Consider the following 57,671-nt stretch of genomic DNA (forward strand, 5'->3'; position numbering starts at 1 on the left):
TACGAATTGGAATGGTAAATCAGGCTACATAGGATTTACTTTTAAAATTAGTGGCAATACACATTATGGATGGTTTTATGCTACTGTAGCAAATGATGGATTATCGTATACTATATTGGATTATGCCTATAACACTAATGCAGGTCAGGGATTATTAACCAAAAGGCCAGCGGCAGCAGGTCCAGAAAAAGCAGAGAATTTGGTTAAGGTATACCCTAATTCATTTACTGAGACTACAAATATTGACCTGACAAAATTAGGTAAAGAAAGGTTTACTATGAGTGTATACGATCTTTTAGGAAGACGTATTTACCATAAAAACTATGACAGAAATCCTGGAGTACTTCCTTTTGGAGGAGCAATAACCGAAAAAGGAAATTATTTCGTGAAAATAACATCAAAAGGAGCTTCAGAAATACACACGATTGTAAAAAAATAATCCAATAAACTTAGTTGGTTTTATAGACTACCTAAAAAATGTATATAGAGTATCCCCTACTTTAATTCATTGTTTAGGTAGTTTTTTTGTGTCTTTTAAATTTTTATTTTTCGAGAGCCAAAATTTACTAAACAATTATAAAGAAAATCGTCTATCAATTCTCCGTTTTAAAATAGTTATTTGTATAAGAAACAGAAGGGCAAGAAATAAAATACCATATATCGTAGTTTTATGAAATGTGAAGCCAGAAAATGGATTTTTGATACTTATCTTATTTAAAAAAGAAAAATCAATAGAACTTAAAATCGATTCTTTACTATCTGATAAAAACGGTATGGTACATAGCAATACAGCAGTAACTACTGCAATAACAAACCAAACTTTCTTAGAAATCAAAGGTTTGTATGCCGATGACACCTCAACAGTTGAAAGCTCAACCTGCTCCATAACATTCTTCAAAAAATTTACTGAAGGAGTCTCTAATCCGGCTTCTTTGACTAAATGTTTAATGTCTTTATATTGCTCTTCCATTTTTACTACTAATTTCTGGAGAAATGTGATGCTTTAATATCGAATATAGTTTTTTTCTACTACGATATAATTTTATTTTCACATTATCTGCTGTTAAATTTACAATTTCTACAATCTCTTTTACACTTTTTTCCTCAAAATAATATAGCGTAATAATAGCGGCTTCGTCTTCAGGAAGTCTCATTATACTATCTGATATAATTTTTTTTCTTTCTTTTACCTGCAAATAGTTCAATGCATCACCAACCAGTTCCATTTCTCCTTCACTTACCTCTTCTATAAGTTCAGAAGTTATCATTCTTTTACTTGCTTTGATTGCATCCAAACTTTTTCTATACGCAATAGTGTATAACCAGGTAGAAAACTTAGCATCACCCCTATAATTACTTAAGGATTTATATGCCTTTATAAAAGAATCCTGAGCTACTTCTTCTGCCTGTTCCTTATTCTTAATCATACGATACACTACCGTATACACTAAACCCTGGTAACGCTCTACCAGAACCGAAAAAGCATTTACCTGCCCTTCTAGCACTTGATTAATATAATATTGATCTGATTGATGGTTCATTTTCTCATAGGACGACACTTTATAATCATCGGTTACATAATTTCTATTAAAAAGTACAAAATATTTTTTTTACCTTTTTTGTAACCACTTCGAATTACTCTTCGTCTTAATTAGAAAACGAACAGTATTAATCTTTTAAACTAAAAACATGATGGGATCAGAAGTAATTATAATGCCCGCAATCTTAGGAGTATTTTTTGGAATTATTTATTTATTTATTTCGGCTAGAAATAAAGAACGTATGGCTCTTATAGAAAAAGGAGCAGATGCTTCTATATTTTATAGCAGTAAAGAAAAAAGAGTCACTCCTGTATGGAAAGTACTTATTCTAAATTTATCTTTATTACTAATGGGTATTGGAATCGGAATTTTTATAGCTGGTATCCTACATTTATCTATAGGTGTAGATGAAGATATTGCGTATCCAGGTACAATCTTCTTAATGGCTGGAGTTGGTTTATTTACTGGCTTTACTATGACGAAGAATCTGGACAAATAAACAAAAGTATTACTTAACAAAAAAATATCCTGATGGTCAACATCAGGATATTTTTTTATACTGTTTTTATTCACTCTATAGATCATAAAAGATTTGATATAAGAATCTTATCCTGAATTCAAAGAAGTCATAATCAAATTTAAGCACGTTATCTATTAACATCAAAGGTATATAATCTCCAATCTTAACAGGTTTAATAAAACACTATAAGAACTTCTTAAACCTCTCCATAGCAATTCCAGGATTTCACATCCATTAAATAAACTGCATAAAAAAAGCCTTCCAAGTTTGGAAGGCTTTATATGGTATTAAAAAATTTTATTACATATCTGCTACAAGATCATCGTTATTTACAAATTTTTCAACAACAACAGATTCTCCTTTATTGTTCTCCAAAACATAAACCCCAACAGGTAATTGACTAAGGTCTACAAAATTTGTTGTTTTTGATAAAATATGTACTGTATTTTTTACTTCAAATAATTTGATTTTGTCTCCTTCTTCAAAACCAACCACAGTTACAAAATCTCCATCTCTAGTTATTTCTAAAAGATTTGTCTCTGCATTTTCATAGTAGTGAATAAATTCTTGCTCTACATCAATCTCTGCAGGTACATATGCTCTTTTGCTATCATTTTCTAAAACAAAATCTGTCTCTACATTCTCTATTGCTCCTGTAATATTAATAGCTTCTTCTAAACGTTCTATAACAACAGACTCTCCTTCACTATTTTCTAATAGGTAAGCTCCCATAGGTAATTGACTAAGGTCAATCTCTCCATGAGTTTTTGATAAAACATGATCTCCACTTTCTACTTCGAATAATTTAATCTTATCCCCTTCCTGAAAATCTACAACTACCACAACAAGGCCTTCCATTTCTACTTCTAGAATTTGGTCCAAGTCATTTGCATAACTACTCAAGAATAAAAATAAGCTAAAAAAACACGCTATTGATTTCATCTTTATAAACTTTATAGTGGGGGTTGTTATTATTTTATTACGGTTTTACCATACAATGATATTACTTAATTATAGTTAAACAAATTAAAAACCAGACTTTTAGATCAAATGTTTTCGATATTCGATAAATGACACAAAAAATGTTAAATTAACCTTTAATAAACGTTAATAAACTGATTATCAGTGTTTTATTTTTTGAGTATTGTTAAAAAATCAGATAAAGGGCAAAAATTAACAGATTAAAAGACTTATTCTGTAATATACTTACGCTTTTGCCCTAATCAAGTAGAAAGAAAATATGGTATGTTAAGTTAATGTTGATCTAAAATGAATTCAAAAATCTAACCAATTTCTTAGTAGTATTATTTTGAAATTCACCTCTCTTTTAGGGTAAAGATCTGAATGTGTTTAAATTAAGCTCTAGGATTATACTACTAAAAAAGCCCTATCAGTCTAAACCGATAGAGCTTTTCTATAATTAACACTACATTACTATGAAAAAACTTTATTTATTATTTAATACAACTTTGCTATACTTAGCATTAATTGTAATTATTTTGTCTGTACTACGAGTATTTTGGAATCCATTAACAAACACATTACCAAAATTCTTTCTTGTATTTATTTCCAAAGTTTTAGGCAAAGAAATTATACTTTGCGCCCCACTGTACGATAAATTAAATGCTGTTTCGGGTAAATTTAATTTAAAGTCACTGTTTTGAACTGCCAGATCCAGAGTAGAAAAAGATTCTCCGAGATTAGCTATATTAATTACTCCAAAACTTCCAGAGATTGCTCCATTTTCATCAAGTTGCTGGATAAAAACATTACTAGAATCAGCATTAACAAGAAGGTTTTTAGCATTTTGTATTCTACAATTCTTCACATAATTAATCATTAATCTACCATTGTTCCATTGTCTTACAAAAACAGGAGAATAAGAAGCTTTAATAAATGTTTGTTTACCATCTATAATATTAGCAGAAAGCTTAGTATGGGACAGAGAAGCTTTAATATTATTGGATTTCTCTGCCAATTGTACATCTCCATGGCGAATATTAAGTCTTAATTTGGCATCTTTAGGGATACGTACCTTAATAATTTTACTTGTGCTATTAGTATTAACTCTACTAGTGCTATACCTATAGACTGTAACATTAGCCGTTCCGGTTTGCTGCTTACCAATATCTTGTATTAATTGTGATGCCCATGCATCCATTTGTTTTTCATATTGCGCTCCCCAGGTTTCTAATTTTATCTTGTTTTTAGGGTCAGCTTCAAATTGTTTAGCCCATTTTTGCTTTTGTTCATCAATAAATTTTTCACGTATCTGGCTCTCCCATTGCTTAATATATTTTTCATCATTTTCTTTATGGGTTCCATTATTATAATTAACGTTAGCTTGATTTTGAGAAAGAGTACTTGGCATAGGGTTTTTAGCTATGTTTTCCATAAGAGGTCCCAACATATCAGTAATCATAGGGCTTAACATCCTTAATTCCTGCAAGCTCTTTCTGTCCATTGTAATACTGGAAGCAGTCACTTTTCTACTCCATAAATTTCCTGCAGTAGAATTAATAGTTACTTTCTGGCTATCTCCTAATACATCTACCTGCCAACTATCGAGGATGTGTTTGCTGTTTTCGTCAGAAAGATTACCTTCTAAGTAAGCTTCCACCTCGATTGTATTTTTATTCCAGGTTTCAAAAACAATATTAGTATGACTCGTATTAAGAACGACAGTAACATCTTTATTTACTGCGAGCTTTTCATTTAATTTATCTTGTCTGTCTTGTGCAAATAAGCTCGCACAGCACAATAAACCAAGAGTCGCTACATTAAGCCTGTACTTCATTGTAATTTTCGTTTTCAATTCGCTCTAATTCTTTTAGTTTGTCTTTTAGTCTATTTAAAAGAGATAACCTTATTGTTAAATTCTCCATCATAGCCTCTACACTTTGAACATTCGGTCCAACCTCTATTAATTCTTTATTAAGTTTTTGGTATTCTTTATCGAGATTATCCAATCTGGTCATAAAACTTTCTACCAATTCTCTATTAGTATCATCGATTGTAATCTGTGATAATTGAAATTTTATACTGGTAAGTATACTATTTTCTACTTCTTGATACTCGGGAGATATTTCTGCCAGAGGGGAAGATTGTTTTGCTAATATTACAGAGGAATTTTTTACAGGAGCAGTATTTAAATCTACTATATCAGGTCCTTCAGCACCACTACTCCCAAGTTGATTATATGTAAGTAAAGAAACCGAAAAGATAACAACAATACTAGCAGCAATATTAAGCCATTTATAATCAAACTTTCTGATCTTTTTAGGCAATTCATTCTCCATCCTAGACATAAATCTTTGTTGATGCCCTTTTCTTATTTGCTCAGCAGGAATCTGTTTATCCTGCTTTAATAGTTCTCTAATATCCTGTGCCATGTCTCAAATGTTTTAATTCTTCCTGTAGCTGCTTTTTTCCCCTATGTACCAATGTTCTTGAAGAAACCGGTGTAATATCAAGTACTTCACTAATTTCATTATGATCATACCCTTCTATCAAAAATAGCATGACGGCATATTTATATTTTTCTGGTAATTTTTCGATTGCTTTTTTCACCTCATCTACAGTAACAGAATCTGACACTGACCAATCGTTCTGTTCTTCTACACTAGTCATAACCTGTTCATTAATCGCAACCATATTCATTTTCTTAGCTTTTAGCATATCTATGCTTTTATTTATAACAATTCGTTTAAGCCAAGCACCAAAAGTAACATCTCCTGTAAATTGATGAAGTCGCATAAAAGCTTTGATGAAAGATTCTTGCATAGCTTCCTCCGCCTCAAATGGATCTTTAAGAAAACGCAACGCTACATAATACATACCATCACAGTATTTATTATAGAGTTTCATCTGCGCTCTACGATCGTTAGTCCTACATTGTTCTATTAGCTCGCTTTGTAACAAACTTTCTTAACTTTATATGGTTAGTGATTATTATTTAAAACTGTTTTAAATCGTACTCATCTATATAGACGAAAACATATATTCTATGTTGCAAAATTATGCATAAAAATCATAGCACCCCAACAATATACTGTATATCAAATAATTAACAAAAAACAATATATACTCATGATTTCTGTATCCATTCGTATTTGTAGTATAAATGGTATAAATAGTACTCTTCTATTTAATTAACCTCTAAAGCTTTCTTTTTTTTATGAATATTTAAACACAGACATAAGTTGTAAAAGAGGTATATTTAGGATTAAAAAAAATGTTATGCCAAAACTTTTAAAACGAGCAATACTTATTTTATTAGGATTAGTATTGATTGGATTTGCAGGAATGTATTTCATGAAGCAAAGTACCAAAAAACATAGTCCCGAAGAAATCGTTACTCACACAGCAAAAGATGCTACTTTCACTGTTTTTTACAACAGACCATATAAAAAGGATAGAGAAATTTTTGGTAATCTGGTTCCATATAATGAAGTATGGAGGACAGGAGCCAATGAAGCTACTACATTTACAACAGATAAAGATCTTCTCGTTGATGGCACTGTACTTAAAGCAGGAACCTATACACTATGGACCATACCAAATCCCAAATCCTGGAAAGTAATTTTTAATAGTAAAGAATATGATTGGGGAGTACATATGGATGGCACAGCAAAACGAGATGTTTCATACGACGTGCTCACTGTAGAAGTGCCTGTGCAACCCTTATTAAATGTAGTAGAACAATTTTCTATTTATTTTGAAAATGCAAATGATTTTACCATACTATATCTTGCATGGGATAGAACTGCGATTGCAGTTCCTATTAAAATATAAATGCATTCTGTTTTGATAAGTCTGTACCAATATAAGATTCATAATACTTTATAAACTTAAAATAACAGAAGGTCTATTTATAAATTATAAGTTTCCAAAAGGAATTTATAACTTTGCCATAAAGTCATTCTGTGTCTAAAGATTCTACCAAACATACTAATATTCCTTCTAGCACGAGTAGTCAAGCAATTGATCGTTTTAAAAAATTACAGCAAAAAGAAGTTGTAATTGATCCTATTTTTAAAGCAATCATTGCTCAAGACACCGCTGCTTTAAGTAAAGGAATTACGTTAATTGAAAGTACCCAGCAAAACCATATTGAAAAAGCACAGAACCTTATCGAAATGTGCCTTCCTTATGCCAACAACTCTTTAAGAATAGGTATAACAGGAGTTCCTGGAGTAGGCAAAAGTACCTTTATTGAAGCTTTAGGTAATTTGTTATTACAAAAAGGGAAAAAAGTTGCAGTTTTAGCGGTAGACCCTAGTAGTACAATTTCACATGGCAGTATACTAGGTGATAAGACCCGAATGGAATCTTTAGTAAGATCCTCTATGGCTTTCATACGTCCTTCTCCATCTGGAAACTCATTGGGAGGAGTAGCTCAAAAAACACGAGAGTCTATTATCCTTTGTGAAGCTGCAGGGTATGATGTTATCATTATTGAAACTGTAGGTGTAGGACAAAGTGAAACCGCTGTGCATAGTATGGTAGATTTCTTTTTATTACTAAAATTGGCAGGTGCAGGAGACGAATTACAAGGTATCAAACGTGGTATTATAGAAATGGCAGATGCTCTTGTAATTAATAAGGCCGATGGTGATAACCTGATACGTGCCCGTAAAGCCAAAAATCAATTTAGAAAAGCACTTCACTTATATCCTCTTACACAAAACAGCTGGTCTCCAGAAGTACTAACCTGTAGTGCAATAGAAGGTACTGGTATTGATGACATTTGGAAAATGATCCTAAAATACCTGAAAATTACTTCTGAAAATGGATTTTTTGAAAAAAACAGAATCCAACAAAATAAGTTCTGGCTATTACAAACTATTGAAGAACAATTAAAAAACTCTTTTTATAACAATCCCAAAGTTAAAGCTGCTTTAGATTCAAAAATTGAAGCCGTGCAACAACACAAAATGACCCCCTTTGCTGCTGCAAGGTATTTGTTAGGTTTAAATAAATAACAAAAAAACGTATTAGTTTGAATATTCTTTTTTTCTTTCTTTCAAATTAAAACGGTGCACATATCCTAAACTAAGTTCAGAAAAATCAGCCTGTCCTAAATTTGCATTAATATTTGCTCCAAAAAAAATATTGTTTTTGGGTGAGTTATGTGTATTAAACAAATAGTATTTCACTCCTAACCTACTAGAAATCGTTCGTTTTATTTCATAATACCAATCCAACTCTCCCAAAATATATTGATCCCCGCGTGTTTCTCCCTGGCTAAGCTGCCATTCAATTTTATAAAATGGTTTATATATATTAAGTCCAAGTTCAAATTCTACACCAATATGCCCTATAAAAACTTCTGTACTAGAAAAAAAACCATAATTGCTTGCGTATGCAACAGGTTTTTCTTTAAAAAAAGGAACTTGCTCCTGTATTAGCATTTCATCATTTTTGATATAATCATAATAGTGCTCATAGAACCTACCATAAAAACCGATTCCAATCTTAAAAATCTTGTTAACAACTTTACCTACGGATAATGCAACAGAATACACTTCTTTTTTATCATTAAATTCTTCAGAGAGTACATTTTGACCTATGCCACTACGAAATGAAAAATAGTTCTGTGAGGATTTGACTCGTTCTTTTCTTAACACTGTTACATCTTCCTCAAGAATAGTTTGAGGTTCTCCAAAAGATGAAGAAGCACTTATCAAAAAAGAGTTAAGTCCCTGATTAGGTAATCTCGTGTGTCCGTTAGAATAATGGCCATATCCTAGTCCTAAACGCCATTGCGTAGATTTACCTATTAAAACATCATAATACAAAAAAGTTTTGTACGACCAATTAAGACTTGTTGTTACTGCCTTATTAAAAGGATTTATTTCTGGGTCATACTTTGTATCAATATAGGATGCGCCAAACCCCATATTAAGATGCCACCTATTTGTTTTTTTTTGAAACAATCCAATTTCAACAAAAGGCATTGCGATATAGGCTCTACCTACTTTTTCAATATTTCCGAAATCGGTAATTCCTAATGCTAGTCCAGTTTTTGGATACCCCAGTCTAGAACTCCATTGTGCATCTACCTTTTTGTTGTAACTTCCTATACTAACAAAAATAGATTTAAGCATTTTAGTTTTAGGAAAACCAGTATTAGGTTCTGTCGTTTTTCCAAGTATTACTTCTGGCGAAATAAAAAATGAATTTTTGTTTTCATTATCTAATGTTTGCCCCTTTAATTGTGTTCCAATAAGAAATAGGAGTAGATAATATTCTGTTTTCCTCATTTACATCTTTTTTCAAGTATTTGGAATGATTTCCCCTTCATTCTCATGATGCAAAATAGGGTTTTTAAAATAAAAGAACACAATCTATATAAATACTGGAAATATAATAACTAAATCTATACATGTTTAAACAACTACATAATCATTACATTTAATGCCAAATAGAACTTTATGATCAGTTTTTCGTTTTGCGAACCCTTTATAAGAATCTAAACAAATTCCTATTGTCAATTAAAGGAGATGAGAATTTCTTAACCTAACTTTATTTTACTATGTACCATTTATTTACTCCTATTTCTAATTGCTCATCTGTTGGATATTTTTCTTGCACCAGTGATACAAAATAAGAGACTTCTTCTATTGAAGGTGTTAGTTTAGAAAACTTTTGGCGAACATCATATACCGAATTAACTTCGAAAGCTTTATCCACAAATAATGTTTTTACATGTCTTGCCTGAAGTACTTTTCTATAAAGCGATTCATAAAAAGATTTATCATACTCAAGGTCTTCGTTTAATTGTTTCTTCATTCCCAACTTTTTACCTACCTCACATATTTCGCGATACAATGCCATAAGTACATGAGGCTGAGCATCTGCTTTCTCCATTTCGTGATTAGGATTCTCTGTCGTCTTTACTCGTTTACTTATTATTAATTTTCTAAGTTCATCAGAAGGCACAGGTAGTATAAATTGAGTATTATCACTTGATAATATAGGCTCTAGTTTATCTTCTCTCTTTTTCCCTAATTCTATCAACCTATTCCCTACCAAAGGAGCTTCAAGGATTAATATTTCATTATCATTTTTATGTAATTGATACCAATCATAAACCGCTTTTCTAGACCATAACCCACAAGATTTTCTAATACCTGCATGAGTAACTCCATTGATTTCAGGATAAATCTTCAACACCTCTTCTGTTTCAAAACCTTGGCGGGCATCATCCCATTGTAATATAGAGATCTTTCTATTCTTCTGTAATGCCATGTAGGCAAATTGCTGTACATATAAACTTTTTCCTACTCCAGGTAATCCTGCAAAACATACAATTTTAGCTTTTAAAGCAACTGCATCCAGTATTGAATATAATTCTCCTTTTTTGGGTAAAACAATATATGATGAGTAATCCATAGTGCAGTTTGTTTAAATTTATAGCAATGCTTTTAATACTTCGAAAAACATAGTATTTATAATCGGTGTTGCCACTGTTACTCTAATATGGTCTTTAACTCCAAACTTACTACATGGTCTTACCATAATACCTGCTTTCAGAAAAGAATTTGTTATTTTTTCTTCGTCTATTGGAGATCGAAATAAAATAAAATTAGCTTCACTTTTCCAGTATGTAATACCCATCTTCTCAAATTGTGCATACATCCACTTCTTTTGTTCGCTAATTAATTTTTGAGTGCTTTCTATATGCTCATCATCTGTTAAAGCTGCAATCGCAGCGGCAGTGCTTAACACATTAATCATAAAAGGTCTACTTATTTTCTGTAGATACGAAGCAATTTTAGGAGTTGAAAATGCATAACCAATACGCATTCCTGCTAATCCATATGCTTTTGAAAAACTATGAATAGCAATTACATTTTTATTTTTTTTGATATAATATGCAGCGTTACAAAAATCCGGGTCTTCTACAAAATGAAAATATACTTCATCATAAATTACAATAACAGTATCTGGGATATTATCTAATAAATAATCCACATCTTTTTTAGGAATTATAGTTCCCGTAGGGTTATTGGGAGTAGTCAGAAATATCAATCGTGTATTCTCATTAACCGCATCAATAATTCCTTCTACATTTAAGCTAAAATCCGGTATTTTTAAAGGAATATCAATTACTGTAGCATTTTCTATACTCGCAAAATTACCATATGCTTTAAATGTTGGAGAAGAAACGATTACTTCACTATTGGCATCCAAAAACCCTCTACAAATGATATCAATAATTTCTACACCACTATTTGCAGTTATGTACTGATCTGCTTTAATACCATTATCATAATGATCGACTAACGCCTTTTTTAACAAAGAATCATCTCTATGGTGATATTCAGATAGTTCATTTAACGATTCTTGTATAGCTTCTAACACTTTTGGCGAAGGCCCCAAAAAGTTCTCATTCGAAGAAAGCTTATATATTTTTTGGTCTTCATTTTTGTTTTTACTTTCAGTTTTTGTTGCACCTACTTTATAAGGTATATTGTCTAATATATGTTTCTTATACATCATTTGATTATTTTGGTATAGGCTCTAGAAAATTAAAAATTAGTTTTTGAAACAGAATGAATTAAAGTGTTATTATTATAGCACTTTTTGTTTTACTTCATATATTGAAAGCTGTTTCAGACCGAAGCTGCAATATTTCTTTATTTTTCTTAAAAAATTCAGTTACTAATTCTGTTTTTAATGTTTTACTATTCTCAAGTTCTAAGATTTTTACATCGTTAGTATCTGTATCATAAATAGCCAAAGAGGCTATTCCTGTTTTATGAGCAGAAATTTCTCCTGGATTTACAATCCATGTCTCATTTTCTTTTTGAATTGAAGATATGTGGGTATGTCCAAAAAAAACTGCATCATACAATCGAGAAGTTGCCATTGGAATGGCAAGATCATCGTAATGAGAAATAAAAATTTTGCGATTATCTATTTCTAAAAAGTCATATGTATTTAGGCTTACACTAAGATTACTATTCTGATACTGGGCTACTTTAGTAATTTCAACTTTTTCGCCATCATTATTTCCCCAAATCGTAAATACAGGAATCGTAGAACACGACAATACTTTTGCTATACCAGCATTCATTAAATCTCCCAAGCAAAGTATGTGCTTACAATTCTGTCTTTCAATTTCCTCTAATGCAAGAATAAGATTATGGAAATTTTCATGAATATCTGATATAATAGCTATTTTCATCTGTATACATCTTTATAGATTATTTTACACCTCTCAGCTTAGGCATTGATTTAAATTGATCTGTAGAAGGCATATCAATACCTACTCCTATTTCTATTAGTGTTGGCAATTCTTGTTGTTTTGCCTTTTGTATTGCCTCTCTAAAACTATCAAAATCTGTTACTTTTTCTGCATTAGCACCGTATGATTTTGCCATTGAGATAAAGTCTGGATTCGTCAAATCACTGGCTATTACTTTATCCCCATAGTTATTGATCTGCATATTCTGCACATTACCAAAGGCATTATTATTAAACAGGCAAATGATTACACCTATCTTATGCTGTACAGCTGTAGCTAATTCTTGTACAGCAAACATAAACCCACCGTCACCGCAAACTGTAATTACAGGTAATTCTGGTTTTGCTATTTTTGCTCCAAGTGCAGTAGGAAATCCCCATCCTAAAGTCCCCATATATCCTGTAGATAAATAGGTTCTGGGAGCATAAGCCTCCCATAGCATTCTGCTGGCAAAACCAACCTGTGTTAACTCATCTACAAAGATCCCATCATCTGGTAATTCTTCTCTAATAATTCTCAAATATGTAGCTTGAGGTTCTAAATACATTGTTTTTTCTTTCCAACTAACTTTTAATGCTTGCATTTCTTTTTCTCTACTAGCTCTTTGAGGGATTTTGTTTTTAAGTGCCTCTAAGATTACTTTTGATGCTTGTGCTGCATTAGCTGTTAAGGCAATATCTGGTGTTGTAATTTTATCATGATCATTAGTATCTATATTAATACTAATAAATGACAGATGTTCATCAGTCCCCCATTTTAATATAGGCATACGTACATGACTTCCTATTCCCACAACCACATCTGCTTCTTTCCATAATTCATACGCAGCCGGTACTGGATGGCTCAGATAATTTCTAGAAGAGACGACACCTTTTCCGGTTCGATATGCAAATACCGGAATTTGCATATAATTAGCCAGTGCTGTAATCTCTTCGCTAGCATCCATAGCTCCACTTCCTACAAAAATTAATGGTTTTTTTGCATGAATCAAAGCTTCTGTTATCTTGTTAATTATAGATGTATCTATTTCTTCTTCTTGTTTTGCTTTCGCGAAAGCCGGAAATTCCATTTCATCAGAGCTCATTAACAAGTCCATAGAAATTTCTAATCCCACTGGCTGTGGTCTTCCAGTTTTCATTTCCTGAAAGGATTTCTGTATTTTATGTGGTATTTCTTTAATATCATTCACCTTATCCGAATATTTGGTAAGGCGTTTCATTATTCCCAATTGATCATTAGACTCATGTAATACACCCCAACCTTTTCCTTGAGTTTTTAAAGGAGTTTGACCAACCAATGCCAATACTTTTGCATTCAACCCATAGGCTGTTAACAAAGCTGCCGAACTATTAAGGAATCCTGGTCCAGGAACTACGTTATAGACTGCCGTTTCACCAGTTGCCAAGTGATATCCTAATGCCATGTACCCTACTCCTTGCTCATGGCGCGTATGTATTACCGATATTTCATCCTGATAATCATAAAATGCATTGTACAACCAATCGTTTTGTACTCCTGGTAAACCAAAAACAATTTTAACACCTTGTTTTATCAATGATCGTACTACGATCTGTCCCCCCGTTAATTTTGTCATAGTTTAGTATACTATATTTACTGCTTTTGTTTTTGTAAAAGCATATAACCCTTCTTTTCCTAATTCTTTTCCTATTCCCGATTGTTTAAATCCGCCTAGAGGGAAATGAGGATCTGACCGAGCATTAGAGTTTACCCATACCCAGCCGGCTTCTAGTTCGTCTACCATTCGCATAGACTTAGAAACATCCTTAGTAAAAACAGTAGAAGAAAGTCCGTAATTAGTCTGATTAGCTAATTTAATAGCCTCATCAACAGTTTTAAAAGGTACACCAACTAGTACAGGGCCAAAAATCTCTTCCTGTAGTACTCTAAGGTTATTATCGGTAGCTGAGAAAATAGCTGGTTCTAAAAAATACCCTTTATCTTTTATTTTTTTTCCACCCGAAATCAAGGTAGCTCCCTCTTCCTTACCTAATTTTATATAATCGATAACTGTATCTAAATGTGATTTACACACCAAAGGTCCTAAAGTCACATTATCCTCAAACCCATGTCCGATTTTCATTTTTTGAGCGCTGTGCATAATATCAGTCATGACTTTATCATAAACCTTTTCCTGAATATATACTCTAGAACCTGAAACACAAATTTGTCCCATATTTCTAAAAATACCTTGCGATACACATTGGGACGCCCAATCCAAATCTGCATCTTCAAAGACAATTGCTGGAGATTTCCCTCCCAGTTCTAATGATATTCCTGTAATAGAATCGATAGCTGCTTTTCCTATAGATTTTCCAGTAGCAGTAGATCCCGTAAAAGTTACTTTATCAATATCTGGATGTGATACTAAAGCATTTCCAGTAGTGCTACCGTTACCTAATATAATATTAACTACACCTGCCGGAAAACCGGCTTCTGCTATGAGTTCTGCTAATACCAAAGAATTAAGTGGTGTTTCTCCCGATGGTTTTAATACTACTGTACAACCTGCTGCCAGAGCCGGTGCCAATTTCCAGGCTGCAATAGAGAACGGGGTATTCCAAGGAATAACTGCCGCTACTACTCCTATAGGCTCTCTACGTGTAAAAGCAAAGTTTTGTTTATTATGAGGTTGCGGAATAGAAATATTAAAGGTTTCTCCCTCGATTTTGCTACACCATCCAGCATAGTATCTAAACGTTTTGGCTGCCCCTAATACTTCAGATTTTCTGGCTTCTGCAAAGGGTTTTCCATTTTCTAAAGTGATTACTTCTGCGATATGATCTGCATTTTCTTCAATTAAATCACCTAATTTATACAGTAATCGCTCTCGGTCTGCAGGAAGCATTTTTCGCCATTCATGGCTATACAAAGCTTTTTTAGCTGCACTCACTGCTTTGTTTACATCTTCTGGTGAAGAAATAGGAATGGTAGCGATCACCTCTTCATTAGCAGGATTAATCACTTGGCCAACCTCATCACCATTTGCTATAACCCACTCATTATTTATAAAATTTTTCTTAGACAGATCGCCAAAAAAAGATGTAGTCTTTGGATGTAACGAAAGTTCTTGTATTGATTTCATTTATCTAACAGCATTTTTGGTTAAGTCTAGTCCCATTATCAATTCTTTTATCTCTGTAGAAAGGATAATCTCTTTCGCATTGATTTCACTCTCAAAATATTTTTGTAACACTTTCATACCTATCTCAGACAATTCTTTTCTAACTTCGAGAGAACGACCTTCGCGTAAACGAATCAATAGATTTATCATTTTATAATCAGGATTGCCATCAATTATGAAATGATCACTAGATCGTACAACTCTACATTTTACTCCTAATTGAGGAATATGTCCCGTAGCTACAAATTCATTGGTTAGAGTTTGAAAAATAGCTCTAAAATCTGCTTCTATATTATCTGAGCATTCTAATGTTATATGTGGCATTACCTTAGTATATTAGGTTATTTTTATTACTATTAATACACTTCATGAAACAGGAAAAATCACATTTACCTGTCCTGTACCTGAACTCGGAAAATATTCTCCTATTTGTTCACATCTATTTTGATATTTGTCCCAACCTATAGCTCCATATAGCATCGCTGTATCATGCATATTTCCTTCACCAGAGCATCTCTCTGCATATTCTGGCAAAAGCTTCAAGAATGTTTTATGTTCTCCTTTTTTCCACAAGTCAAGTACATGAAGATCCATCTGTCGGTTAAACTCGCTTGATATTGTAAAAGTTCCATTATTTGCTTCATAATCTTCATTTGCCCACATTTTATGAGAAAGAGAACCTGATGCCAATAACATTACATTATTATCACTTTCTTTAACTGCTTCGGCAATAGCTTCTCCTAACTTGCGAGAAGATTCATGACTATGAACTGTACACATAGCTGCAATAGATACTACTTTCAAATCTCTTTCAGGATTCATATAGTGCATTGGAACCAGAGTGCCATACTCAAGTGTAAGAGACTCAATATTATGAGACTCTGTATGTACTCCTTTTTTCATGGCTTTTCTAGCTATGGCATTTCCTAAATCAGAATTTCCGCAATATTCATAATCCATATTTTGAATAAATTGAGGAAATTCATGACTTGTATATGTGCCTTTAAAATAACTACCAGCATTGATATGGTATCCTGCATTTACGAGCCAATGCGTATCTAAAACAATTATAGTATCTGCTTTATTAGCACGACCTCGACGAGCTATTTCTTTATGCCCATCAATAGCTTGTTGTCTACAACCATATAGTTTTCCTGGTCTCTCGGATAACAACATTGTTGGAACATGTGTTATTTTGGCTGCTAATACTATTCTTCCCATAATGTTAATTTTATTCAATCCCCAATTTTGGGATATCATGATCTCCTAGTGCTACAGAAATATTTTTGGTTTCCATATAAAAGTCAAAACTATACTCTCCTCCATCTCTGCCTATACCGCTATATTTAATTCCTCCAAAAGGTGTGGGTAAGTGTCTTACATTTTGCGAATTTATCCATACCATTCCTGCTTCTACTTTATGTGCTACACGATGTGCACGACCTACATCTTTTGTCCAGATATAAGCCGTTAACCCATATTTTACGGCATTGGCTATTTCGATGGCTTCATCTTCAGTTTCAAATGGAATTACGGTTAGAAACGGTCCAAAAACTTCTTCTTGGGCAATGCGCATACCTTTTGATGCATCTATAAATAATGTTGGATCTACATAACATCCTTTTTCTAACCCATCTGGTTTACCACCACCCAAAGCCAGAGTCGCTCCTTCTTCTTTTCCTATTTTGCTATAATTCAATACTTTTTCCTGATGTGTAGGATGAATCATAGGGCCAATTTCGGTTATCGGATCTAATGGATGCCCTACTTTTATATTAGCGACTCTCTTTTTTAGTTTTTCAACAAAATCTGAATAGATATCTTTTTGTAATAATAATCTACTACTTGATGTGCATCGTTCTCCATTAAGGCTGTATTTCATAAAAATTGCAGCATCTAGAGCTCTCTCTACATCAGCATCATTAAAAACAATAATAGGATTTTGTCCCCCTAATTCTAAATGCACTCTTTTTAACGTTGGTGCTCCTTGTTTCATAATGTGGCTACCTGTTGTAGTTTCTCCGATAAATGCAACTGCCTTTATGTGTTCATGTTCTGTCAATGATTTTCCTGCTGTTTCTCCAAAACCATGTACCACATTCCATACTCCTTTTGGCAATCCTGCTTCATGTGCTAATTCTGCGAGCCTTGCTGCTGTTATGGGACTAAATTCGGCAGGTTTATGAACGACAGTACAACCTGCTGCCAGAGCTGGTGCTATCTTCCATGTGCTTAGCATAAATGGAGTATTCCAGGGGGTAATAATACCTACTGGCCCGATGGGTTGACGCATGGTATAATTTACATGATGGGTATCTGGTGTAGATAACCCATTTTGTGCATCAATGGCTTTATCTGCAAAATACTTAAAGTTTGCAGCACCTCTAATCGCGGCTTTTTTCATAAAACGGATAGGTTGTCCCGTATCATAGCTTTCTAGTATCGCAATTTCATCTGCATGTTCTTCTATTTTTTCTGCTATGGCATACAAAATATCTCGTCTACTTTTATGAGACATTGCTTTCCATTCTGTAAAAGCATCCATTGCGGCCCGAGCTGCATTATCAATATCTTCTTTATCACTTTCTGCTACATTAGTTATAAAACTTCCATCTACAGGTGTTGTATTCTCAAATGTTTTTCCTGAAATCGCTTCAACAGTTTTTCCATTGATAAGATTCTTGATACCTCTTTCTTTCAATTGAGGTAAAAACCGATGTAATAATTCTAAATTCTCGTCTAACATTATTCTGCTATTAAGTAATTTTCTAATTTTCCAATACCCGACACTTCACATACTACTGTATCTCCCGGATAAATGTGTGATACTCCTTCTGGAGTTCCTGACCAAATCATATCGCCGGGATTAAGTGTCATAAAATCTGACATATACTCTATCAATTCTGCAATGTTATGTCTAATATTTTTGGTATTACCTTCTTGTCTTAGTTCTCCATTCACCCAGGTTTTAAGGGAAACATTGTTAGGGTCTATATCTTTGGCATCTACCATCCACGGACCACAAGGCCCCCAGGTATCAAATCCTTTTGCCTTAAGTGGTGGTCTGTAATAATTAACCACAAAATCACGAACCGTAATTTCATTGCCTACCATATAATATCCAACATAATCTAATGCATCAGCCGCTTTAACTTTTCTGCACGAACGACCTATTACAGCCACAAGTTCACATTCGTAGTGCATATAATCTATTCCCGATGGAACAATAATATTGGATTTATGCCCAATCATCGTATGGGGCATTTTGTGAAACAATATGGGATATTCTGGAATCTCTAACTTTAGTTCCTTGGCATGATCTGCATAGGCTAATGCTACACCAATTGCTTTACCTACTCCTTGTGGATCAAGGGGTGGAAGAAACATAACATCATCAGGATTAAATTCTTGTGTCCCTTTTAGTATAAGATCATTTTCATAAATCCCCTGATGGATTCCTCCATTATACGCAAACCTTACGTGTTTCATACATTTATATTTATTGCCGAATCAAATTCTCACTACTATAATCTTTTTGCTTTTCACAAATCAGTAGCGTGTATTTGACGTATTATCTTTTTGTTCTGGTTTATAGTGTTCTGCTAATTCTTTTGCTGTTTTTGCAAGTAGAAGAGTATCAATCCCAACTCCAATCATATTAGCACCTTGCTCACTGTAATAGTTAACAATTTCTTTTGATGTAGACAGAAAACCTGCTGTTTTTCCTTTCGCCTTAATGCGGTGGATAGCTTTTACTATTACCTCTTTTACTTTTGGGTGGTTGGGTTGCCCCAAATACCCCATTGATCCTGCTAAATCTGCTGGTCCTATAAATACTCCATCTACCCCATTTACTGCTAAGATTTCTTCTAAATGATTAATTCCTTCAACAGATTCTACCTGACAGATCAAACACATTTCATTATTAGCATCCAGGAAATAATCATTAGTTCTATTCCATTTTGATGCTCTTGCCAATGCTGTACCTATGCCTCTAAAGCCTTCTGGGGGGTAACGCATTGCCTTTACAAGTTCTTCTGCCTGTGATGCGCTTTCGACCATCGGAACCAACAAGCTTTGCACACCAATATCCATAAACTGTTTTATAAGTACAGAACCCCCAACAGGTGGGCGAACAATAACCTGCACATCATATGCAGCCATTACTTGCAGTTGCGTCTGAATAGTTCTTAAATCAAATGGAGCATGTTCTCCATCAATTACAATCCAATCAAATCCAGAACCTGCCAAAATCTCTGCTGTAACTGTATCTACAATACCATTCCATATACCATAAATGGTTTCACGATTATGTACTGCTTCTTTGAATAAGTTTTTAGAAATGTTCATGTTATTACATAAAATTACAAGTTATTTTCCCCAGTGAATTATAATCAACAGTAATAGTATCTCCGGCCTTTACGATAACCGGACGTGTAAAAGAACCTGCCAAAATGATTTGTCCTGCATCTAACGTTATATTGTGTTTTGCATATTTTTTTGCTAACCATATAATACCTTTGGCAGGGTGATCAAGTACAGCTGCAGCAATACCAGACTCTTCGATAGTTCCGTTTTTGTATAATAATGCACCTACCCACCTTAAATCTATATCTCGAGGATTAATTTTGGTATTACCCAAAATGATCCCTGCATTAGCTGCATTATCAGAAATCGTATCTTTAACAGTTCTACTATAATTTGTATTGGGATCAACCCGGAAAGTGCGTGCTGCAATAAGTTCTAGTACAGGTACTACATAATCTGTTGCATCCAATACATCTTCTATTGTAAGAGTATCTCCGAAAAGTGGTTTTTTCAATACAAAAGCTAATTCTACCTCTATCCTTGGATCCAAAAAATCGGAAGTTTTTATCTCACAACCATTTTCATAAACCATATCGTCTAGTAGTGTTCCATAATCAGGTTCATTAATATTCATAGCGACCTGCATAACTTTAGAAGTAAGACCAATTTTATATCCAACTACTTTTCTACCTTCTTGCTTTTTGATATTAACCCACTCTTTCTGAATTTGATAGGCATCATTAATATCCATCTCAGGAAAATAATTTGTTGTGGCGACTACCTGTTTTTTATTTTTTTCTGAATCATGTAATCGATTTGCTTCCTCTTTTATTTGTGATGAAGTTAACATAGTATAATTTATTAGTTGCAATCTCGTTTATTTAAAAACAAAGTTGATTCATAAAAGTGCTATAATTGTTTCACTTTTTGTTGTCTTGCTACTATTTATATGTATAATGGATTATTTTTGATGTATGAAAGATAAAGATTTGATTCGATTAGATAAATTTTCGGATAAAAAAGATTTGCCCTTTTTTATGCGTCCCTTAGTTCATGAAAAAAACAGAGATAGAAAAAAAAGAGACCCACATCGTCATACATATCATGAGATTATATATTTTAAATCCGGTGAAGCACTTCAGAACATAGACGATGAAATTGTAAACCTGAAAACTCCGAATACTTTTTATTTAATAGAGCGAGGACAGGTACATGATTTCATTAAAGGAAAAAACATGCAGGGTTTTCTAATTCGTTTTGATAGTGAGCTTATTCCTTTTCAAAAAACGATCGATAACATCTCTTTTTTATCCATAATTCATAATATATCTAAGGTAAATACAATTATTTTAGGCAAGGATGATGTATCACAATTTGAAGCAATTTTAAAACAGCTTCATTATGAATACCTATCTCCTTTATATTCATACGGGAGAAGAAATACAATCGTTTTTCTATTACTTACTTTATTGGTGAAATTGCAGCGAAAATGTAATGAAATCAATAGTGATGAGCAAAATTTAAATCAATCTTATGAAAAAAAGATATATTATAAGTTTCTAGAATTGCTAGAACTTAATTTTTCTAGTTATCACGAGTGTGATTTTTATGCTCATGAGCTCGGTTTATCAAACAGAAAATTAACCGAGATCACAATGTTTGCCAATGGATCCTCAAGTAAAAAAATTATTATTGATCGTATTATTATTGAAGCAAAACGATTATTACTCTATAGCCAAATCAGTTCGAAAGAAATTTCTTTTATATTGGGATTTGAAAGCCCCTCATATTTTAGCAGGCTTTTTAAAAACAAAACTGGAGAATCTCCAAATTCATATAAAAAAAACATCAAAAGTAAAGAAAATGCATATTTCGAAAAAAGATGATGATTATTTATCATCAATATCTGCTACTTGATCTTTACGCACTTCTTCAGGAATATCACTTGTAGTACTTACAGTTTCTTCTTCCTCTTCAAAACTTTGCATGGTATCTGCGAGACGTTTGCTAATTTTAACCAAATAGATAGTCTCTTCTGTTCTTACCTCTACAGCTTCTATTGCTTCATTATGCTGATTTCTAAAATGAACAATATCCTTATCGGCATAGCCATCGGGAAACTTTTCTACAAGTAGGTTTAAAATATTTTTATTAAGCTTTTTGTAGTCAACAATTACTCTTTTCATAGGACTCAAGGTTTTAAGAATTAATTCTATACTTTACATATTTCAAATAACATTTTTTTTGCTAAATGTTATTATCTCTACTATAAATCTTGGAGTAGTTTTTATTAAGTTACTCCAAGTAATTTTCAATTGAGCGTATATTATTTCACTGAGTAATTTGTTACTACAAGTCTAAATAAAAAAAATGGAACTTTTAAGAAATCAACTTTAAAAATCAATTATTTTTTTCAATTTTTTACTTGTTAAAAATTTGAATTTTTCCTATGATCATAGTGTGTTTTCAAAACTCTTTAGGAAATTTATATTTACAACGAGTCATTTTTTATATCAAAGCTCAAATCCAAAAAGAGAAAAGACACTAGACACTATATGAAACTTCATTTTAAGAAAAATGGGGTACTATATATTTCTCTTGGAATTTTAATCTTTTTTATATGTTTTCACTTTGGAAAACATGAGAGTATAAAAGGGCATTCTATATATATTCGCAAACGATTTGGTAGATTTTTCTGGCTGGGATTACTTCATGTTTTACTCTTGCATATTTTGCTCTAATTGTAATACAAAAACTCTATATTTTCACTTCGCTACCTTTTTCATTGCTTATGATAATAATGATTGTATTATTTATTAGAGGTTTCAGAAAAAACAAGAAACCCATATCTCCTAATAATATGGCATTTTCGACGTTATGTATGTCGGTATTATGATTATGATAAAGACGATATTTAAAAAAAAATGGATGAAATGGTTATTATATACCATTGGTGGGTTCATTTTCTTCAGCATTTGCTTTTATGCTAGTATCTATTTTGGCTTTTGGGGTAAATTACCTAACAAAGAAGAATTAAGTTCTTTAAAACAGGCCGAGGCCACTCAAGTACTCGATAAAGATGGCCATATGATTGGTAAATATTACATCTATGACAGACAACCTATATCTTACGAAGATTTACCTCAGCACCTTATTGATGCACTAGTAGCTACAGAGGATGTACGCTTCTATGAACATGATGGTGTAGATAACACAAGTCTGTTACGCGTGTTTTTTAAAACCATTTTGCTTAGAGATAAATCTTCGGGAGGAGGAAGTACTATAACTTTACAATTGGCAAAAAACCTCTTCGGAAGAAAAAAATACAAATTTTTTAGTACAGTAATCAATAAATTGAAAGAATCTTTTGTTGCCAAAAGAATAGAAGATATTTATTCAAAAAAAGAGATTCTTACACTATACTTTAACACTGTTCCGTTTCCAGATAACACCTACGGAATAGAAAGTGCCGCCCAGAAATTCTTTAATAAATCCACCCATCAATTAACACTATCTGAAGCAGCTACACTTATAGGAACATTAAAAGCAAATCATAGTTATAACCCAAGACTTTTCCCTGAAAGAAGTCAGTTAAGAAGGGATGTTGTACTTCAACAAATGGCTAAATATGAGTACCTAAGTGCTCATCGGTCAAATCAAACAATGAGTCAGCCCATCATCATGGATTATCAATATTTTAATCACGATCTTGGATTGGCACCTTATTTCAGAGAAGAAGTAAAAAAAGAATTGATCAACATCTTAGAAAAGCATAAAAAGCCAGATAGCACTGTTTATGATATCTATAATGATGGTTTGATTGTACATACTACGCTAGATTATAAAATGCAGGTTTTGGCAGAAGAAGCTATGAAAGAACATATGCAAGTTTTACAAAACGATTATGAAAAATCTTTTGGCAGTGCTGCTCCCTGGAAAAACAATAAAGATCTTGTTAATAATGCGATCAAAAACCTCAAAATTTATACTATTTACAAAGAACAAGGACTTACAGAAGCACAAATTGAAGATTCTCTTTCTGCAAAGAAAGACATAGAACTGTTCGAATGGAGTGGTAACATTACTAAAAAAATATCTTCTCTCGATAGTATACAACATTACCTTAAGTTTCTTAATACAGGAATGATTGCTATCGAACCAACAACGGGTGCGGTACAAGCATATCTGGGAGGGATTGATTATCGTTATTTTAAATATGATCATGTTTCGCAAAGCGAAAGACAGGTTGGATCTACTTTTAAACCTTTTGTTTATACTACTGCTATAGAAAATGGCATGAAGCCTTGTTCTTATTTTTCGACAAAAGAGATTACCTATACAAATTTGGATAACTGGACGCCTAAAAATGCATCAGAACAAAATGATCCTTATCTTAATTTTACGCTAGAAAAAGCACTAAGCAACTCTGTTAATACTATTGCCGTAAAGGTGCTCAATGAGGTTGGTATCCCAAAAGTTGTAGATCAGGTAAAAAAACTAGGAGTCACGGCTATACTTTCTGAAGAACCTGCAATGGCATTGGGTACAGATGGTATTAAATTAAAAGAATTAGCAGGTGCTTATGCAAGTTATGTAAATGAAGGTAAAAGTGTTAAGCCATTTTATATTTCGAGAATTGAGGATAAAAACGGTCGTTTAATTGCTTCTTTCGAGCCTGAAATAGCTGAGACTCCTGCTTATAATAATTACACCAGGCAGGTGCTTTTAGAAATGATGAAATCTACTGTAGAGCAAGGTACTGCAACCAGACTTAGAGCGACCTATAACCTCAAAAACGATATTGCAGGAAAAACAGGGACCACCCAAGACAATAAGGATGGTTGGTTTGTGGGTATCACCCCAAACTTAGTAACGATCACCTGGGTAGGAAATGACAACTATAATATTGGTTTTAAGACTACAGCTTTAGGACAAGGAGCCAATACTGCGTTACCAATTTTTGCTAAATTGTACCAAAAGATGAATCTAGATAGTACATTTGATCCTATTACAAAAAGTAAATTCGAAGAGAGCTCCAAAGAAGTTTTAAAAGATTTGGATTGTAGACCCGAAAAAAGAGATAATTTCCTTAAGCGTCTTTTTGGTAAAAAGAAGAAAAAGAAGAGATTTTAGATTACTATAATTCTACATTACTTACTTATTATACAACTTCCCCATATTTCTTTACCAGAAATGTATGTAGCTTAAATGCTCCTACTCCCAACAAAATACCTATTGCCATACCAGTGACAATATCGCCGGGATAATGCACTCCTATATAAATTCTGCTATAACTAACAACAATTGACCATACCACCATAAATGGGAAAATATATTTTAAGTGTTTTCGAAGGGCTAATCCAGTAAAAAAAGCTAATGCCATAGAACTTGCTGCATGGCCCGAAAAATACCCGTGACGTCCACAACGTTCTGCAATAAAACGTGTAAACTCGGATACTCCGTCTGCTCTACATGGTCTTGGTCGCATAAACAACACATTCTTAAACAGGTTAGATAACTGATCAGTAGCTGTAATTAATAACGCTACTACTATCAATGTAATGATGGTGCCTCTAATTCCAAAATATTTATAGAAAAAAACCAGTAATACTAAATACAAGGGGATTTGGTATAACTTCTCTGTCATAAATAACCAAAATCCATCCCATGCAGATGAGCCCAGGTTATTGAGATATAAAAAAAGATCTTTGTCTAATTGTATGAGGTCTTCCATTGTTATGGTTGTTTATTTATTTTTTATTCGTCGTAACGTTCTATTTCACGATCATAAAAATCGTTAGCAGCTATAAAAAGATTTTCTGCTTCTTCTAACAATTCTTTTTCATCATCTTTATCAAACTCTTCAAGCCATTCTACTTCATCATTCTCCAGATTGATAATAAATCTGGGAAACTCGGTATGAATTACAAAAATGGCATCTGGATAATCAGTATTATCACCTAATAAGAATTTTGGAAAGTCCATAATGAATACTTAAAATTACAAAGTTTCAAAGGTACTATCTTTTTTAAGGAAATCAGAAAATTATTAGGGAACTACTATTCAATTTTAATTTCTATTCTGTTATTTGATTCTGGGTCCAAATTAGAACCTGTAGTAACCACAGGCATAGTATCTCCAGCCGCTACTATTTCGATTAAAGATTCGTCTATACCTTGTTCAACAAAATATTTTTTCACATTACTTGCTCTCATTGCAGACATGATTTCATTCTCAAAAGATGAACCAGCATCATCTGCATGACCAATAATTTTAACTGTGCTTACTTTAAAAATGGTTACATATTGGATATAAGAATCCAATGCCTTTTGAATTTCTTTATATGCTTCACTTTCACCTACCAAAAACTCTACAGGCGAAAAATCAAGAGCCATATCACACACCTGGCTTGATGCAAGGTTTTTGGTATCTCTCATTTCCATTAGTAAAACATCGTCTACAAAATAATAAGCTGTATCAAATCCTCCTCCTTTTACAGATTTTCCTTTTGGGCTATCTGAGAAATATCCCAAAGAAATATATTTTTCTGTTCCTTTTGCTCTATATACACCACAAACTTTAGTCCATCCTTTGGTATTACATACTATTTTTGACGATTCTATATTTAGAGGAAATCTAGAGGTGGTAGTTATTTTTGGTCTTCTAGCGGTAAAATATGATCCAATAGACGAAGTACAGGAATTCGAGATTCCTTCACCAAGAGAAACATACATATGAAAATAGTAATATTTACCTTTGGATAATGGTTGTTTTAATTTTGCCGTCACTCCTTCTTTATAAGGACCTCCAGCAATATACATTCCTACTTTACCTTCTCCTGTTCTGGGTTCTTGTGCTCCAAACTGCTTTAAAAAGTTAGGTGCCTTATGAATAAATCTAATATCATCTAATCTTGGGTGATAAGCATCCGGAGAGTTAATTGAAGCTTTCCAATCTTTAATAATTCCAAAATTTTGCATCTCCATATCTAATCGTGCAATCGCAGCATTTGTAGCTTCGAAACTAGGATTAGGAATAAGATTTTGATTTTTACTATGGACAAAGTTTTGACTTATACTACTCTGCGTAACCATTATGGCAAGAACTACAAGTAGTAGACAAAATCTAGAATTTGGGACTCTCATATTTTGTATTCTCTTTTTTTGGAAAGATAGTTAATTATTCGTTAATACCAAATAAACGTAATAAGTATAAAAATGGTATTTGATCTTTATTTTTATTTAAAAAATCACTTCTAAAGCCTTGATTTAAAAGGTAACAAAGAGATAATAATTTTAATTTTTCTGAATTAAACCTTTGGTCAAAGCATTAAATCTAAGATATAGTAGTAATGCAGAAACAGAAAGACCTGCTAGCAATCCAATCCATATTCCAGAGCTTTTATATTCGGTATATAATCCTAAATAATAACTAATAGGAAACCCTACTACCCAATATGCAATAAATGTAATTAAGGTAGGAATCTTAACATCCTGCAGGCCTCTCAAAGCACCAAGTACTGTAACTTGTATTCCATCAGAAATCTGAAATAATGCTGCGATAATCAATAGTTTTGCAGCAATAGAAATCACTTCGGTATTATCTGCTATATTTTCAACATCATTTACATCCAGATATATTTGTGGTAACAACTCATTAAAGAGGATAAAAAACAAGGCAAAAACAGCTTCTATTAAAAATGTTAGTAAAAATATCGAAATCGCAATTCTTCTTAAATCTCTAAAATGCTGAAGCCCTTTTTGATTACCAACACGTACCATAGCAGCGACACTTAACCCCATAGCTACCATAAAGGTCATAGAAGCCAGATTCAATGCAATTTGATTTGCTGCTTGTGGATTTTTACCTAAAATCCCAGATAGCCATATAGCAGCGGTAAAAATGGCTACTTCAAAAAACATCTGTAACGAAGACGGAAACCCTAGTGCCACTATCTTATTTATCATTCTGCGTTCTAAAGTAAAAAATTTGATGCGGGTAACATAAGGTCTAGATTTTTCTTTATTCTTAAGAAAAACCCATAAAAAGATAACCATCACAAATCTTGAAGCTAGTGTCCCGACAGCTGCACCAACTATTCCCATTTGTGGAAAACCAAATTTTCCAAAAATCAATACATAATTGAGAACTATATTAACCAAATTCGCAACCAAAGTGGCATACATTGGATATTTGGTCATAGACAACCCATCTGAGAATTGCTTTAATGCCTGAAAACTTACTAATGGAATCAATGAAAAAGCGACCAGATCCAGATATGGTATTGCAAGTTCAACCACTTCTGGCGGTTGTTTCATTAGATACATCAATGGTTTTGCTGCCAATATTAATAAAAACAGAACTATTCCTAATGTGGTACATAAAAACAACCCATGTTTAAACGCTGATTTACCATTTTTGAAATTATTTTCTCCATCTGCTTCTGCTACCAATGGTGTAATTGCTGTAGAAAATCCAATCCCTAAAGACATGGCAATAAACATAAAACTATTTCCGAGAGATACTGCTGCTAATTCTGCTGTACCCAGCTGTCCCACCATAATATTATCGACCAATCCTACAAAAGTATGCCCCAGCATACCCAGCATTACCGGTGCAGCCAACTTTAGGTTATATCGAAATTCTTTGGTGTACTGTTGTAGCATTTTACAATTTTGAAGACGCAAAGGTATTAGAACCGAAATGAACTAAGCAATTCTTATTGTTTATTTAACGTTATTTAAAATTTTTCTAAACGAGAAGTACTACAGAAATTACTTGTTCTAAAAAGAAATTAAGGTAAAAGAAACCGGGGATTGGTGGTTCATCTTATCAACCAGTTATTTCATACTGATATAAGTTCACAACAAAAATGGAAATTTTAGAGTCAAAATCTCCATTTTTGTTATGTACTTTAAAATATTATTTCATTCCATATTTATCAAAAAGATACACTAAACTGGCCATTGTGGCAGCGCCTAATTCGAGTTCTCTCCTATTAACGGCATCAAAAGTATCGTTCTTAGCATGGTGATAATCAAAGTAGCGTTGTGAATCTGGTCGTAATCCTGCGAGTACGATTCCCTCTTTTTTAAGTGGTCCTATATCGGCACCGCTTCCACCTTGAGTGAAAGAATGTATCAGATAGGGTTCAAAAAGAGGCTTCCAGCCTTGTACTTGTGCAAAATTAGCATCATCGCAATCAAACGAAAAACCTCTGGGAGTAAATCCTCCTGAATCACTTTCCAGGGCAAAGACATGGTTTTCTCCTTTATTTTTGGCCACCTCTGCATATTTTCTACCTCCGCGTAACCCATTCTCTTCATTCATAAATAATACTACTCGAATAGATCGTTTAGGTTTATACCCTATTTCTTTAAATAGTCGAAGCACTTCCATAGATTGTACTATTCCTGCTCCATCATCATGAGAACCATCTCCCAGATCCCAAGAGTCTAAATGCCCACCAACTACCATATATTCTTTAGGAAATTCACTTCCTGTAATTTCGCCAATTACATTGTATGATTGTACATCTTTCCATGTACGGCAGTTCATATTAATATGAAACTTAATTTTAGGGTTTAATGTTAACATAGAGCTTAACAAGTCTGCTCCATTCGTACTTATTGCGGCAGCAGGAATCTTATCCATATCTCCAAGTTTACCGTAGCTCATTGCTCCTGTATGTGGAAAATCGTCTAATCTGAGGTTCATAGAACGTACAATTACTCCAACAGCTCCAAACTTAGCTGCTTCTGCTGCTCCAGAATATCGTTGATCTACACATCCACCATATGCTCTAAATGTTTCAATAAGATCTGCTTGCATAGGCCTGTTAAAAAACACTATTTTTCCTTCAATCTGAGCAGTACCCATTTCTTTAAGTTCTTCTAATCCTTTAACTTCTATAATAGGTGCTTTAATACCACCTATTGGTGTTGGTACAGAACCTCCTAATGCGCAAATTGGCACATTAGTCGTTACGCCTGGTTCTGTTTCGATATAAGCAAATTCTGTTACACCGCGAGTCCATTTTGGTACCATTACTGGTTGTAACCATACTTTATCCAAGCCTAGCTCTTTTAATTCTTTTTCTCCCCACTCTACAGCTAGTTGTGCATTTACAGAACCCGAAAGTCTCCCTCCAATCTGGTTAGAAAGATAATCCAGCCATGCATAACTTTTACCATTTAGCAGTGAGGTATCGTATATTTTTTTTAATGTAGTAGAATCTTCTTTTGCTTCATTTTGTGCAAAGCCATTAAGTGATAAAATTGCAAAAATGATTGGGATTATAGTTCTTACCATAGTATTTTCTTAAACCTTTTTATTCGTTCTCTAATTCTTGTTTATACAAATCCAGATTGGCTTTTGTTTTGTTGTCTAATTCTGGTTCTTGTATATCGTCATATTCTTTTAATGTAGTATATAAAGTTTTTGCTACAATATATCTTGCTACGGGCTTATTATCTGCAGGAATTACATACCATGGGGCATGTGGCAAAGAAGTTCTATTTATGGCGTCCTGATAACAATTCTGATATTGGTCCCAAAGTTTGCGCTCTTTTAAATCTCCTGCAGAAAATTTCCAGTTTTTTTCTTTTTTCTCTAGCCTGCGAAGTAATCTATTCTTTTGCTCTTCTTTTGATAAATGCAAATAGAATTTATAAATCAAGGTACCGTTTTCGGCAATGTGTTTTTCAAAATTTCGAATTTGTTCAAAACGTTTATCCCAAAATACATCATTAATATCTTCAACTGTATTGATATGAGGAATATGTTCTCCCATTATATATTCTGGATGTACTCGTGTTACCAAAACATTTTCATAATGTGTTCTATTGAAGACTCCAAACTTTCCACGTTGTGGCAAAGCAATATAGTGTCTCCATAAATAATCATGACCTAATTCTAATGCTGTAGGGACCTTAAAACTATGAACAATAATGCCACGAGTATTGAAATCTTTAAATACTTCTCTGATCAAACTATCCTTACCAGAGGTATCCATACCCTGAAGACAAACCAGCACAGCATATTTACCATGTGCATATAAAGTATCCTGAAGCTCTCCTAATTTCTCACGTGTTTCTTCGAGTTCTTTCTCGATTTTTTTTTCGCTTTCGTTAAGATCAAAAGTGGTAGGGATTTTAGATAATTCTATGGCATTAGACACCATAAAATCTTCGTGGTTTATCTTCTTCATACTATGATTTGTGTTATCACCCGAAAGATACTAAAGTTTTGGGTTTGTAAGAAAATAGTTTACTAATACACTCTTTTTAATATATTTTTTAACAAAAAAGGGGCAATCAGAAACATTTGAAAAGGTAAAAAGATTTATCTAGCATAGAAATCATAACTAAATCCAATCATAAAAGTATCATACCTTCGTCCTAGACTCTTAACATTAAGTTCTGCAAAAATATGTACAGGTATAGAAACCTGATGTAATGCTCTTATTTTAATTTGTGCTCCATGGTTAAAGCTTCCTGTTCTAAAACCCAGAAAAGCATCATCTTCAATTGCTTCAAATTCGACCGAATCATTACCTACATATCCCATACCAGCTGTTATCGTAGTAGGGTACCAATTAAATAAAATCAAATTTACTCCAATTGCCAATTCATTATATCCCTCATACTCTTCATCAGCACCTATAGCAAATGAACGATTGTATTCTCCCAGAAAAGTAGTGTAACAATTAAAAGCATATTCTATCCTGGCTCCTAATGCTAATTCATTTTCGAGTCCGAAACTTTTTGTAGCTGCAAATCCATAATTGGTTGCTCCTGGATCATATTGAGCAGAAGATATATACGGTATACACAACAACAAAATTAAAAATAAAACTCTTCTCATTATTTAGGGCATATGCTATAATTGGTCGTAATATAAGAAGCATTAATTACAATAATCTTTTTACTAAAAACCACAATCAATCATTATAGACTATGAACTGGAATAAATATTAATAATTATTTAGTTGCAAAAAGTTTTACATCTTCTTCACTAACTTCGCTACCACCAAGGATAATTAGACGCTCAACTACATTGCGTAGTTCTCTGATATTACCTGTCCAATCATATTGCTGTAATTGTTTTATAGCTTTGGCTGAAAATGTTTTAATAGGTGATCCTTGTTCTCCGGATATTTTTTTGGTAAAATACTCTACCAATAAAGGAATATCATCTCTTCTATCATTTAGTGCCGGGACTTTCACCAAAATCACTGCCAATCTATGATACAGATCCTCTCTAAATTTATTTTCTGCTATTTCTTTTTTCAGGTCTTTATTTGTTGCAGCAACTACACGCACATCTACTTTGATATCTCTATCACTACCAACTCTTTGTATTTTATTTTCTTGTAGTGCTCTAAGTACTTTGGCTTGTGCAGAAAGGCTCATATCTCCAATTTCATCAAGAAATATCGTTCCTCCATTCGCAGCTTCAAATTTACCGGCACGGTCTTTATTGGCAGATGTAAAAGCTCCTTTTACATGCCCAAAAAGTTCACTTTCTATTAATTCTCCAGGTATTGCTGCACAGTTCACTTCTATCATTGGTCCTTTTGAACGTTCACTTTTTTGATGAATCCAGTGTGCAACTAATTCTTTACCTGTACCATTGGGACCTGTAATTAAAACTCTTGCATCTGTTGCTGCAACTTTTTCGATTATGTTCTTGATATCAGAAATAGCTTTTGATTCCCCTATCATCTCATAATTTTTGGAGACCTTTTTCTTTAGCATTTTGTTCTCCACGACCAGTTCTTTACGATCCAAAGCATTACGTACTGTATTGAGCAAACGATTAAGGTCTGGTGGCTTAGAAATATAATCAAAAGCACCTAACCTCATTGTGTTTACAGCAGTATCCAAATCCCCATGACCAGAAATCATGACAATAGGGATTTCGGGCTTTATCTTTTTTATAGCTTCTAGCACTTCTACTCCATCCATTTTTGGCATTTTGATATCACAGAGTACAAGATCATAATCATCTGCTTTGATTTTTTCTATACCAGAAAGTCCGTCTTCGGCTTCGAAAACTTCATATTTATTGTTTTCTTCAGATAAAATTTTTACCAGAACCCTACGAATTGCTGCTTCGTCCTCAATTACTAATATTTTTGCCATTATATTTTAAATTTTATTCCGCTACGAAAATAGAATGTATTTTTATCATTGATTGCCATTACATTTTCTTGATTACCATCTCGTAAACGAATTTCATTACTTAATGTATATCCCGCATATGTGTAGAACAATAAGTGTTCCGTAAAATAATATTCATACCCCAATGCTCCCATAACATTAAACATCGATACATTTTCTATTACTTTTGTCTCTCCGTTATCATCTACATATGCTTTGTTATTTTGCAAATTACCATAAAAACGATCGAACCCCACAAAAGCCTGGAGTGTACTTTTTTCACTAAAAAAATATTTAATATTTGTTTTAGGAGTCCCAATAGCATACGACCAACTTTGATGAAATCTTTTATAATAATTAATGATAGGAAGTGGAAAATTAAGACTAGCGGGATTAGTATACTGCACTCCTACAATTAAACGAGCCGTTTTTGGTTCTTGTACATTTTTATACGTCTTTACAAAATACAAAGACCCTCTATATCTAAAATCATCTCTTTCTACACCAGACCCTTCAAAATTAGATGAAATTCCAACTCCGAATTTAGTACCAAACCTCCAATTATTTTTCATCTTAAATGTATACCCCAACTCTATAGCTGCAGTATGAAAACTATTTAAGTCTCCCTGATCATCAAACCCTAACTCGTCATCTATCTCTATGTTATTAAATCTATATTGTGCACCGATTACCAAGTAGGTTCCTTTATCATCCATTTTAATAGGATAATTAGCCGAAATTCTAAACCGACTATAAACATTATCACTATCGGCTTGTGGGATATATGTATATTCGATTCTTGCTAAATCAGTACTCTGACAACGTATACCGTTTAAGCTATAAAGTAGTATGCATATAAAAATCAGGCTCTTTCTCATTTATGGGGCGTATGTTATGCTTTTCTATCCGTTTTTCTTCATTCTTTTATAATCGTAACCTCACGTTGTGGGAAAGGAATATTAATCTTATGTTCTCTAAACAAACGATCTATTTCAAATCTAATCTCGCTTTTAGGAACTCCCGATTGAAAACTATCATCAATAGTAAAAATTACTTTAAAATTTAATGAGCTATCTGCAAAGTCGGTAAATAAAACTAATGGAGGTGGATCTTTTAACACATTAGAATTTGAGGATGCTGCCTTAATAAGCAGTTCTTTAACCAATTGTGTATCGCTACCATAAGCAACACCCACAGAAACAGATTCCCTGGTTACTGTCCCGTTTTGAGTCCAGTTATATAAGGACGAGGACATATATTTATGATTAGGGATAATCAAAACTTTGTTATCTATAGTTACTGCTCGAGTAGTTCTTAATTTTATTTCTTCTACTCGTCCTACTTTACCATCTAATTCTATGATATCGCCTACATGTACCGTTTGATCTATAAAAATAAATATCCCGGATAAAATATCCTGGATAAAGGTTTGCAATGCAAGACCTACACCAACTAATAATGCAGCAGAAGCAGCAAATATAGCGGTGATATTAAAGCCAATACTATCTAGTGCAAAAAAGATAACAATGAGATAAATAAAGTATTTTGAAAATGAGAATACCGATTCAAACTTGAGCTTATCCTGATTTTGCATTCTACGGGTAAAAAACCTCTTTGTGAGTTTTAAGATAACTGAAGTAATAACAAAAACCAGCAATACAAAAAACAACAAACCTACAGTAAGTACAAAAGGGTGTTCATCTGTTCCGAAATGAAAAATTTCGTAACTAAAAAAATCTTGCAGGGTATCCCAAACATTTTTAGGGATAACTTCTTTCACCTGGTCTTTTACTTGTTCTGTAATTTCTTCCTGCATCATAGTGTTAATATTTCATCCACTTAAATAACTCCTTATAACTTGGTTTTTTACCATACATGAGTATTCCTACCCTATATATTTTTCCTGCCAGCCACGTGATAAAGATAATACTTCCTACCAATAGAAGCATAGAAATTAATACTTCCCACCAAGGCACTCCAAAAGGTATACGCATTAGCATAACTATTGGAGAAGTTAAAGGAATCATAGAAAACACAGTAGATACCGTACCGTGAGGATTTTCTATTACTGAAAAGAACCCAACATAAATCCCTAACATTAACGGCAAAATAATGGGTAACATAAATTGTTGCGAATCGGTTTCGCTATCCACAGCAGCACCTATAGCAGCATAAATTGAACTGTATAAAAAGTATCCTCCTATAAAATAAATGAAAAAAGACAGTACTAGAGTTCCTAGCGGAAGCTTCATGATATCCTGAAGTATTAGTTGTATTTCTTGTTGACCATCTTCCTGCATAACCAGCGATTGATCTATACCTCCTGGTTGCGGATCTATACCAAAAACCGAAGATACCACAGCAAGTAACACTCCTCCTAAAATCACCCAGATAAGGAACTGAAGAATCCCTGCAAAAGAAGTTCCCAGAATTTTACCCATCATAAGCTGCAATGGTTTTACAGAAGAAATAATAATCTCTATAATTCGATTAGATTTTTCTTCAATAACAGATCGCATTACCATATTACCATAAATGATAATAAACATCATCAAGAAATATCCTGCTACACCACCAAAAATCATCTTTATATAACTAGACATCTTTGATGTTTTCTCCCCAGAAAAGTTTTCTATTAAAATATTTACTTTAGCTTTTGAGTTCTCTATAACATCCAGATCCAATCCTTTTTCTTTAAAGTTTTGGTTCGTTAATTTACTTGCTATTATTTCTTCAATTCTATTAAGTATTGAAATACTTGGCGCTTCATCAGCATAAAATTGTATTGATTTTGCAAGTTCACTGTTGCTACTTTTCTTTGGCACATACAATAACCCATCGAGTTTTTTAATAACCACAGAGTCTTTTGCATCGTTTAAGGGTAAATCACTATAATCTATATAGTCTATATCACCAGAATCTTTAAAGTCTGTACTAAACAATCCTGTTTCATCATAGAATGCTACTTTACGAATTTCATCATTGTTCAAAGTTGCGAGCCAGGCAATTAAAGAAATCATACCTACCATGATCAAAGGACTTAAAAAAGTCATCACTACAAAGGTTCTATTGCGAACTCGAGCTATAAATTCTCTTTTAATAATTAATTTTAGGTTACTCATTCTCTGTAATGGTTTTAATAAATATCTCGTTAACTCCTGGGATCACTTCATTAAATCTCATTACTTGCCCTTTATCTGATAAGTACTGTAGTAGCTCATTTGAGGATGTATTAGTATCCAAAGTTATTTTCATTTTCAATTGATCATCAATTGTTTTAAAATCTGCAGGGACTACATTAAATTTATCTTGCAATGTGGTATACAAATCAGTATTATTTTCGGTTAAAAGACCTACTTCAAAAGTATTAGATTTATAAGCTCTCTTTATATCGGTAAGTTTACCTTCCAGTATTTTTTTAGACTTATTAATTAGAGCAATATGATCACATAATTCTTCTACACTTTCCATTCGGTGAGTAGAAAATATAACCGTTGCTCCTTCATCCCGTAGTTGTAGAATTTCATCTTTAATAACATTTGCATTTATAGGATCAAAACCACTAAATGGTTCATCAAAAATCAGGAGTTTAGGTTTATGAAGTACAGTTACAATAAATTGCACTTTTTGTGCCATTCCTTTAGAGAGTTCTTGTATTTTTTTGTTCCACCAATGTGAGATGTCAAATTTATCAAACCAATACTTTAGGCGTTCTTTGGCTTCGGTTTTACTAAGACCTTTTAGTTGCGCCAGATACAATGCTTGTTCACCTACCTTCATAGATTTATATAGTCCTCTTTCTTCCGGCAGATAACCAATATCTCTAATATGCTGTGGTTTTAGCAGTTCATTATCCAGATATACACTTCCCTTATCAGGCAAGGTAATTTGATTAATGATTCTAATTAGTGTGGTTTTACCAGCACCGTTAGGGCCAAGTAATCCAAATATACTTCCTTTAGGTACCTGAATTGATACATCTTGCAATGCAGTAAAGTTTCCAAATTGTTTTGTGGCTTGTTGTACCTCTAAAAGATTAGCCATAGATAGTAAAATATAATTGTAGTTTAATATGAAACCCGAATGATACGAAAACTTAAAAACTTATGCTAATTATGTTAATGATTAATGAGATAAAATAGCATATAAAATGGTTTCTCTTCTTTTAACCCTGATTATGAATAGCCACCTAATCATAAAAACAAAACCCACCCTAAATACAAGTATTAAGGATGGGAAAAAAATTGCTATGAAAAAGAAAAATTATCACTAAATGCGCTAGTGATGTCTCAAATATACGAATTTTTCTTAATCAAACGTTAATAGAATTATAATGATTAGAAGTAGTTCAAATCATCTAATTTAACTATGAAAACATATCTTTTACTTTTTCAAAAAATGACTTATCTCCACTATCGGGGCTGGGTTTAAAGTGATCATCCTTAGCCATTTTTTCAAAAAATTCTCGTTGTTCTTTGCTCAAGGCTTTTGGTGTCCATACATTAACATGTACCAAAAGGTCGCCTTTCCCGTAACCATTAAGACTTGGAATTCCTTTTCCTCTCAATCTCAAAATCTTACCACTTTGAACTCCATCTTCTATCTTAATTCTTACTTTACCAGATACAGTATCAATTTCTCTGGATGCTCCTAAAACGGCCTCAGAGAAGCTAATATATAAGTCATAATGCAAATTATTTCCTTCTCTTTGCAATTCTAAATGTTCCTGTTCTTCTATAGCTACCAAAAGATCTCCTGCGACCCCATTACCAGGAGCTTCATTACCTTTTCCTGCAACTTTAAGTTGCATCCCATCTTCTACTCCTGCAGGTATTTTTATACTAACTGTTTCTTCTATAGCTTTTAAACCCTGAGCATCTGCATCGTTAGGTCTATGATCTATCGTCTGACCAGCGCCTCCACAAGAAGGACAAGGAGAAGACGTTTGCATTCTTCCTAATATAGTATTAGTAATTCTTGTTACTTGTCCTGCACCATTACATGTACTACATGTTTTATAAGTGGTTCCTGGTGCTTGAATTTTTCGTTTTACCTTAATCTTCTTTTCAACACCATTGGCTATCTCCTCTAGTGTAAGTTTAACACGAATACGAAGATTACTTCCTTTAGCTCTTCGTTGTCTTCCGCCGCCTCCGCCGCCAAAACCACTAAAGCCTCCAAATCCACCACCAAAAATATCACCAAATTGACTGAATATGTCATCCATATTCATTCCGCCGCCACCGCCAAATCCGCCACCTTCAAAAGCCTGATGTCCATATTGATCATAACGTGCCTTTTTATCAGGGTCGCTCAAAATCTCATATGCCTCTGCTGCTTTTTTAAATTTTTCTTCAGCAGTTTTATCACCGGGGTTTTTATCGGGGTGATATTCTATAGCTTTTTTTCGATACGCCTTTTTTATTTCAGCTCCTGTAGCATTTTTACTAATGCCTAATATGTCGTAAAAATCTTCCTTCATAATTTCTTATTGACCAGTCACAACTTTTGGAAAACGAATCACTTTATCTCCCAACTTATAACCTTTTTCTATTACGTCTACAATCTTTCCTTTTAGATCATCATTTGGAGCAGGTATTTGAGTAATCGCCTCATGATCATCAGCATTAAAAACATCTCCTGCAGACACTTCTACCTCAGACAAACCTTTACTTTTTAAAGTTTCCTTCAATTTGTTATGAATTAGCTCTACACCTTCAATAACTGCAGTATCTTCTGATTTCTCAATTTCTTTTAATGCTCGATCAAAATCATCTAATACAGGTAACATAGATTGTATAACATCCTGACTTGCAGTTTTAAATAATTCTAAACGCTCTTTAGAGGTTCTTTTTTTATAATTTTCAAACTCGGCAAAAAGTCTTAAAAACTTATCCTTTTCCTTTCCAAGCTCTTCTTTTAGTAGTGCTTCTGCATCTACTACCTCTTCTGTCTCTGTTTCTTCAACAGGAGCATCAAGTACTTCCTCTACTTGATCTTTTACATCTTCAGTGTTTTTATTTTTCTTACTCATGTAACTCGTACCTTTTATACGTTTTCATTTTGAATAAGCAAAAGTACTGCCATTTTTGAATTAATGTCATAATGTCACAGGAATTTTTTAGTATATATTTAAGAGTATTCTTTCTATAAAAAAATAATTTTGACATCATTTTTAACTAAAACTAATATTATGAAAATCAGATTTGCCAGCACACTTATTGTTACTGTGCTTTTAATAACCGCTTATTCTTGTAAAGGAGAAAAACAAAACGAAACCAAAGCTAATACTCCAGAAGAAGTAAAAGAAGCTCCGGTAGAAGCTATTATGTACAGTGTAGATGTTGCATCAAGTTCTATAGATTGGGTTGGATCTAAACCATTAGAAAAGCATACAGGGACATTAAAATTAACCAGCGGTACCTTTGAAGCTAAAGAAGGAGTAATCATGAGCGGGTCTTTTATCATTGACATGACCTCTATAAATGTTACTGATCTTGAAGGAGATAGCAAAGCTGATTTAGAAGGACACCTTAAAGGAGAAGGAGAAGGAACAGAAGATCACTTTTTTAATATTGCCAAATTCCCAAAAGGAGTTTTTGAAGTTACCGGAATTAGTGAAAAAGAAGGGAAAACTTATATCGAAGGTAACCTAACCTTAAAAGATATCAAGAAAAACATTTCATTTCCTGCCACAACCTCTGTTGAAGGTGATGTAATGAAATTAAACTCTGAAGTTTTTACCATTAACCGTACTGATTGGAGTGTAAATTATGCTTCTAAATCAGTTTTTGGAGATCTGGGAGATAAATTTATTAATGATGATATTGAAATAAAGATAAGTATAAAAGCAAATAAGTCTTAGAATAGCTTTTTATCTTTTGAAGTAATTACAAACCGGTACTCATGAGAGTATCGGTTTTTTTTATCTGGATTCCTCATCAATAAGTACATCTACTGCTGAAGCGATATTGTCAAAATTAAAATTAAACCCTGTGGTAGAAATCCTACTACTACAAACACGCTGGCTAGAAAACAAAAGACTATGCATTTCTCCTAGAAACAACTTCATCGTTAGTCTTGGTACATTGGGTAAAACTATTTTTTTATTTAATTTCTCTGCTATTGTATTCATTAGCTTTTTATTAGATACAGGATTAGGTGCTACCGCATTAAAAACCCCCGTTAACTCTTCTTCTATTACAAACATAAATATGCGAGCCAGATCTTGAACATGAATCCAGCTTTGCCATTGTTTCCCGTTTCCGAAAAAAGCTCCCATTCCAAATCGAATAGGTTTTACCATTTTAGGAAAAGCTCCTCCTTTCTCGGATAAAACTAATCCAATACGAAGTAAACCGACTTCGATATCTAACATTTTGAACTGTAAAACAGCATTCTCCCATTGGGTAACTACTTCTCCTAAAAATCCAGTATCACGCTCGGGAGCATCTTCCATATAATAATTCTGAAAAGAATCCGGATATATACCAATAGCACTTGCAGAAACAATATGACGAACCGAATGTTTGATGTTTTTTAACGATTCTAAAATAAGAGAAGCAGTATGTGTCCTGCTTTCTAGTATTTCTTTTCTGTAGGAAGATGTCCATCGTTTTGCAACCGTAGCGCCAACAAGATTAACAATCACTTCGACATCATTAAAACAATCGGTATCGATTTCGCCTCTTTTGGGATCCCAAAAGTAGCCTGTATAGTTCGCTTTAGAACTAAGCTTATCTTTACTAGTGGTGAGGTAGTTTACTTCAATTCCAGATTGGTGACACAGATTAACTATTTCCTGACCTACCAAACCCGTTGCACCAGTAATTAAAACTTTCACATGTTTAAATTTTAGTAATTATATGATTATAAATTAATTAAAAAACTAAAAACGTGTATTGTCACTACGTTCTCTCATTAAAATGTTTGTTTCATTTCACTATAATCTATTGCAAAATACTACCACCTTATAATAAAACCTATCTCTTTATTATAGCTTTAACATACGTTTAGTATTCTTCTAACTTCCTAACAAATAGTGTATTTATGATTCTACTTTTGTAGCTCTAAGCATTTCTCGTTTTCCCGGTGGGCCGGGAAGTCTTTCTACCACAAAACCTACCTCTTGCATAGCACGCCTTACGCTCCCTTTGGCAGCATAAGTAACCAAAACTCCTTTAAACTGAAGTGCTTCATACATCTTCCTAAAAATTTCTATTGTCCAAAGTTCAGGTTGTACTCTAGCTCCAAAAGCATCAAAATAGATTAAATCAATACTGTTTTTATCCTGTATATCAGCAAAAAACTGTTTACGCTTAAAGAGTTTAAAATTCGAAGTGATCTCTACTGGTAACTCCCACAAAGATTGATGCATCTCATCAAAAATCCATTGTTTTTCTTTTACAGCAAGTATTTCTGGATAATTCATTAGTTTGGCCTCGGGTAATGTTACAGGGTATGCTTCTACCCCAACATAATGAATGGGTAGATCGATTTTTTCGGCTTCAAGAAATGTTATAAAAGCATTTAGACCAGTCCCAAAACCTATCTCCATAATATCCAACGCCCCAAGCTTATTTTTGCTTAGAATATGATCGAATCCACTTTTAATAAATACATGTTTTGCCTCATTGATTGCCCCATGCTTAGAATGGTAATGTTCATTCAATCCTGGCAAGTGAATGGTTTTTGAACCATCTGCAGTAGTAATAATTTTACGCTCTATTTCTTCTTGCATTATTCTTTTATCAAAACACCTTCTGCTACAAAAGAATACGTTGTCTTAGGAGTTGTAATACTAGCAATTTCTTCTTCAGTTTTTCCTGCATCACTGGCGAAATGACGTTGCTCATCTACAGACATCTCGCTCACAAATGCTTTCCCCTGAACAATGATAGTATCATTTTCTATATCCTTTGGCACAAAAAAACCATAATCTTTAAACTTTACCATAGTTTCTTTATCTCCATCCAAAGCTACTTTCATCCAACAACCTTTAGCCTTACAAACCGCATTTACAGTACTAGAAAAAGCAACTGCTACGGTATCTCCCTCTTTTAAATTTTTATATTTTTCTGCTATTGCATCTCTATTGTAAATATGATCAGAAGATACTTTATCGCCAAAACTTTTATAATTTTCGTTTGAAATATCTTTAACAGAAAAGAAGTTTTCTGTTTTAATCGATGAATTACAACCTACTAGTACTAACAATCCTACAAAAAACAATGCATTTTTTTTCATAATCCTTTATTATCTATATGTTTTGCAAAATTAAACATTTTTAAAATTCTTATTTTATAAGAAAAGGGTATTTTTGTAGTGAATTAGAAGAATGTTAGTATTTCTTTGGTTTTGAGACTAAGAATATGATAACAAGCTATAGAAAAGCCCACTACTGTCATTAACTTTTAAAAGATAAACCAAGCGAAGCAAGCATTAAGAAATTTAGATACTCTTTTCTTCAAAGTAACTATTTAAATCTCTTACCATAGTATGTAGTGACCTCACTCATTCTTGATCTTTTAATTAATGTAATGTAAAATAATTAAAACGACTGAAACAAATGAAAAACACAATTTCTCAAGCCTTGAAAATTAGTGAAGTAAGTGAGTCTAAAATCGGACAAGTAGATTTTGAAAACCTTAATTTCGGGAAAATTTTTACAGATCATATGTTTGTCTGTGATTATGTGAATGGAGAATGGCAAACACCAGAAATTGTTCCTTACGGACCGCTCACTATGGAGCCTTCTGCTCGTGTTTTTCATTATGGACAAGCAGTTTTTGAAGGAATGAAAGCATATAAAGATGATAATGGAGATACTTTTTTATTCAGACCTGATGAAAATTTTAAACGTATCAACATATCTGCTGAACGTTTGGCTATACCAGAATTTCCTGAAGATTACTTTTTTGAAGGTTTAAATGCCCTATTAAAGTTAGATGATGAATGGATCAAACCTGGTTACGGAAATTCATTATACATACGTCCTTTTGTTATCGCAACTCAGGCAAGTGTTTCTGCTTCTGAAGCAGATGAATATAAATTTATGATCATATGCTCACCTGCACAATCCTATTATAGTGGTGATGTAAGTGTATTGGTTGCAGAAAAATTTAGCCGTTCTGCTAGCGGAGGTTTCGGATATGCAAAAGCCGCCGGAAACTATGCGGGGCAGTTTTATCCAACAAAACTTGCACAAGAACAAGGGTACCAACAAATCATCTGGACCGATTCTAATGCTCATGAATATATGGAAGAGGCAGGAACCATGAATGTATTCTTTAGAGTTAATGATACTTTACTTACCGCTCCTGTTAGTGATAGAATTCTTGATGGAGTCACTCGTAAAAGTTTAATTACTATTGCCGAAAAAGAAGGTATTAAAGTAGATGTCCGACCTGTTAAGGTTAGTGAAATTGTAGAAGCTGCAAAAAACGGAAGTCTAAAAGAAGTTTTTGGTGCAGGAACTGCTGCTGTGGTGAGCCCGGTAAAAGCTTTTGGGTATAAAGGAGAGCATTATGAAATCGAAAAGCAAGAAAATTCTTATGCTTCTCATTTCAAAAAAGCACTAATGGATATTCAATACAATAAAGCCGAAGATACTTTTGGATGGAGACATAAAGTATAGCTAGATGCTAGAAAAGATATTTCTTATACAATAAAAAAACTCCGGAATGTTCTTCCGGAGTTTTTTTGTTTATCGATCTAAGATTTCTTTGATATTGGGTTTAAAATAATTAGGCCCTTTAAGTACTTTACCATCCTCTCTATAAATAGGTTGCCCATCTTCGCCCAGTTTACTCATATTACTACGCTGTATCTCGTTAAACACTTCTTCTATCTTGTGCTGCATACCATGCTCGATAATAGTACCACATAAGATATATAGCATATCGCCCAAAGCATCTGCAACTTCAACCAAGTCTTTGTTTTGAGCAGCCTCTAAATATTCTTCATTCTCCTCTTTCATCAAGTTAAATCGAAGTGTGTTTTTAGCTTCTCCCAAATCTGCTATAGGCTCGTTTTTATATCCTAGTTTAAATGAGGTATGAAATTCTTGTACCGCAGCAATTTTATCTTTCATCAGTATATTTTTATAGATTATCTTTGCCGTAAAAATAACAATTTATGTTTAGTCAGGGCCAGTTAATATTTGCAGGATTTTTTGTCGTAGCATTTATCATCTTAATGATATTTAGCTATCGAAAAGATATCAAACTACATCGCAAATATTATAAGGGTAGTCTTTTTATTCTCATTGGTTTTATTATCTTTATTTTGTTGCTTTTTGCGTTAAAGACGTATTTACAACCCGAGTAAATCACATTCACCCCTAGAATTCAGTCAAAATAGTTGCATTTTGGTTACTACCGTATTGGTATGTAACCCGTTTATCTTTTGGTTTTTTTTAAAACTATTAAGACGAAATACCTTGTATTGGGTATGGATTAACGATCTCTTTTTTAAGAATTTTGGAGTATACTAAATGACAAAGTGAAATTAATTTAAAAATCTATAAGGTAAATTCTATCTAACATCTAAATAGTGTATTTGTTTAATATTTGAAATTAATCATCATGAATGACAACTTATTATATACATCCATTGAGCAAGCTAATGAAGTACTAGATTTTTATGAACATTTTCTACTCAGATCTCCATACATAATGTATATAGCTGTTGTAGAAGTCAATAAAAAAAACAGACGTGGTTATGGCCTAGAAATAGGTATAAATAAAGAAGGTGACGGAATTGTGCAGATAGATTACAACATCACGGCAATTGATGCATATTTAGGGAAGTTTGACAAAAATAAGGTCCCTGCTTTATTGCCTGTCCCTTCTGAGTTTTATCATAGAATTCGAAATTATGTTCAAAAAGAAATAGACTACCCTATCAACAACCAAGAGGCATATTCTTTGATTCAAACAAATACATCAATAATTGAAAAAATAAGTATTCCTGTAAAAAATCAATTTGTTACTTCTGATAACATAAAGCTAAGTCAATATTCTAGCTTTGTGAAAAGTGCTCAAAGTACTCAAGAAGAGTTTGAAAACATTTCGGAATATGGATCTTGGTTTAAGTATCCATACGGTAGCCAACCTATAATAAGTGAAGGGCAAAATGAAGGCACCTTAGGTGGTATATTTAAACTTCTACAATATCCCGATTCTTTATTTGGAATTACAAATTGGCATATTTTTTCAGGCTCAAAAATGAATTTAGGGGAAGATGTCTTTTGCCCTAATGGAAAATCAATAGGAACATTATTCTGGACTGCGGTTGACACATACAAAGAAGTTGCTTTTATAAAATTTAATAAGAAAACTTCATGTGAAATTTTATCCAGATACAAACTCAAAAAGTGGGCAATTACTCAACCAAAAATTGGAATGTCCGTGTATCAAAATGGATACGGTTCATACTCTGGAAGCAACCATTGTTCACAAAATTATACATGCATACATTCAATTAATACAACTATAAGAATTCAATATTCATCAGGACAAAAAATATTTAAAAGACAACTCCTTATCGAAGATATTTCAACTGATGGTGATTCTGGTGCGTTGCTTATCTCAAAGGAAAATCAAGAAGAAAAAGTAGTAGGTCTTATATTCAGTCTTACCAGCTTAAGAAAGAGATTACACAATGGGAAACTAGTAAGATATTCTGTTGCCAACGATATTAATTTCATTTTTAATAAACCTTTCTGTCAAAAACAAGAAGTATTTAATGAAATTCAAAATAACATAATCACCACAACACTCATAGATCACTTCACTCTTGATAATTTCAAATTACTAAACAATTAAACATTATGGAAAAAAGAATACCACAAAAAAGAAATTGGCCATATCAAAGTCAAAAAAAATTATTTTTGTTTAATGATAAAGAAATTGATTTACAAGCACAATTTCTTTGGCATGATGAAAACATAAAACATATCGATTTCTTTTTAAACAACTTAACTAAAAAACTATTTAAAATTTGTAAAATCACCCGATGTGTTAATACCGATTTTGAATATAAAGATTATGTATTAATACATATGAGTAAATTAGGGGATGATATAATTCCTCCAAAATTTCCCGCCGATGAAAATCATTTTGGGAAATTAACTCTAAGACCTAAAGATAAAATTACGTTTTTGTTTAAGGTATATGGTGAAAGATGCGAGGTTATTGAAAGGTTTAATTGCACCCTACCTGAACCAACACCAAAAACCAAAGACGGAAGCATAATCGTAAGTATTTAATGAAAATCAAAAAAAATATCATTTTAGGAATTTTACCAGTAATACTTTTTGTTACTGGTTTTTCTTATGGGCAAAATCATATTTTCAAACAAGTTCAAAATCAAATTAATAGATATGAGTTAGATTCTGCATTGATATCTCTGCAGAACACTAAACCCTTAAAAAATAATTTTCAAAATGGGCTTTATCATTACTATTTAGGTATAATTCACACAAGAAAAGACAAGCACCACAAGGGGTTTAACGAGTTATTAGAAGCTAAAAAAAAACTTAAAGTTTCAGATAGCTTAAGGCATATAGCTAATACCAATTATGAGATTTATAATTTATTAATGCACCAAAAAGATTTAAAAATTGACCCTTCCCCATTTAGAATCGAATATTGGAATTTTGCACACTCATCCAGAATACCTATTTACCTTGCTAGGGCTTACTCTATAGAAGCGGATTTATATTTAAATCTGAATGATCTAAATTGCACCTTATATTTTTATAAAAAATCAATTCATCAACTAAATAGATTAGAAGATAAGATTCAGAAAGAAGTAAAAATTGCATTCATAGAAATGAATATGGGGGTTGCTCATAACACTATCAACAAAAAAATAGACTCTTCGTTATTTTACTTCGATAAATCCTTAAGCATATTTCAAAAGTATGGGCTACAACAGCAAATATCAATTAACTATAACAATCAAGCAAAAGCGCATGAAAATTCTGGAGATTATCAGAAAGCTATAACTTTTTTTCAAAAAACAAACAGCATAAACCTTGAAGAGTATGATATCAAAACCAGAGCTATCTATTACAAAAATCAATTGATTAGTCATAAACAGAATAATGATCCTAAAAGGGCTCTTGAATATGCCGAAAAGTTATTAGCTATAAACGATACAATAGATAACCAATCTCAAAACAATGCAATAATAGATGCCGAAAACAAGTATCGTGCAGCAGAAAAAGAAAAGCAAATTTTAATTGAGCAAAAGGAAAACCAAGAACTTCAAAATCAGGTAGAAAAAGAACAACGCGAACAACAAATACTATGGATTGGTTCTATCTCTATGCTTATTCTTGGCAGTAGCATGGCATTTTTACTTTACAAAAACACCAAACGCAAACAACGCATCGCTGAGCAAGAACGAGAGATCGAAATCCAAAAAACAGAAAAGTTGCTTAAAGAACAAGAGCTTACTGCTATCGATGCTATGATTTCTGGACAAGAAAAAGAACGGCAACGTTTGGCTAATGAACTGCATGATAACCTGGGAAGTACACTCGCTACGGTTAAGCTTCATTTTCAGCATTTACAACATCATAAAGATAACCCCAAAGTTGAACATGTAGAAGAATTATATACCAAAACGAATGCACTATTAGATGAAGCCTACCAAAAAGTACGCACCATTGCTCATGAAAAAAACAGTGGAGTTATGGCCAATCAAGGATTATTACCTGCGGTTAAAAAGCTCGCTAAAAAAGTGTCTAATGGTGATGGATTGTATATCGAAGTACAGGATTATGGGCTACAAGAACGATTGGATAATGCTTTAGAAATATCAATCTTTAGGATGATACAGGAGTTAATTACCAATACTATTAAACATGCCGAAGCTTCAGAAATCCATATTTCCTTAACCAATCATGATTCTCTTTTAAATATCATCCTAGAGGATAATGGTAAAGGGTTTGATGCCAAAGTATTACCCAAAAAAGAAGGAATGGGATTAAGAAATATTGAAAAACGAGTAGAACATCTCCAGGGAACCTTCGAGATTGATTCTACTATAGGAAAAGGAACTAATATCATTATAAATATACCTATATGATCACTATAGCAATTGCAGAAGACCACCAATCTCTTATTGACGGTGTAGAACTTCTTCTTCGGTATGAAGAAGAAATTAGTATTGTTGGTATGGCCAATGATGGAGAAGAACTACTCAATATTGTGAGAAGAAAACAACCTAAAGTTGTACTTACCGATATCAGAATGCCTAAAATTGATGGTATTGCAGCTTGCAAAATCATAAAAAAAGAATTTCCTCATACCAAAATCATTGCTTTCTCTATGTTTGATCAGGAAGATGCTGTTCGACAAATGATTGAAGCTGGAGCTTCTGGATACCTACTTAAAAACTCACCCCTGGAAGAAGTATTAATCGCAATACAACATGTAGCAAGGGGAGAGACTTATTTTGATGCTGATATTGACCCCTCACTATTTTCTAAAGATGCCAAACAAGCTCCTAAAAAACAACTATTATCAAAAAGTGAACGGGAAATCTTAAAACTTATCGGACAAGGAAAAACCTCATCAGAGATCGCTGCCATTCGTTTCAATTCGGTGTCTACTGTAGAAACCCATCGTAAAAATATCATACGTAAACTGGGTCTTCACGGCAAAGGAGAATTATTGCGCTATGCCATTGAAAAAAAGTATGATTTTTAGGTAACTCTCCCCCTTCTTTAAAAGATAAATATACCCTGCTATGGGTATTTTTTTGTGCTTGATTGAAAGGTAGTTTTGGTATGCACTAAACAACTATAATCATGAAAAAAATTATCTTAATTACACTCATCTCTATCATATCAATATCTAAAGGAATAGCTCAAGATAAAAATGAAGAAAAAGATGAAAAAAGTACATTAACCAAAGAAACTATTAATGAAATTGTAAATCAAATTAGTAGTAATTTGGAAACAAAACTAGACAAGAAAAATGTAGAAGTTCTAAATCAGCAAAAAAATGAAATCACAAAAAAGAATTCTGAAACATTATTGCTCATGTTAGAAGAAAAAATGGGGCTCGACAAAGAAACGCTCGAAACATTAGAAGATGTAGTAGAAGATCCTGACAATAAACCTGATGAAACTATAGAAAAAATCTTCAAAATCCTATCTGAGTTAAACACACTAGACAAAAAAGAATTCATAGGAACTTTTACTTTTATTAAAAAGGGAAAAGATGTTAAAGTATATGAAGAAAATGATCCAAACAATCAAACCGCTATCAATATAAAAAGTGTGAATATAGAAATTAAAGATGGTGTGATATATGACATCAACGCTATTGTAGACAATGATAGTGAAAATGAATTTTTTTATAATAAATCTACTACCAGTATTTTTAGTTTCAATAAAAAGAAAAATACCATAAAGCTATATAGCAATCAAAATGATGATAAAAATGAAAAGTATATACTATTAGTTGACTTAGTTGGTTTTAATCACGAAAACGGAAAAAGGTATGTCATAGAAAGTGATAACATTAGTTTATCTCAAGAAAATGAGAATTATAAAGTTAGTATCGATAACAATCTAAAATCTGTTATCGATCTTCGTTTTTATTCTGATTTTTTAGGGTTGATTGATGAGGCATCTAATGGTATCGTAAGTTTTGAAGGTAGTAGTACTTTTTATCTTAACCCATTTAGTTTTTTTAACGGTTTTAACTATATGCTTAAAAAAATGAAAACAAAAATCAGGTATTCCAGATTTGACAATGATGACAGGACATTACCTGTAGAATTAGATGATGAACTTGATTTAATACAAAAATCTTTTTTGAACTTTGGAGGAGAGTTAGATCTTTTTGAAACTAGATTTGGAAAAAAATTCCCTTATAAATTACTCTTTAAGGCTAAAGGGGCATTAGATGTAACAGAAATCACCAAAAAAGATACAGATGACAAAATAAATACCACTACTCTAGGTATTGGAATAGGAAGCGAAATACAAATAGAACGATTTCACAACTTTGGATTGCATGCTTCCTTTTATTTTAATCGTTATCAAAATAATAATATCTTAGAAAACAGAGTTCTCAACTTCGATACGTTTACCATAAACTCTGAAGCTTATTTTTATACTCCTGGCAATAAAAATGATGCTATATTTATTAGATTACAATATGAACAAGGAAGAAGAAGTTTAGATGCTAGTTCTAATTTCTTTAATGTACAATTTGGCTATAAAGCAGAATTAAATTTTAAACCAAAGAAAGAAAAGACTCCAGAATAATTTTACAAAAAAAGTCCCCTTTTTTGATAAAATACTAAAAAGGGGACTCTATACCTAAATTGATTTTTATTTCTTAATTCACCTCAGGTAAGAAGTTATAATTCTTACTGTACCATAACATCTGTTCTTCAAAGGTTTTAGGTTGGAATACTTCAAAACCTATAATCTCATCTGCATCATCCGTTTTTGGTACTAAAACAGGATTTACAAAACCACTATACGGTGCCGATGTAAATTGCTTATTACGCTCTAATACTTCTGCATGTACAGCTTGATCAACTTTTACACCATATCCTTCTACCAAAGCTTCTGCTGCTTTATAATCTCCTTCAGATTTGATACGTTGTGTTTCTTTTAATAAACGACCAAAGATTTCACGTAGTTTGGTATAGTCATTAATATTAAAGTAGGTTTTTCCTTCTCTACTTACTTTTTCGATTACATTATCTTTCTTTCCTTGTTCAAAAGCCCAGCCACTAACCCACTGGCGATTACGCATATGAGCTTCTTCTACATCATCACCAAGATTTAAACGAATCAATTGTGTCATTAATCCATTTCTAATATATCCATCATAAGCAGCTTTACCTGTCTTTTCCCAATCTTCAACTAATCCTAGTTCTTGTAATTTTGGATCCATTAAATAGTATAACCCAACTAAATCAGCACGACCTTCTTCCATAGTAGAAGCATAGTTTTTTAATGTTTCTTTAGTTTCTCCTACTCCTGGGTTTAATTTTCCAGATGCATGACCAACTACTTCATGTAACGCTGTATGTAATTTATCTCCTAATTGTCCATATTTTTCTTCTAGTTCAAACTCTTCATCATCATGCACAAACTCTTTTAAACGTCCCGAACCACCAGCATTATTATAAGCACCGATAATATTTCCTAAGGATACAGACTTAGAACCTACAGCAGCTCTAATCCAGTTTGCATTAGGAAGATTTACTCCTATAGGTGTACTTGGTGATGCATCTCCTGCCTCCCCGGCAACAGCTACTACTTTATACGAAACCCCTACAACACTATCTTTTTTATGAGCATCCATTAATGGAGAATTATCTTCAAACCACTGTGCATTTTCTGATAGCACAGACATTTTTTTAGACATATCAAAATCCTTGATCTGTACAATAGTTTCATAAGAACCTCTATATCCTAATGGATCATTATATACTTCAATAAAACTATTAATGTAATCGATATTACCTTCTGTAGCTGCAGTCCATGCCACATTATAATCATCCCAGGTTTGTAAATTTCCTGTTTTATAATATTCGATCAATAGCCCTAAAGCATCTCCTTGTGCTTCATTTTCTGCTACAGCTTTTGCTTTTTCTAACCATTTGATAATTTCGTCGATTGCTGATCCATACAATCCTCCTGATTTATATACTCGTTCTTTTAATTTTCCATTTTCTTTTACCAATTGAGAGTTTAAACCAAAAGATAAAGGTTTCTCTGCATTTGGAGATTTCATTTTACTATAGAATGATGTAACATCGGTATTAGTAACTCCAGGGCCATAAAAGTTAACCGCAGATAGTGCTACATTATCAACTCCTTTTGCTTGATTTACTTTTTTAGCATCTTGATCATTAAAGATCACTTCGTATACTTCTTTAGACACTTCGGTTCCTGTCGCTGCAAGAAGAGAGCTAAAGTAATCTCGACTAAATTCTGGTTTAATCTTATCATTACTATAGTGATGATGAATCCCGTTAGAAAACCAAACTCGTTTTAGATACGTTTCAAAAGTTTTCCAGTTTGCATCACTCTTATTTCCGTCATAAGAAGTGTGGACTTTTTCTAATGCTTTTCGGATAGTAAGATTATGACGGTAATTCTGATCCCACATAATATCTCTTCCACTTAATCCTGCTTGTGTAAGATAATACACTAATTTTTGTTCTTTCAAAGTAAGATTATCCCAACCCGGTATTTGGTATCTTAAAATTTTCAGATCAGCAAATTGCTCTACAACATAATCAAACTTTTCCTCTGCTACTTCCTGTTTTTCTTCTTGTTGGTTAATTTGATCCTTAACGCTTGGATCCTTTTTACATGCAATCATTAAACTAGTGATTGCTATAAAAAATAATATTCTGTCGAGTTTCATTTATTTTATTTTATTGTTTTGACAAATGTAACAAAATAAAAGGATGTTAAAATTGTTTATATTAGCTGACCAAACAATCTAAACTAACTAACATGAAAATAGTAAAATATTTATTTTTTCTATTATTATTAGTAATAATTGGCGGAGCTGTTTATGTTGCTACCATAGACGGTGAGTATCAAGTAGAAGAAAGTAGAGTAATAGATGCTCCTGATGAGTTATTATTTGCTACAATCAATGAATATAAAACCTGGGACAAATGGGGGCCTTGGATGGATGAATCTGATGATTTTATTATGGAATATCCCGAAAAAACAAGTGGTGAAGGTGCTTCTTATAGCTGGAAAAGTGAAACAGAGGGAGACGGTAAAATGGAAACCATAAAAACTTCTCCATTTACCAGCATAGATCAAAATATCACATTTATCACTCCTATGGGCGAAAGCAAAAGTGACGTGTACTGGAAATTTGAAAAAATCGAAGGCAAAAAGACTAAAGTAACTTGGGGAATGAAAGGTGAACAATCTTTTATGGAAAAGGCATTTTGGGCTACTCAAGATAGTACTATATCCCAAATGATAAAACCTATGTATGCTCGTGGACTCGAAAAACTCGATGCATTCACTGATGAGAAAATGAAAAAATATGCTGTTCATGTAGATGGAGTTACAGAACATGGGGGCGGGTTTTATATGTACAGTGCTACTGCTTCTTCAATAGCTATAATTCCTGAAAAAATGAAAGATATGATCCCTGCAGTGGATACATATATGAAACAAAATAATCTTCCACAAACAGGTATGCCCTTTACGTTATATAATGAGTATAATGAAGAACAAGGAACAGCAATTTTCTCTACCGCAATCCCAACCAGAGATAAAGTAATCACTCCTAAAGAAAGTTCTATTCTTTGTGATTTTTTACCCAGACAAAAAGTAGTGAAGACGACACTTAAAGGAGATTACATTAACCTAAAAGAAGCATGGGAAGCTGGTTACAAATATATTGCAGAGAACAATCTAGAACCAAATATAGAATCTGCAGCTTTTGAGGTGTATCGCGTAGAGCCAAGATTACAACCAAATCCTGCTGAATGGGTTACAGAAATATATATTCCAATAAAATAACACTATATAAACTGCATTCTATTGAATCATAGAATGCAGTTTATTAATTTATGATCATATAGTAACCAAGTTGATACGAACATATATCGTTTTGTAAATTCTATACAAACATAAATTAATACTAGCCAGACCTTTAAAACAATAGATAAAAACAGATGAAACAAATACTTTTGGTGTTTATTGGAGGCGGCACAGGTAGCATCGCACGTTATCTTATAAGTAAATACCTTAATAGCTCTTCTACAGGAATCCCATATGGTACCTTTACAGCTAATATTTTAGGAAGTCTCTTTATTGGGATTATTCTCGGTCTAGCGCTTAAAAACAATGTAATATCACAAAATACTGTTACCCTCTTGGCAACAGGTTTTTGTGGAGGGTTTACCACTTTTTCTACATTTGCCTACGAAAATCATGTATTACTAAAATCCGGAGATTTTATCAACTTCATCATCTATGCCGCCGGATCATTTGTGGTTGGAGTTCTTTTCATATTTTTAGGAATGTTTATTGTGAAATAATCCAATAAAAATTGTACCGGAAATTAATTTAAGTAAAGGCTTATGAAAAAAATCGAAGCAATTATACGCAAATCAAAATTCGAAGCCGTAAAAGAAGCTCTACATAAAATTGAAGTGAATTTCTTTACCTATTGGGATGTAACAGGTGTTGGCAATGAAAAGAAAGGCCATATATATAGAGGGATCACCTATAATACATCTGATATACCACGTAGATACTTATCTATAGTTGTTTCTGATGAATTTGAGGAAAAAACAATTCGCGCACTAATAGATTCTGCTAAAACCGGAGAAGTTGGTGATGGAAAAATATTTGTATCAAATATCCAGGACACTTACAGAATCAGAACCGAAGAAAAAGGTAATCAGGCATTACTCTAAATTTTTGCCGTACTTATCATTTCCAATATTCTCTATTTAAATAAACTCACATTAAGTTTTTAGCTAATCTCACTTTCTAATGTGTTTATTAAGGCCTTTTTAAATAAAACAAATGCAATATCATAAAGAAAGTTAAAAAAGGTACTTTCAAATTCTCAAAATATATCAAAATAAAAATTATACCCTAATTTTATAAGGGTATAAAATACATTATGTATAAAAATTAACACTTATACCCTATATTTTATAGGGTATAAGTGTTTTTATATAGTTTTACCGTACCAATTAAAAACTAATTATAACGGTAATCCATGTTAATTATGAGAACAAAAACCACCACATTTTTTTTAAGAAAAGTAACTTTTTTTACATTAATCTTTTTGAGTTTAAACGTCATTAGCCAAGAAGAAAAACCAAAATCAACACTCGATAAATTAGTATCCAAAATAAGCTTATCAGGATCAGTTGACGGCTATTACAGGTACAATTTTGCAGCGCCTAATGACAATTCGGTAGCTCCACAAACATCTTTTGCAAACGAAAATGGTTTTGCGCTAGGTATGGCTAATGCTATTTTGGGGTATGACGGCGAAAAAGTTGGATTTGTAGCCGATCTTGTCTTTGGATCCAGAGGCGAAGATGCTGTATTTAATTCTGATGATTCTGCCCAAATTATAAACCAGCTATATGTTTATTGGAATGTAACCAAAAGCGTTAAACTTACTTTCGGTAATTTTAATACTTTTATTGGGTATGAAGTAATTTCACCAACAGGGAATTTCAATTACTCTACTTCATATATGTTCTCATACGGTCCCTTCTCACACACTGGTTTGAAAGCAGATGTTGCAATAAGTGAAAAATGGTCTGCTATGCTTGCTATAATGAATCCTAGTGATTATACAGACAACAATCCGTTTGATACTTATATTGCAGGAGTCCAAATAGGATATACCCTGGATAATGGTAGCACCTTTCTTAACTTTAGATATGGTAATGAAGGAGAGCCCGGAGAAGTAGGTCCTACTTTTCAGGTAGATCTTACTACAGGATGGAATCTGACACAAGATTTTTATCTTGGAGTAAATACAACTTATGTATCTACAGAACCACAAGAAAACGGAGATGCTTCTGGGTTTTACGGAGTAGCATTATACCCTCAATACAGAACATCTGAAAAATTCGCTATAGGAATAAGAGGAGAGTATTTCTCGGTTTACAATGGTGGGTTAACAAATGTAATTGGTTTAGACACACAAGGTGATGGAGATGTTATTACAGCTACACTTACAGGAAATTATACTATTGGAGAGTTAACTCTTAAACCAGAATTAAGAATAGACGCAACTTCTGAAGATTTCTTTTTAGATAATGATAGAGAAGCTACAAAAAGTCTTTCTTCTTTTGTACTTGGAGCTGTATATAAATTCTAGTATACCTTTTTATAAAGCAAAAGCGTTCTGAATCATCAGAACGCTTTTTTTTATTCATTCTCTAAATACTTTTTGTCATTAAAAACACCTTACAACTTTATCCTTTCGGGTTCAAATTCTTTTACATAGTTTTACACCCCTAATCAAAAATAATTACAACAATTAAAACTAACTATGGAAGCAAAGGTTATCACAAAATTTTTTAAAAAAGTAGCTCTCTTTACTTTATTTTTTTTGAGTTTCAATGTCATTAGCCAGGAAGAAAAACCAAAATCGACACTTGATAAATTATTGTCCAAAATAAGCTTATCAGGATCAGTTGATGGATATTACAGGTACAATTTTGCAGCTCCTAATGACAATTCGGTAGCCCCTCAAACATTTTTTGCAGACGAAAGTGGTTTTGCATTAGGCATGGCTAATGCTGTTTTAGGATACGAAGGTGAAAAAGTTGGATTTGTAGCTGATCTTGTTTTTGGACCCAGAGGCGAAGACGCTGTATTTAATTCTGATGATTCTGCTCAAATTATAAACCAGTTATATGTCTATTGGAACGTAACTGAAAGTGTTAAACTTACCTTCGGTAATTTTAATACTTTTATTGGATATGAAATGATTTCGCCGACAGAAAATTTCAATTATTCTACTTCATATATGTTCACTTATGGTCCTTTATCTCATACTGGTTTGAAAGCAGATATTGCAATAAGTGAAAAATGGTCTGCCATGCTTGCTGTAATGAATCCTAGTGATTATACAGACAATAATCCGTTTGACACCTACATTGCTGGAGCACAAATAGGATACACCTTAGATAATGGTAGTGCTTTTCTTAACTTTAGATATGGTAATGAAGGAGAGCCCGGAGAAGTAGGCCCTACTTTTCAGGTAGATCTTACTACCGGATGGGATCTGACACAAGATTTTTACCTTGGAGTAAATACAACTTATGTATCTACAGAACCACAAGAAAACGGAGATGCTTCTGGGTTTTACGGAGTAGCATTATATCCTCAATACAGAACATCTGAAAAATTCGCTATAGGAATAAGAGGAGAATATTTCTCGGTGTACAATGGCGGGTTAACAGATGTAATTGGTTTAGATACGCAAGGTGATGGAGATGTTATCACAGCTACACTTACAGGAAATTATACTATTGGAGAGCTAACTCTTAAACCAGAATTAAGAATAGACGCAACTTCTGAAGATTTCTTTTTAGATAATAATAGAGAGGCAACAAAAAGTCTTTCTTCTTTTGTACTTGGAGCTGTATATAAATTCTAGTATATCTTTTTATAAAACAAAAGCGTTCTGAATCATCAGGGCGCTTTTTTTATTCATTCTCTGGATACTTTTTATACACCTTAACACCCACAGGAATCTTTATATCCAGATGGTTTGCTTCTGGAGGTATTGGGCAAGAATATCTATCGTTATAAGCACAATACGGATTATAAGAAGTATTAAAATCAATAACAATATAGTCTCCTTCAGGAATTTTAAGGTCTATAAAACGCCCTCCTGCATAACTTAATTCTCCATTAGTTAAATCTGTAAAAGGAAGAAATAAATAATCTTCAAACTCTGGTTGAGTCTTTAATCCTTGATTTTGATATATCTGTAACACATAAGACTTTTGTCGAAATATAAAATGAGCCTCTCCATATTTAACATATAAAGGTTCTCTACCCGTTGTGGTTTTCATAACAAAAGGTGTCTCATATGGTGTACGAACAAATTTTGCACGAATACAAAAAGAAGTATCAATTTCAAAAAAATCGAGCGTTTTAAAACGTTCTAAATCTTTTGGTATTAAAGGTGACGTTTCTTCAGAAGCAAAATCTTTATTAAGTTCTTCC

General features: G+C 32.9%; 58 protein-coding genes (1 of these 58 running past the window's edge). 19 read left to right on the forward strand and 39 right to left on the reverse strand.

All coding sequences use genetic code 11. The features are described from left to right. On the forward strand, positions 1 to 439 hold a 439-nt coding region (locus DG435_RS09775), incomplete at its 5' end, for a T9SS type A sorting domain-containing protein (protein ID WP_159098258.1). 135 nt (positions 440 to 574) lie between these two features. Here DG435_RS09775 and DG435_RS09780 read toward each other — a convergent pair. Together DG435_RS09780 and DG435_RS09785 are read right to left on the reverse strand one after the other, a co-directional pair. Beyond that, on the reverse strand, positions 575 to 970 hold the full coding sequence (locus DG435_RS09780) for a hypothetical protein (protein ID WP_106795105.1): 396 nt from the start codon (positions 968 to 970) through the stop codon (positions 575 to 577). After that, positions 954 to 1,541 carry an RNA polymerase sigma factor gene (locus DG435_RS09785; protein WP_106795104.1) on the reverse strand — a complete coding sequence of 196 codons (588 nt, stop codon included), beginning with the start codon at positions 1,539 to 1,541 and terminating at the stop codon, positions 954 to 956. The genes DG435_RS09780 and DG435_RS09785 overlap by 17 nt, the downstream gene beginning before the upstream one ends. A gap of 151 nt (positions 1,542 to 1,692) precedes the next feature. On the opposite strand from DG435_RS09785, the gene DG435_RS09790 reads away from it, so the two are divergent. Further along, on the forward strand, positions 1,693 to 2,040 hold the full coding sequence (locus tag DG435_RS09790; protein WP_024772188.1) for a DUF6249 domain-containing protein: 348 nt from the start codon (positions 1,693 to 1,695) through the stop codon (positions 2,038 to 2,040). 321 nt (positions 2,041 to 2,361) lie between these two features. Here DG435_RS09790 and DG435_RS09795 read toward each other — a convergent pair whose 3' ends face one another. The 4 genes from DG435_RS09795 to DG435_RS09810 form a co-directional block, all read right to left on the reverse strand. Then, on the reverse strand, positions 2,362 to 3,003 hold the full coding sequence (locus tag DG435_RS09795; protein WP_159025812.1) for a hypothetical protein: 642 nt from the start codon (positions 3,001 to 3,003) through the stop codon (positions 2,362 to 2,364). Between the two features lie 505 nt (positions 3,004 to 3,508). Further along, complete coding sequence (locus tag DG435_RS09800; RefSeq protein ID WP_106795102.1) at positions 3,509 to 4,858, reverse strand: hypothetical protein; 1,350 nt, start codon at positions 4,856 to 4,858, stop codon at positions 3,509 to 3,511. After that, on the reverse strand, positions 4,842 to 5,453 hold the full coding sequence (locus DG435_RS09805; RefSeq protein WP_106795101.1) for a hypothetical protein: 612 nt from the start codon (positions 5,451 to 5,453) through the stop codon (positions 4,842 to 4,844). The genes DG435_RS09800 and DG435_RS09805 overlap by 17 nt, the downstream gene beginning before the upstream one ends. Then, complete coding sequence (locus DG435_RS09810) at positions 5,437 to 5,928, reverse strand: RNA polymerase sigma factor (protein ID WP_106795106.1); 492 nt, start codon at positions 5,926 to 5,928, stop codon at positions 5,437 to 5,439. The genes DG435_RS09805 and DG435_RS09810 overlap by 17 nt, the downstream gene beginning before the upstream one ends. A 372-nt stretch (positions 5,929 to 6,300) precedes the next feature. On the opposite strand from DG435_RS09810, the gene DG435_RS09815 reads away from it, so the two are divergent. Both DG435_RS09815 and meaB read left to right on the forward strand, forming a co-directional pair. Next, positions 6,301 to 6,855, forward strand: a complete 555-nt coding sequence (locus DG435_RS09815) for a DUF2911 domain-containing protein (protein WP_024772183.1) — start codon at positions 6,301 to 6,303, stop codon at positions 6,853 to 6,855. A gap of 131 nt (positions 6,856 to 6,986) precedes the next feature. Beyond that, positions 6,987 to 8,045, forward strand: a complete 1,059-nt coding sequence (meaB, locus tag DG435_RS09820) for a methylmalonyl Co-A mutase-associated GTPase MeaB (protein WP_108840598.1) — start codon at positions 6,987 to 6,989, stop codon at positions 8,043 to 8,045. 12 nt (positions 8,046 to 8,057) lie between these two features. Here meaB and DG435_RS09825 read toward each other — a convergent pair whose 3' ends face one another. From DG435_RS09825 to hpaH, 12 genes are all read right to left on the reverse strand, one after another. Beyond that, the gene (locus DG435_RS09825) at positions 8,058 to 9,326 is read right to left on the reverse strand and encodes an acyloxyacyl hydrolase (protein WP_106792377.1); all 1,269 of its coding nucleotides are present in this window, start codon (positions 9,324 to 9,326) and stop codon (positions 8,058 to 8,060) included. 262 nt (positions 9,327 to 9,588) lie between these two features. Next, the gene (locus DG435_RS09830; protein ID WP_106792376.1) at positions 9,589 to 10,458 is read right to left on the reverse strand and encodes a hypothetical protein; all 870 of its coding nucleotides are present in this window, start codon (positions 10,456 to 10,458) and stop codon (positions 9,589 to 9,591) included. Positions 10,459 to 10,476: 18 nt separating this feature from the next. Beyond that, positions 10,477 to 11,568: a histidinol-phosphate transaminase gene (hisC, locus tag DG435_RS09835; RefSeq protein WP_106792375.1), complete on the reverse strand. Its 1,092-nt coding sequence runs from the start codon at positions 11,566 to 11,568 to the stop codon at positions 10,477 to 10,479. 94 nt (positions 11,569 to 11,662) lie between these two features. Then, the gene (locus tag DG435_RS09840; RefSeq protein ID WP_106792374.1) at positions 11,663 to 12,256 is read right to left on the reverse strand and encodes a metallophosphoesterase; all 594 of its coding nucleotides are present in this window, start codon (positions 12,254 to 12,256) and stop codon (positions 11,663 to 11,665) included. Positions 12,257 to 12,275: 19 nt separating this feature from the next. Next, complete coding sequence (locus tag DG435_RS09845; RefSeq protein ID WP_106792373.1) at positions 12,276 to 13,910, reverse strand: thiamine pyrophosphate-dependent enzyme; 1,635 nt, start codon at positions 13,908 to 13,910, stop codon at positions 12,276 to 12,278. Between the two features lie 3 nt (positions 13,911 to 13,913). Further along, positions 13,914 to 15,419, reverse strand: a complete 1,506-nt coding sequence (locus DG435_RS09850; protein ID WP_106792372.1) for an aldehyde dehydrogenase — start codon at positions 15,417 to 15,419, stop codon at positions 13,914 to 13,916. Further along, positions 15,420 to 15,782 (reverse strand): 5-carboxymethyl-2-hydroxymuconate Delta-isomerase, encoded by a 363-nt coding sequence (locus DG435_RS09855; RefSeq protein WP_106792371.1) that lies wholly within the window; start codon positions 15,780 to 15,782, stop codon positions 15,420 to 15,422. It lies immediately after the preceding gene. Between the two features lie 42 nt (positions 15,783 to 15,824). Next, the gene (gene hpaD / locus DG435_RS09860; protein WP_106792384.1) at positions 15,825 to 16,679 is read right to left on the reverse strand and encodes a 3,4-dihydroxyphenylacetate 2,3-dioxygenase; all 855 of its coding nucleotides are present in this window, start codon (positions 16,677 to 16,679) and stop codon (positions 15,825 to 15,827) included. A 10-nt stretch (positions 16,680 to 16,689) separates the two neighbouring features. After that, on the reverse strand, positions 16,690 to 18,204 hold the full coding sequence (hpaE, locus tag DG435_RS09865; RefSeq protein WP_106792370.1) for a 5-carboxymethyl-2-hydroxymuconate semialdehyde dehydrogenase: 1,515 nt from the start codon (positions 18,202 to 18,204) through the stop codon (positions 16,690 to 16,692). Continuing rightward, a complete protein-coding gene (locus DG435_RS09870; RefSeq protein ID WP_106792369.1) occupies positions 18,204 to 18,947 on the reverse strand; it encodes a fumarylacetoacetate hydrolase family protein in 744 nt (247 codons plus the stop codon). Before DG435_RS09870 ends, hpaE begins: the two co-directional genes overlap by 1 nt. 60 nt (positions 18,948 to 19,007) lie before the next feature. Beyond that, entirely contained in the window at positions 19,008 to 19,808 is an 801-nt protein-coding gene (locus tag DG435_RS09875) for an aldolase/citrate lyase family protein (RefSeq protein WP_106792368.1), read from the reverse strand. Between the two features lie 4 nt (positions 19,809 to 19,812). Beyond that, on the reverse strand, positions 19,813 to 20,616 hold the full coding sequence (gene hpaH / locus DG435_RS09880) for a 2-oxo-hept-4-ene-1,7-dioate hydratase (RefSeq protein ID WP_106792367.1): 804 nt from the start codon (positions 20,614 to 20,616) through the stop codon (positions 19,813 to 19,815). 124 nt (positions 20,617 to 20,740) lie between these two features. Between hpaH and DG435_RS09885 the strand changes: the two genes are divergently transcribed. Then, the gene (locus tag DG435_RS09885; RefSeq protein ID WP_106792366.1) at positions 20,741 to 21,652 is read left to right on the forward strand and encodes an AraC family transcriptional regulator; all 912 of its coding nucleotides are present in this window, start codon (positions 20,741 to 20,743) and stop codon (positions 21,650 to 21,652) included. A gap of 3 nt (positions 21,653 to 21,655) precedes the next feature. Here the strand turns inward: DG435_RS09885 and DG435_RS09890 are convergent, their stop codons facing one another. Next, entirely contained in the window at positions 21,656 to 21,952 is a 297-nt protein-coding gene (locus tag DG435_RS09890) for a hypothetical protein (RefSeq protein ID WP_106792365.1), read from the reverse strand. Positions 21,953 to 22,694: 742 nt separating this feature from the next. On the opposite strand from DG435_RS09890, the gene DG435_RS09895 reads away from it, so the two are divergent. Beyond that, on the forward strand, positions 22,695 to 24,899 hold the full coding sequence (locus DG435_RS09895) for a transglycosylase domain-containing protein (protein WP_106792383.1): 2,205 nt from the start codon (positions 22,695 to 22,697) through the stop codon (positions 24,897 to 24,899). 28 nt (positions 24,900 to 24,927) lie between these two features. On the opposite strand, the gene DG435_RS09900 is transcribed toward DG435_RS09895, so the two are convergent. The 14 genes from DG435_RS09900 to DG435_RS09965 form a co-directional block, all read right to left on the reverse strand. Further along, a complete protein-coding gene (locus DG435_RS09900) occupies positions 24,928 to 25,500 on the reverse strand; it encodes a phosphatase PAP2 family protein (RefSeq protein ID WP_106792364.1) in 573 nt (190 codons plus the stop codon). 23 nt (positions 25,501 to 25,523) lie between these two features. Next, entirely contained in the window at positions 25,524 to 25,751 is a 228-nt protein-coding gene (locus DG435_RS09905; protein ID WP_106792363.1) for a hypothetical protein, read from the reverse strand. A 74-nt stretch (positions 25,752 to 25,825) separates the two neighbouring features. Beyond that, on the reverse strand, positions 25,826 to 26,911 hold the full coding sequence (locus tag DG435_RS09910) for an OmpA family protein (RefSeq protein WP_106792362.1): 1,086 nt from the start codon (positions 26,909 to 26,911) through the stop codon (positions 25,826 to 25,828). Between the two features lie 150 nt (positions 26,912 to 27,061). Beyond that, positions 27,062 to 28,432, reverse strand: coding sequence for an MATE family efflux transporter (locus tag DG435_RS09915; protein WP_106792361.1), 1,371 nt, complete (start codon positions 28,430 to 28,432; stop codon positions 27,062 to 27,064). A 256-nt stretch (positions 28,433 to 28,688) separates the two neighbouring features. Then, the gene (locus DG435_RS09920; RefSeq protein WP_106792360.1) at positions 28,689 to 30,077 is read right to left on the reverse strand and encodes a M20/M25/M40 family metallo-hydrolase; all 1,389 of its coding nucleotides are present in this window, start codon (positions 30,075 to 30,077) and stop codon (positions 28,689 to 28,691) included. Positions 30,078 to 30,096: 19 nt separating this feature from the next. Then, positions 30,097 to 30,975 carry a PPK2 family polyphosphate kinase gene (locus DG435_RS09925; RefSeq protein ID WP_106792359.1) on the reverse strand — a complete coding sequence of 293 codons (879 nt, stop codon included), beginning with the start codon at positions 30,973 to 30,975 and terminating at the stop codon, positions 30,097 to 30,099. Between the two features lie 134 nt (positions 30,976 to 31,109). Next, positions 31,110 to 31,631: a hypothetical protein gene (locus DG435_RS09930; RefSeq protein ID WP_106792358.1), complete on the reverse strand. Its 522-nt coding sequence runs from the start codon at positions 31,629 to 31,631 to the stop codon at positions 31,110 to 31,112. 116 nt (positions 31,632 to 31,747) lie between these two features. Continuing rightward, the gene (locus tag DG435_RS09935) at positions 31,748 to 32,911 is read right to left on the reverse strand and encodes a sigma-54 dependent transcriptional regulator (protein WP_106792357.1); all 1,164 of its coding nucleotides are present in this window, start codon (positions 32,909 to 32,911) and stop codon (positions 31,748 to 31,750) included. Further along, positions 32,911 to 33,807 (reverse strand): hypothetical protein, encoded by an 897-nt coding sequence (locus DG435_RS09940; protein ID WP_159025544.1) that lies wholly within the window; start codon positions 33,805 to 33,807, stop codon positions 32,911 to 32,913. Before DG435_RS09940 ends, DG435_RS09935 begins: the two co-directional genes overlap by 1 nt. 38 nt (positions 33,808 to 33,845) lie before the next feature. Further along, positions 33,846 to 34,748 carry a mechanosensitive ion channel family protein gene (locus DG435_RS09945; protein ID WP_369871863.1) on the reverse strand — a complete coding sequence of 301 codons (903 nt, stop codon included), beginning with the start codon at positions 34,746 to 34,748 and terminating at the stop codon, positions 33,846 to 33,848. 4 nt (positions 34,749 to 34,752) lie between these two features. Next, positions 34,753 to 36,051, reverse strand: coding sequence for an ABC transporter permease (locus tag DG435_RS09950; RefSeq protein ID WP_106792355.1), 1,299 nt, complete (start codon positions 36,049 to 36,051; stop codon positions 34,753 to 34,755). Beyond that, entirely contained in the window at positions 36,044 to 36,973 is a 930-nt protein-coding gene (locus DG435_RS09955; RefSeq protein WP_106792354.1) for an ABC transporter ATP-binding protein, read from the reverse strand. Before DG435_RS09955 ends, DG435_RS09950 begins: the two co-directional genes overlap by 8 nt. A gap of 322 nt (positions 36,974 to 37,295) precedes the next feature. Next, positions 37,296 to 38,411, reverse strand: a complete 1,116-nt coding sequence (gene dnaJ / locus DG435_RS09960; RefSeq protein WP_106792353.1) for a molecular chaperone DnaJ — start codon at positions 38,409 to 38,411, stop codon at positions 37,296 to 37,298. Positions 38,412 to 38,417: 6 nt separating this feature from the next. Next, the gene (locus DG435_RS09965; protein ID WP_106792352.1) at positions 38,418 to 38,963 is read right to left on the reverse strand and encodes a nucleotide exchange factor GrpE; all 546 of its coding nucleotides are present in this window, start codon (positions 38,961 to 38,963) and stop codon (positions 38,418 to 38,420) included. 159 nt (positions 38,964 to 39,122) lie between these two features. Between DG435_RS09965 and DG435_RS09970 the strand changes: the two genes are divergently transcribed. Then, complete coding sequence (locus tag DG435_RS09970) at positions 39,123 to 39,794, forward strand: YceI family protein (RefSeq protein WP_106792351.1); 672 nt, start codon at positions 39,123 to 39,125, stop codon at positions 39,792 to 39,794. Positions 39,795 to 39,854: 60 nt separating this feature from the next. Here DG435_RS09970 and DG435_RS09975 read toward each other — a convergent pair whose 3' ends face one another. From DG435_RS09975 to DG435_RS09985, 3 genes are all read right to left on the reverse strand, one after another. After that, positions 39,855 to 40,772, reverse strand: coding sequence for a TIGR01777 family oxidoreductase (locus DG435_RS09975; protein ID WP_106792350.1), 918 nt, complete (start codon positions 40,770 to 40,772; stop codon positions 39,855 to 39,857). 204 nt (positions 40,773 to 40,976) lie between these two features. Further along, positions 40,977 to 41,657 (reverse strand): tRNA (5-methylaminomethyl-2-thiouridine)(34)-methyltransferase MnmD, encoded by a 681-nt coding sequence (mnmD, locus tag DG435_RS09980; RefSeq protein ID WP_106792381.1) that lies wholly within the window; start codon positions 41,655 to 41,657, stop codon positions 40,977 to 40,979. Between the two features lie 11 nt (positions 41,658 to 41,668). Then, on the reverse strand, positions 41,669 to 42,175 hold the full coding sequence (locus DG435_RS09985) for a DUF4920 domain-containing protein (protein ID WP_106792349.1): 507 nt from the start codon (positions 42,173 to 42,175) through the stop codon (positions 41,669 to 41,671). Positions 42,176 to 42,497: 322 nt separating this feature from the next. Here DG435_RS09985 and DG435_RS09990 point away from each other — a divergent pair, with 322 nt between their 5' ends. Beyond that, a complete protein-coding gene (locus DG435_RS09990; protein ID WP_106792348.1) occupies positions 42,498 to 43,565 on the forward strand; it encodes a branched-chain amino acid aminotransferase in 1,068 nt (355 codons plus the stop codon). A gap of 69 nt (positions 43,566 to 43,634) precedes the next feature. On the opposite strand, the gene DG435_RS09995 is transcribed toward DG435_RS09990, so the two are convergent. Next, positions 43,635 to 44,021, reverse strand: coding sequence for a nucleoside triphosphate pyrophosphohydrolase family protein (locus DG435_RS09995; protein ID WP_106792347.1), 387 nt, complete (start codon positions 44,019 to 44,021; stop codon positions 43,635 to 43,637). A gap of 44 nt (positions 44,022 to 44,065) precedes the next feature. Between DG435_RS09995 and DG435_RS25940 the strand changes: the two genes are divergently transcribed. The 6 genes from DG435_RS25940 to DG435_RS10025 all read left to right on the forward strand — a co-directional run bounded on the left by DG435_RS25940 (position 44,066) and on the right by DG435_RS10025 (position 50,222). Next, complete coding sequence (locus DG435_RS25940) at positions 44,066 to 44,257, forward strand: hypothetical protein (protein WP_035096817.1); 192 nt, start codon at positions 44,066 to 44,068, stop codon at positions 44,255 to 44,257. A gap of 257 nt (positions 44,258 to 44,514) precedes the next feature. Beyond that, positions 44,515 to 45,756, forward strand: coding sequence for a hypothetical protein (locus DG435_RS10005; protein ID WP_106792346.1), 1,242 nt, complete (start codon positions 44,515 to 44,517; stop codon positions 45,754 to 45,756). A 5-nt stretch (positions 45,757 to 45,761) separates the two neighbouring features. After that, the gene (locus tag DG435_RS10010; RefSeq protein ID WP_106792345.1) at positions 45,762 to 46,199 is read left to right on the forward strand and encodes a hypothetical protein; all 438 of its coding nucleotides are present in this window, start codon (positions 45,762 to 45,764) and stop codon (positions 46,197 to 46,199) included. Beyond that, on the forward strand, positions 46,199 to 48,028 hold the full coding sequence (locus DG435_RS10015) for a sensor histidine kinase (RefSeq protein WP_106792344.1): 1,830 nt from the start codon (positions 46,199 to 46,201) through the stop codon (positions 48,026 to 48,028). Before DG435_RS10010 ends, DG435_RS10015 begins: the two co-directional genes overlap by 1 nt. Then, a complete protein-coding gene (locus DG435_RS10020) occupies positions 48,025 to 48,651 on the forward strand; it encodes a response regulator transcription factor (protein ID WP_106792343.1) in 627 nt (208 codons plus the stop codon). Before DG435_RS10015 ends, DG435_RS10020 begins: the two co-directional genes overlap by 4 nt. A 101-nt stretch (positions 48,652 to 48,752) precedes the next feature. Continuing rightward, positions 48,753 to 50,222: a hypothetical protein gene (locus DG435_RS10025; RefSeq protein ID WP_106792342.1), complete on the forward strand. Its 1,470-nt coding sequence runs from the start codon at positions 48,753 to 48,755 to the stop codon at positions 50,220 to 50,222. A gap of 73 nt (positions 50,223 to 50,295) precedes the next feature. Here DG435_RS10025 and DG435_RS10030 read toward each other — a convergent pair whose 3' ends face one another. Continuing rightward, positions 50,296 to 52,347, reverse strand: a complete 2,052-nt coding sequence (locus DG435_RS10030; RefSeq protein ID WP_106792341.1) for a dihydrofolate reductase — start codon at positions 52,345 to 52,347, stop codon at positions 50,296 to 50,298. 92 nt (positions 52,348 to 52,439) lie between these two features. On the opposite strand from DG435_RS10030, the gene DG435_RS10035 reads away from it, so the two are divergent. From DG435_RS10035 to DG435_RS10055, 5 genes are all read left to right on the forward strand, one after another. Beyond that, positions 52,440 to 53,474, forward strand: a complete 1,035-nt coding sequence (locus tag DG435_RS10035; protein WP_106792340.1) for a GyrI-like domain-containing protein — start codon at positions 52,440 to 52,442, stop codon at positions 53,472 to 53,474. A 155-nt stretch (positions 53,475 to 53,629) separates the two neighbouring features. Continuing rightward, positions 53,630 to 53,995 carry a fluoride efflux transporter CrcB gene (crcB, locus tag DG435_RS10040; RefSeq protein ID WP_024772137.1) on the forward strand — a complete coding sequence of 122 codons (366 nt, stop codon included), beginning with the start codon at positions 53,630 to 53,632 and terminating at the stop codon, positions 53,993 to 53,995. A 42-nt stretch (positions 53,996 to 54,037) separates the two neighbouring features. After that, on the forward strand, positions 54,038 to 54,376 hold the full coding sequence (locus DG435_RS10045) for a P-II family nitrogen regulator (protein WP_106792339.1): 339 nt from the start codon (positions 54,038 to 54,040) through the stop codon (positions 54,374 to 54,376). 320 nt (positions 54,377 to 54,696) lie between these two features. Beyond that, positions 54,697 to 55,809: a porin gene (locus DG435_RS10050; RefSeq protein WP_106792380.1), complete on the forward strand. Its 1,113-nt coding sequence runs from the start codon at positions 54,697 to 54,699 to the stop codon at positions 55,807 to 55,809. Positions 55,810 to 55,983: 174 nt separating this feature from the next. Beyond that, entirely contained in the window at positions 55,984 to 57,096 is a 1,113-nt protein-coding gene (locus tag DG435_RS10055; RefSeq protein ID WP_106792338.1) for a porin, read from the forward strand. Positions 57,097 to 57,145: 49 nt separating this feature from the next. Here DG435_RS10055 and DG435_RS10060 read toward each other — a convergent pair whose 3' ends face one another. Next, positions 57,146 to 57,671: the 3' portion of a DUF1684 domain-containing protein gene (locus DG435_RS10060; RefSeq protein ID WP_106792379.1), read on the reverse strand. 89 nt of this gene lie beyond the right edge of the window; 526 of the gene's 615 nt are visible here — the last part of the coding sequence; the start codon falls outside the window, past its right edge; the stop codon is at positions 57,146 to 57,148.

Origin of the sequence: Aquimarina sp. Aq78 (assembly GCF_900299525.1) — a bacterium.
Lineage (GTDB): Bacteria > Bacteroidota > Bacteroidia > Flavobacteriales > Flavobacteriaceae > Aquimarina.

Coding starts and splice junctions, on each gene's coding strand:
- DG435_RS09800 (WP_106795102.1), bottom strand. CDS start 4,858: ATGAAGTACAGGCTTAATGTAGCGACTCTTGGTTTATTGTGCTGTGCG.
- DG435_RS10045 (WP_106792339.1), top strand. CDS start 54,038: ATGAAAAAAATCGAAGCAATTATACGCAAATCAAAATTCGAAGCCGTA.
- DG435_RS09855 (WP_106792371.1), bottom strand. CDS start 15,782: ATGCCACATATAACATTAGAATGCTCAGATAATATAGAAGCAGATTTT.
- DG435_RS09795 (WP_159025812.1), bottom strand. CDS start 3,003: ATGAAATCAATAGCGTGTTTTTTTAGCTTATTTTTATTCTTGAGTAGT.
- DG435_RS09930 (WP_106792358.1), bottom strand. CDS start 31,631: ATGAGAAGAGTTTTATTTTTAATTTTGTTGTTGTGTATACCGTATATA.
- DG435_RS09900 (WP_106792364.1), bottom strand. CDS start 25,500: ATGGAAGACCTCATACAATTAGACAAAGATCTTTTTTTATATCTCAAT.
- DG435_RS09905 (WP_106792363.1), bottom strand. CDS start 25,751: ATGGACTTTCCAAAATTCTTATTAGGTGATAATACTGATTATCCAGAT.
- DG435_RS09780 (WP_106795105.1), bottom strand. CDS start 970: ATGGAAGAGCAATATAAAGACATTAAACATTTAGTCAAAGAAGCCGGA.
- DG435_RS09945 (WP_369871863.1), bottom strand. CDS start 34,748: ATGATGCAGGAAGAAATTACAGAACAAGTAAAAGACCAGGTGAAAGAA.
- DG435_RS10020 (WP_106792343.1), top strand. CDS start 48,025: ATGATCACTATAGCAATTGCAGAAGACCACCAATCTCTTATTGACGGT.
- DG435_RS09990 (WP_106792348.1), top strand. CDS start 42,498: ATGAAAAACACAATTTCTCAAGCCTTGAAAATTAGTGAAGTAAGTGAG.
- hisC (WP_106792375.1), bottom strand. CDS start 11,568: ATGATGTATAAGAAACATATATTAGACAATATACCTTATAAAGTAGGT.
- DG435_RS09825 (WP_106792377.1), bottom strand. CDS start 9,326: ATGAGGAAAACAGAATATTATCTACTCCTATTTCTTATTGGAACACAA.
- DG435_RS09920 (WP_106792360.1), bottom strand. CDS start 30,077: ATGGTAAGAACTATAATCCCAATCATTTTTGCAATTTTATCACTTAAT.
- DG435_RS09885 (WP_106792366.1), top strand. CDS start 20,741: ATGAAAGATAAAGATTTGATTCGATTAGATAAATTTTCGGATAAAAAA.
- DG435_RS10025 (WP_106792342.1), top strand. CDS start 48,753: ATGAAAAAAATTATCTTAATTACACTCATCTCTATCATATCAATATCT.
- DG435_RS10055 (WP_106792338.1), top strand. CDS start 55,984: ATGGAAGCAAAGGTTATCACAAAATTTTTTAAAAAAGTAGCTCTCTTT.
- DG435_RS10015 (WP_106792344.1), top strand. CDS start 46,199: ATGAAAATCAAAAAAAATATCATTTTAGGAATTTTACCAGTAATACTT.
- DG435_RS09840 (WP_106792374.1), bottom strand. CDS start 12,256: ATGAAAATAGCTATTATATCAGATATTCATGAAAATTTCCATAATCTT.
- dnaJ (WP_106792353.1), bottom strand. CDS start 38,411: ATGAAGGAAGATTTTTACGACATATTAGGCATTAGTAAAAATGCTACA.
- DG435_RS09890 (WP_106792365.1), bottom strand. CDS start 21,952: ATGAAAAGAGTAATTGTTGACTACAAAAAGCTTAATAAAAATATTTTA.
- DG435_RS09875 (WP_106792368.1), bottom strand. CDS start 19,808: ATGAACATTTCTAAAAACTTATTCAAAGAAGCAGTACATAATCGTGAA.
- DG435_RS09790 (WP_024772188.1), top strand. CDS start 1,693: ATGGGATCAGAAGTAATTATAATGCCCGCAATCTTAGGAGTATTTTTT.
- DG435_RS10030 (WP_106792341.1), bottom strand. CDS start 52,347: ATGAAACTCGACAGAATATTATTTTTTATAGCAATCACTAGTTTAATG.
- DG435_RS10035 (WP_106792340.1), top strand. CDS start 52,440: ATGAAAATAGTAAAATATTTATTTTTTCTATTATTATTAGTAATAATT.
- DG435_RS09935 (WP_106792357.1), bottom strand. CDS start 32,911: ATGGCAAAAATATTAGTAATTGAGGACGAAGCAGCAATTCGTAGGGTT.
- DG435_RS09965 (WP_106792352.1), bottom strand. CDS start 38,963: ATGAGTAAGAAAAATAAAAACACTGAAGATGTAAAAGATCAAGTAGAG.
- DG435_RS25940 (WP_035096817.1), top strand. CDS start 44,066: ATGTTTAGTCAGGGCCAGTTAATATTTGCAGGATTTTTTGTCGTAGCA.
- hpaH (WP_106792367.1), bottom strand. CDS start 20,616: ATGTTAACTTCATCACAAATAAAAGAGGAAGCAAATCGATTACATGAT.
- DG435_RS09950 (WP_106792355.1), bottom strand. CDS start 36,051: ATGAGTAACCTAAAATTAATTATTAAAAGAGAATTTATAGCTCGAGTT.
- DG435_RS09870 (WP_106792369.1), bottom strand. CDS start 18,947: ATGAAACACGTAAGGTTTGCGTATAATGGAGGAATCCATCAGGGGATT.
- DG435_RS09830 (WP_106792376.1), bottom strand. CDS start 10,458: ATGGATTACTCATCATATATTGTTTTACCCAAAAAAGGAGAATTATAT.
- DG435_RS09850 (WP_106792372.1), bottom strand. CDS start 15,419: ATGAAATCAATACAAGAACTTTCGTTACATCCAAAGACTACATCTTTT.
- DG435_RS09915 (WP_106792361.1), bottom strand. CDS start 28,432: ATGCTACAACAGTACACCAAAGAATTTCGATATAACCTAAAGTTGGCT.
- DG435_RS09810 (WP_106795106.1), bottom strand. CDS start 5,928: ATGAAACTCTATAATAAATACTGTGATGGTATGTATTATGTAGCGTTG.
- crcB (WP_024772137.1), top strand. CDS start 53,630: ATGAAACAAATACTTTTGGTGTTTATTGGAGGCGGCACAGGTAGCATC.
- DG435_RS10010 (WP_106792345.1), top strand. CDS start 45,762: ATGGAAAAAAGAATACCACAAAAAAGAAATTGGCCATATCAAAGTCAA.
- hpaD (WP_106792384.1), bottom strand. CDS start 16,679: ATGGGAAGAATAGTATTAGCAGCCAAAATAACACATGTTCCAACAATG.
- DG435_RS09940 (WP_159025544.1), bottom strand. CDS start 33,807: ATGAGAAAGAGCCTGATTTTTATATGCATACTACTTTATAGCTTAAAC.
- DG435_RS09925 (WP_106792359.1), bottom strand. CDS start 30,975: ATGAAGAAGATAAACCACGAAGATTTTATGGTGTCTAATGCCATAGAA.
- hpaE (WP_106792370.1), bottom strand. CDS start 18,204: ATGTTAGACGAGAATTTAGAATTATTACATCGGTTTTTACCTCAATTG.
- DG435_RS09985 (WP_106792349.1), bottom strand. CDS start 42,175: ATGAAAAAAAATGCATTGTTTTTTGTAGGATTGTTAGTACTAGTAGGT.
- DG435_RS09815 (WP_024772183.1), top strand. CDS start 6,301: ATGCCAAAACTTTTAAAACGAGCAATACTTATTTTATTAGGATTAGTA.
- DG435_RS09895 (WP_106792383.1), top strand. CDS start 22,695: ATGAAATGGTTATTATATACCATTGGTGGGTTCATTTTCTTCAGCATT.
- DG435_RS09995 (WP_106792347.1), bottom strand. CDS start 44,021: ATGAAAGATAAAATTGCTGCGGTACAAGAATTTCATACCTCATTTAAA.
- DG435_RS09970 (WP_106792351.1), top strand. CDS start 39,123: ATGAAAATCAGATTTGCCAGCACACTTATTGTTACTGTGCTTTTAATA.
- DG435_RS09955 (WP_106792354.1), bottom strand. CDS start 36,973: ATGGCTAATCTTTTAGAGGTACAACAAGCCACAAAACAATTTGGAAAC.
- DG435_RS09845 (WP_106792373.1), bottom strand. CDS start 13,910: ATGACAAAATTAACGGGGGGACAGATCGTAGTACGATCATTGATAAAA.
- DG435_RS09805 (WP_106795101.1), bottom strand. CDS start 5,453: ATGGCACAGGATATTAGAGAACTATTAAAGCAGGATAAACAGATTCCT.
- DG435_RS09910 (WP_106792362.1), bottom strand. CDS start 26,911: ATGAGAGTCCCAAATTCTAGATTTTGTCTACTACTTGTAGTTCTTGCC.
- DG435_RS09785 (WP_106795104.1), bottom strand. CDS start 1,541: ATGAACCATCAATCAGATCAATATTATATTAATCAAGTGCTAGAAGGG.
- DG435_RS10050 (WP_106792380.1), top strand. CDS start 54,697: ATGAGAACAAAAACCACCACATTTTTTTTAAGAAAAGTAACTTTTTTT.
- DG435_RS10005 (WP_106792346.1), top strand. CDS start 44,515: ATGAATGACAACTTATTATATACATCCATTGAGCAAGCTAATGAAGTA.